The following is a 52,225-nucleotide window of genomic DNA, read 5'->3' on the forward strand; positions in this document are numbered from 1 at the left end:
GCAAAGCCGACCGAGTCGAACAGCGTGATCTGCTTGTCGCTGGTCCGGCCCGCCGCCTTGCCTGCCATCACCTGCCACAGCTCGGTCACCGGATGATCGCCATCCAGCTGCTGGATCTCGCCCTCGATGCGCGTCTGCGGCGGGAACTCCACGAAGATATCGGAACGCAGCAGGATGTCGCGATGCAGCTCGGTCTTGCCGGGACAGTCGCCGCCGACCGCATTGATGTGCACGCCCGAGCCCACCATGTTGTCGGTCAGGATCGTCGCATACTGCTTGTCGGCGGTCACCGTGGTGATGATCTCCGCGCCCTCCACCGCTTCCTGGCCGGAAGCGCAGATGGTGATGTCGAAACCCATGCCGGCGAGGTTCTTCGCACAACGCCGCGAGGCCGACGCATCGATGTCGTAAAGGCGCAGCCTGTCGATGCCGGTGATGGCCTTGAAGGCGATCGCCTGGAACTCCGACTGCGCGCCATTGCCGATGATGGTCATGGTGCGGGCACCCTTCGGCGCCAGGTACTTTGCAACGAGCGCCGACGTGGCTGCGGTGCGCAGCGCCGTCAGGATGGTCATTTCGGTGAGCAGCATCGGATAGCCGGAGCCGACATCGGCAAGCACGCCGAAAGCGGTCACCGTCTGCAGGCCCTCGCGCGTGTTCTTCGGGTGGCCGTTGACATATTTGAAGCCGTAGAGATGGCCGTCGCTGGTCGGCATCAGTTCGATGACGCCATCATGGCTGTGCGAGGCGACGCGCGGCGTCTTGTCGAACAGCTCCCAGCGGCGGAAGTCCTCTTCGATATAGGTGGCCAGCTCGGTCAGGAAGCGTTCGACGCCGATGGCCAGCACCAGCTTCATCATGGAATCGACGCTCACGAACGGAACGATGTTCAGCTTGGCTGCGGTCATGCCGCGGTCTCCCTTGTTCTTGCGCCGACGCTTGGCGTTCGGCCTCGATGTGGAGCAGGTGCCGTTGCCCAGACCCGGTTCGCTCGTCCAACTCGAGAAAGCTGCCGATTCCTGCTTGGCGTACGCTGCCAGCGGACCTCAGCTTCTCTGCACGCGCACCGCCGGGATAAGTCCCTGCGGCCGGATCAGCAGCACCGCGATGACACCCGACAGCACGATGGCGTCGCGGTAAGGCGCGATCGCAGCGGGCAGCGTCGCCTGCAGAAGGACTTCGATGACACCGAGGAGGAAACCGCCGGCCACGGCTCCCGGCAGGCTTCCCAATCCACCGACCACGGCAGCTATGAAGGCCTTGAGCACCGGCGTGAAGCCCATCAGCGGGTCGACCGACGCGCGGCTTGCCACCCACAGCATTGCTGCAAGGCCGGCAAGCAAGCCCGACAACAGGAAAGCGGTGGCAATGATGCGATTGGCGGGTATGCCCATCAGCCGCACGACATCGAAATCCTCCGCTGCCGCGCGCATGGCCGTACCAGTCACGGTGCGCCTCAGGAAGAACTCCAGCGCGATCAGCGCCAGGATAGAGACGACGATCGAAATCGTCGGACCGACGCCGATGGTGAAATCACCTATCGAGAAAGCGCCCGTCATCCAGCTCGGTATGGCGACCGCTTGCGGGCGCGCCGATACGCCGTTCTGGAAGATGACCTTGAGCAGGCCCGAAACGGCGAAACTGGTCAGAAGAAGGCTGGTCACACTGGCGCCGCGCATCGGCCGAAAGGCAATACGCTCCATGGCCACCGCCGCAACCGCCGCGCAAATGACGGCGAGCAGCACGGCTGCTGGGAACGGCACACCGGCAATGAGGGCTGCCAGCAGTACATAACCCGTCAACGTCATCAGCTCGCCATGGGCGAAGTTGATCAGCCCGACGATGGAAAACACGATGGCCAGTCCGAGCGCAAGCAGCGCATAGACGCCACCGAGGCTCACTGCATTGATAATCTGCTGCGCGATCATGATCAGGCTCCGAGATAGGCTTGCCGCACGAGATCGGAACTGGCGAGTTCGGCGGCCGTGCCTGTCAAAGCGACTTCGCCATTGGCGAGCACCGTGGCGCGGTCGGCGATCTCGAGTGCGAGCGCGACGTTCTGCTCGACCAGAAGCACCGTCAGCCCGTTGCTGCGGAGCTGCGCGATAAGGTCGAATACCGTGTCGATGATTTGAGGGGCGAGCCCGAGCGACGGTTCGTCGAGCAGGATGAGCTTAGGCCGCGCCATGAGCGCGCGCGCGATCGCCAACATCTGCTGCTCGCCGCCGGAAAGGTTTCCACCCTTCACCTGATGATACCGGCGCAGGATGGGAAAGAGCTCGAGCATCTCCTCTTCCCGCGCTTTCGCCTCGGAAGCGGTCTGGTGCACCGCGCCGCCAAGACGCAGATTCTCGGCCACGGTCAGGCTTGCGAAAATGCGCCGCCCCTCCGGCACCAGCGCCACGCCGCGACGTGCGATCGCCTCGGCCGGCATACCGGTGATGTCGTTGCCCTCGAGCAGCACCCTGCCGCCGGCAGCCGGTATCAGCCCCGCGACGGCGCCGAGCGTCGAGCTCTTGCCGGCGCCGTTGGCGCCGACAAGCGCGACGATCTCTCCGGCGCCAACCGTGAGGTCGACACGGCGCACCGCCTCGACCTCGCCGTATCGGATCCTGAGGGCTTCGACGCTCAGCATGGCATCACGGAGCCGGAACGTCGGCCGCGGCCGGCACGACGGTTTCGACATATTTCGGCTCCCCGCCTTCGTAGCGCATAAGCACCACTGGTCGCAGCGGCATGCGGTCGGTGCCGGCATAGGTTATCTTGCCGGTGATGCCTTCGAAGTCCTTGAGATTGGCGATGGCGTCGCGGATCGCCTTGGGATCATCCGAACCGGCCGTCTTCACCGCCTGGTCCAGGATCAGGCCGATCTCATAGCCATTGACCTCGTAGGTCGATTCCGGCGCATGGCCGGCATGCTTGGCGAAGGCGGCGTTGAAGGCTTCAAGCTTGCTGCCTGCCTCCGGATAACCGGCAGCGGTGTAGACGACACCGTCGACTAGTTTGCCGAGCGCCTTGATGGTCGGGGTACCTATCGCATCTGCGCCGTAGACGGGGATGGTGATGCCGGCGCCGCGCAATTGCTGGATGAAGGCCGGAAAGTCGGGCTCATAGGCTGCCGTCATGATCAGATCGGGTTGCTCGGCCAGGCCCTTGATGTTGGTGATCTCGGCCGAGAAGTCCGGCTGGTTCATCGTGAAGGTGCCGCGTCCGACGATCTTGCCGCCCTTCTTCTCGAAGACCTTGCCGAAATACTCCGGCAGGTTGGCGACATAGGTCGCGTCGGGCGATGTCAGCAGGAAGACCTTGCGCTTGCCTTCGGCAATGGCGAAGTCCGCGACGGCGGTCGCTTGCAGATTGTCGGCCGGATAGGTGCCGAACATCACGTCGCCGACCGCCTGGGTCAGCACCGGTGCCGAGCCACACAGCGTCAACGACGGGATACCGAGCGGCTGAGTGAGCTGGCCGGCCGAGATCGATGGGTCGGCGTCGCAGGGCGTGATCATGATCTTGGCGCCGGCGTCGATCAGTTCCTGCGTAACTGTGGCCGTCTGCGCGGTATCGCTGCGTGTGTCCTTGATGATCAGGTTGACCTTGTATTTGCCGGCAAGGCCGCCCTTGGCATTCAGCTCGTCGATCGCCATGCGCAAACCGGCCAGCGCGGGCTGGTCATAGGGCGCAAGTCCGCCCGTCTGGGCGGTGGCGGCGCCGATGATGATTTCTTCCGCGAAAACCGGCGCGGCTGTCACGACGGCGATGGCGGATATGGCTGCGAGTAATACTGATCGATTTCGTATTTGGCTCATTTGAGTTCTCCCACTGGGTGTCCGGTTGTTCTTGTTCATTGGACGTCGTTTCCCTGGCGGGCGCGTGCCGTGCGACTGCCAAGATAGGCGGCCACGACCGCAGGGTTGTTCTGCACTTCTGCCGGTGTGCCGTCGGCGATCACGCGACCGCGATCGACCACGACGATGCGCTCGCACAGGTTCATCACCAGTCGCATGTCATGCTCGATAAGGATCACGCCGATATGCCGTTCGCTGCGCACCGCGGCCAGGATCGACACAAGCTCGGCTGTTTCCACCGCGTTCATGCCGGCTGCCGGCTCGTCGAGCAGCAGGAAGCGCGGCTTGAGTGCCAGCGCACGCGCCACCTCCAGCCGACGGCGCTGGCCATAGGCGAGACTGGCCGCTGGCCGATCTGCAAAAGCCTCCAGCCCCATGCGTGCGAGCTCATGCCGTGCGGCGGCCTCGGCGGCCGCCAGGCCAGGCTCGACCTCGCGTGCAGCCACGACAACGTTTTCGAGCACCGTCATGCGCGGAAAGACCCGAATGTTCTGGAAGGTGCGGGCGATGCCGGCGCGGGCGAAGCGGAAAGCGCTTGCCGGCCGGGCCGGCACGCCCACCGAAACAGTACCGGAACTTGGCGTGACGTCGCCCGCGATCATGTTGAGCAGCGTCGTCTTGCCCGCACCGTTCGGGCCGATGATGCCGGTGATGCTGTCGGGCTGGAAGGTTAGCGTCACATCATCGACCGCCACCACGCCGGCATAGCGGCGCGACAGCTTCTCGACCGAGATCGGGCCGCCTTCGGCACGCGCCGGAGCAGCGTCCGCCGCCAGTTTGACTGGATTTCCTTTCGTCATGCCTGGACGACGCAGCAGGTTGAGCTCGTGGTCTCCGAACAGGCCCGTCGGACGCCGCCAGATGACGAGGATCATGGCCACCGCCAGGACCCCTTGCGTAAGGCCGAACAACACGGGCATCTGCAGGCCCAATATGACGCCGCCCCCCTCGAAACGGCGCACCACCTCGACCACGAGAACCGTCACGACGACGCCGGCGAATGCACCGAGTGAAGACGTCATGCCGCCGACGATCAGCATGGCGAGCATGGTGAAACCGAAGTCGAAATAGAAATCCTTGGGCGAGAAGGCACCGAGGAACTGCGCCATCATGGCGCCGGCGGCGGCCGCGGCCACGGCGCCCAGAACCCATGCAGCCAGCCGCGCTACGCGATGGTCGACGCCGACGGCAGCGGCACCGCGCTCATCGTCGGCAGCCGCGCGTGCGGCAAGGCCGAAGGACGTCTCCCTGAATAGCCGCGCCGCCACGATCGCCAAGGCTGCGACCGCGACAGCAGTCCACAAACCGACCTCGCGCGGGACACCATAGAAAGGTTGGCTACCCCGGGTGATCTCGCGTCCCGCGACCAACAATGTGTAGACGATGATGAGCAGGGCGAGCGTGGCGATCGAAGCACTCGATCCGGAGAGCCTGAACAAAGGCATGCCCGTGATCAGGCCGATCAACATGGCCAACACCAACACCACCGTGAGCGCCGCGAAGAAAGACATCTCGTGCCCGGCCAGGAACTGCGGCAGGTCGCGCAGAGCGGTGCGTTGCAGGGCTGCGGGCATGGTCAAGATGCCTGTGGCATAGGCGCCCAGCCCGACGAAGGCGGCATGGCCGAAGGAAACGATACCGGTGTTGCCGGAGAATATCTGCAGGCCGAGCACCGCCGTCAGCATGATCGCCGCATAGGTGACCACACGCTGCATGGCGGCATTGCCGAACAGGTAGATCGCCAGGGCCGCAAGCACCAGCGCAGCGATCATCGCCAGCGCATCCACGCCGGCATTGCGGAATGCCGCCGGCAGGATCGAACGAGCCGAGCTGCGCTCCATCGTCATGACCGCCATCACAAGGCCCCAAAACGGAGCGGAGAGAATGGCGCCAGGATGGGTTGTACTCCATGGAGCGCGAGCTTGCCGATGGCCTCGCCCACCGCCGGCCCGGTCTTGAAGCCATGTCCGGACGACCCCGCCGAAACGATCAGCCCTTCAACACCCGGCATCGCGCCGATCACCGGCAGGTCGTCGGGGCTCATGTCGTATAGACCGGCGTAGCCGGGCCTGATTCCGAGTTCCATCATCGCCGGGACACGGGAGGCGAAGGTCTCGAGGATATCGACGGACTCGGCCTCCTCGACACCCTCCATGTAGGTATCGGGATCCTCGACCAGTCGCGGTCGGATGGTCTCTTCGTGCCGCATCCCGGTACCGCCGCCGGCCCAGGTGCCGGCGAGGATCACGCCGTCATTGTCGGGCCTGGCATAGTTGCGGGAGATGTCGTCGCACCAGGCCCACGGCATGACCTGGCGCGCCTTGCCGTTGGCATTCAGCACGGCCATCGGATGGCGCTCCACATGCAGCGGCAGGTCGAGTGAAACCGTCGCGAGCAGGCGACGTGTCCATGGCCCGGCAGCCAGGATGACCGTGTCGGCTTCGAGCACGGTTCCATCGGCGAGCATGACACCGGCGATCCGATCGCCCCTGCGCAGCAGTCTGGCAACCGGGGTGTTCTGCAGGATCCGGGCACCGCGAGCACGCGCCGCGCGGGCTATCGCGTTGGTGGCTCCGAAGGCATCGGCATAGCCATATTCCGGTTCCCAGATGGCAAGCGCCACGCCATCGGTGGAAAAGTCGGGCGCCTCGGCGGCGAATTCGGTCGGGGTCAGCGTCTCCATTCGAGCGCCTTCGTCGCGGATGCGTTCTGCGGCAGCTGACCAGCCTGCGGCATTCTCCTCGCCACAAACCCACATCATACCGACCTGCGTCACGAAGGATCCCTCCTGCGCGATCTCCGGAAGCGCAACCAGGATCTCCCGCCCCCGAATGGCAAGCTGCGACAATTCCGGCATCAGATAGAAAGCATGGAGGAGCGCCGATGACTTTCCGGAAGGCCCTCCTGCAGGATGTGTCTGCTCGATGAGCGTTACGCGCGCGCCCTCGCCAGCAAGATGCATCGCCGCGCTGGATCCTACGATCCCCGCGCCCACGATGATGATGTCATCGCCGTTCTTCATTCGTCGTTCCCCACAGTCTGTCGCTGCTTCCCCATCAGCTAAGACGACATCGGAAGCGATGTCAATATTTCTTCATTGTTGACCGATAATTCCGTTTCTGTAATAAACTCTGCAACGATAAAAAGAACGGCCAGGGGAGGCAGATGGCGATACGCGATGTTCTGATGCGGCAGGATCTGGCGCTGACTCCTTCCGAGGAGAAGATCGTGCGCCTGCTGCTCACGGACTATCCGGGCGCCGGCCTCGGCAGCGCTTCAAGTCTCGCCCGCCGAGCAGGCGTCAGCGACCCTACCGTGGTCCGGCTGGCAATGAAGCTCGGCTATGACGGCTATCCCGACTTCCAGGCAAAGCTGCTGGCGGAAGTCGAAGCGAGGCTGCATTCGCCGCTGCTGATGATGGAAGCCAAGCGTCCATCCGGCTCGGAAGACAACCCTATTCTCGCCTATCTCGCCTCGGTGAACGAGGCGATGGGAAAGGCCACGAGTATCACGCCGCTGACCACTTACGATCGTACCGCGCGCCTCATCATGGAGGCCAGGGGCGAGGTCGTGCTCGTCGGCGGCCGTTTCAGCCGTCATGTCGCGGGCATGTTCGCCGGGTACCTCCTGCAGTTCCGACCGAGCGTTCGCGACATCGGCGTCCTTTCCAGCCAGTCCTTCGATATCCTCGCCGACCTTGGACGCAAGGACGTGCTCGTCGTTTTCGACTATCGCCGCTACCAGCTCGATGTCGTCTCCTTTGCCCGGCAGGCCGCCGCGCGCGACGTGCGTATCGTTCTGTTCACCGACCAATGGCTGTCGCCGGTCGCGGAATTCGCGGAGACGACCATCGTCAGCCCGCTCGAAGTCGCGTCTCCATACGACACGCTGGCGCCGGCCATCGCCCAGATGGAAGCGCTCACCGCCCATATCCTCTCGACGCTGGGGGATGACGGCCGCGCCCGCATCGAGCGGCTGGAGGACGTGCGGCACGCCAACGCCGTCACCCTCGACAATGAGCCGTCGCAGGATGGCGTCAGGACAACCCCCGGACCGAAATCAGCAAGGCAGGACCGCAGATCATGATCCAATCCCTTCCCAGGCGCGACGAACCGTTTCGCCGCGGCGAAACCGCGCTGCTGCTCGTCGATATGCAGCGGATCTGGTTGGAACCAGGTGCCGACCCTGACCATCCGGAACTTGGCCCGGAAGACTATTTCTACCGCCAGACGGCGACCGAGACGATCCCCAACCAGCAACGGCTGCTGAAGGCGGCCCGTGCCAATGGCGTCGAGGTGCTGCACACCATCATCCAGAGCCTGACCGAGGACGGCCGCGACCGATCGCTCGACCACAAGCTTACTCCCATCCATGTTCCACCGAGCCTGCCGGAGGGCCTGCCGATAGCGCCCCTCGCTCCGGTCGGCGATGAAATCATGCTGCCCAAGACCTCCTCCGGCATCTTCAACTCGACCAATGTCGATTACCTGCTGAAGAACCTTGGCATTCGATACCTCATCGTGGTCGGCGTCCTCACCGACCAATGCGTCGACATGACGGTGCGCGATGCCGCCGATCGCGGCTATCTCGTCACCTGCGTGTCGGATGCCTGCGCCACCCGCACGCAGGAACGCCATGACATCGCGCTGAAAGCGTTCGGGGGCTATTGCTGGGTCACCGATACCGAGACCGCCGTGGCCCGCATCGAAGCGATGGGGAAGGCCGCATGACGACGCCTGTCGAAGCCCTCGTCGCCGTCGTCACGACAGACCTCGCAGCGATCACACGCGGCCGTTCGGTCACCGAAAGCCGCCTGGACAAGGTTGCCGCCACCGGCGTCGGGTGGCTGCAGGCGAATCTGTCGCTTACGCCGTTCAACTCCATCGTCGTGCCCAATCCGTGGGGCTCTTCGGGCGACCTGCGCCTCGTTCCCGATCTCAAGGCACGCTTCCGCACCGCACTGACCGGTTCGGCCACGCCGTTCGACATGGTGGCAGGCAACATCGTCGAACTCGATGGAACGCCATGGCTCGGTTGCACACGCACCATGTTGATCGATGCGCTGGCCGAGCTGAAGGCCGCGACCGGTCTCAGCCTCACGGGCGCTTTCGAGCAGGAATTCCAGATTTCCGGTGCCGATTTCGCACCTGCCCATTCGCTGTCGTTCGCAGCGCTGCGGCGTGCCGATCCCTTCGCGCCGACGCTCATGGCGGCGCTGGAGGATGCCGGCGTCGCACCGGAGGTCATAATCGCCGAGTTCGGCGATGAGCAGTTCGAAGTCACGCATGCCCCGGCCGATGCACTCGCGGCCGCCGATCGGGCGGTGGCGATCCGCGAGATCACCCGCGAAATCGCCCGCAACAACGGCTGGCATGCGACCTTCGCGCCGAAATCCGTGCCGGATGGGGTCGGCAACGGTGTGCATATCCACTTCAGCTTCACCGACGCCTCCGGCAAGCCTGCGACCTATGACGCCGGCAAGCCAGGCGGCCTGTCAGACATTGCGGGCGCCTTCTGCGCCGGCGTGCTGAAACATTTGCCGGCAATCACCGTGCTCACGGCGTCGAGCGTGCCTTCCTACTACCGGCTGAAGCCGCACAGCTGGAGCTCTTCCTATACGTGGCTCGCTGACCGCGACCGCGAAGCCTCGCTGCGCATCTGCCCAACCGTAACGATTGGCGGGCGCGATCCGGCGCGGCAGTACAACATCGAATATCGCGCCGCAGATGCAACCGCCAACCCGTATTTGTCCATGGCGGCCATCGTACGCGCCGGGCTGGAGGGCATCAAAGCTGGTCTCGCCACGCCGCCGCTTGTCACGGGCGACCCCGAACAGATGACCGAGGCGGAAAAGGGGAAGCTTGGTCTGAAACGATTGCCGGAGAGCCTTCCTGCAGCGGTGGATGCCTTGCTCGCCGACGAGACCGTCACCGGCTGGTTCGCGCCAGCCTTCGTGGAGACCTTTGTCGGCGTCAAACGCCATGAAGTCGAGCGTCTCGCGGGTCTTGATCCTGTCGGCGTATGTGACCTGTATCGAAAGCTCTACTGAATATGGATGCCGAACCCGAACACGACTGGCCGCAGGCCGTCGAGGTGCTCAACGAGGACGGCCGTTCCGGTATCGTGCTTCTGTGCGAACACGCTTCCAATCACATGCCGGCCCGCTACCACGGGCTGGGTCTGGAGGCGCCGCATCTGCAGCGTCACATCGCCTGGGATATCGGCGCGGCAGAAGTGACCCGACGTTTGTCGGCGCAACTGGACGCACCTGCCTTCCTCAGCAACTACTCGCGCCTGCTTATCGACCTCAATCGGCCTCTTGGTTCGGAGGGCAGCATTCCCACGCGCTCCGAAGACACCGACATTCCCGGAAATGCAGGCCTGGACGAAATCGAGCGGACACGGCGCGCTGCAGTTATGTTCACGCCGTTTCACGACGAGGTTGCGCGCCATCTCGATACCCGCCAGGCCGCCGGGCGGTCGACGCGCATCGTCACGATCCATTCCTTCACGCCTGTTTTCCTCGGCGAAAGACGCCCCTGGCACGCTGGCGTGCTTTATGACCGGGCCACCGGGCTGGGCGAAGCGATCATAGAGGGGCTGCGTCTCGACCCGTCGCTCAACGTCGCGCCCAATGTCCCCTACGTGATCAGCGACGATGCCGACTACGCCGTTCCGATCCATGGCGACCGGCGTGGCATCGAGGCGGCGCTGGTCGAGATCCGGCAGGATCTGCTGGCCAACGAGACCGGCGTCGAGGAGTGGGCCGGAAGAATGGCCGCGGCGCTCGCACGCATCCAGGACGCTCAGACATGACCAATCTTGGCCTGCGGGAACGCGACGCTCGCGCGATCGCCGAAATCGGCCGGCTGCGCTTCTCGCCGCTTTCGCTCGTCGGCGGCCGCGGTAACCGGCTGATCGAGGAAGGTGGTCGCGAGGTGCTCGACCTGTCCGGCTCGGCTGGCCCCGCGCTGCTGGGCTATGGTCATCCCGCCATCGTCGAGGCTGTAGAGAAGTCCATCCGCAACATGGCGGGCGCCAGCCTGCTGCTCTATCCCAATGAACCCGCCGTCTCCCTGGCCGAAAAGCTGCTGGCAATCACGCCCGGCGAAGGCGATCGCCGGGTCTGGTTCGGCCATTCCGGGTCCGACGCCAACGACTGCGCATTGCGCGTATTGGCGGCGGCAACCGGCAGGCCGCGGTTCATTTCCTTTATCGGTTCCTACCACGGCAACCTGTCGGGCTCGATGGGCATCAGCGGCCACACCGCCATGACCCACACACTGCCGAGACCTGGCGTGCTGTTGCTCCCCTACCCCGATCCTTACCGGCCGCGCTTCAGTGCCGAGGCCGTGCTGTCGATGCTCGACTATCAGTTCGAGACCACCTGTCCGCCCGATCAGGTCGCGGCTGTCTTCATCGAGCCACTGATGTCCGACGGTGGCCTGATCGTACCGCCGCCCGGCTTCCTGAAGGCACTGCAGGAGCGCTGCCGCCGGCATGGCATCAGGATCGTCGTCGACGAGGTCAAGGTCGGCCTGGCCCGCAGCGGCCTCATTCATTGCTTCGAGCATGAAGGCCTGGCACCCGACATGGTCGTGTTCGGCAAGGCGCTGGGCGGCGGCTTGCCATTGTCGGCCGTGGTCGGGCCGAGGGAGATCATGGATCACGCACCGGCCTTCGCGCTGCTGACCACCGCCGGCAACCCTGTCGCAACGGCGGCCGGCGGCGCGGTGCTAAAGGCGATCGAGGACGAGCATCTGGCGGAACGTTCCGCCCGCATCGGCAAACTCTTCGCCGACGGTCTGCGCACGCTGGCCGACCGGCACGAGATCATCGGCGAAGTGCGCGGCCGCGGCCTCGCCGTCGGTGTCGACCTGGTCGTGGACCGCGCCACACGCGAACCCGTGCCGGCGACCACCACGGCCAAGATCATTTACCGCTGCTACGAATTGGGCGCGGCCCTGACCTATGTCGGCCTGAAGGCCAACGTGCTGGAGTTCATGCCGCCGCTGACGCTGACAGAGGACGAGGCTGCCGAAGGCGTCGCCATCGTCGACCGGGCGATCGCCGACGTCATGGCCGGCAAGGTCGCCGATGCGGACGTCGCTTCCTTCATGATGTGGTGAGGAGAGAACCATGGGACTGGGTTGGCGTACCATCCCCGACGACATGCGGGCCTTCATCGAGGCGCAGAAACTGTTCTTTGTCGCGACGGCACCGCAGGATGGCCGCGTGAACCTGTCGCCGAAAGGGCTCGACACGCTGCGGGTCCTGGACGAGCGCACCGTGACCTATCTCGATCTGACCGGCTCGGGCAACGAGACCGCCGCTCACGTCACCGAGAACGGACGCATGACCATGATGTTCTGCGCCTTTTCAGGCAAAGCCATGACCTTGCGCCTGTATGGCAAGGCCGATTTGATCCGGCCCGATCATCCCGAATGGCCAGCCCTGCGTGCGCCGTACCCCGACCTGCCCGGCGTGCGCCAGCTCTTCCGGCTCCATGTCGAGAGCGTCGCGACCTCCTGCGGCTGGAGTATCCCCGTCGTCGGCGAAATGCAGGAGCGAGACGAGCTGGTGAAATGGGCGGGTGGCCAGAGCGAGGACGAGATCGAGGCCTATCGTCTCGCCAACAATGTGGTCAGCATTGACGGGCTTTCCACCGGCTACGTCTCCGACGATTTCTGATGGACAACCGGGATCATATCCGCCTCGTCTTTTCCGACGGCGAGGCGATGCACTTCCCGCCGGTCGACGGCCAGTCCATTCTCACCTCGGCCGAGAAAGCCGGTAACCTGCTGGCCAGCAACTGCCGGGAAGGAACATGCCGCACCTGCATAGCGCGCGATGCCGACGGCAATGAAGTCTTGCTCTGCATCACCTCGGCGGAGCCGGGCATGGCCCTCCACTTGCCGTATCAGCGTACCGACGTGACGCCCCCCTCCCTGCGACGCGCCAAGATCAACACTTTCACCCGTGCTTCGCGCTCGGTTTGGGAAATCCGCTACCGGCTCCAGTTTCCGCTGGCCTTCCTGCCCGGCCAGTATGTCGAAGTCCGCTTTCCCGGCATGGATGGTCCGCGTCGCTTTTCAATGGCAAACCCACCCTCGCAGAAGGAGCAGGTGCTGCATGTGCGCGACCTGCCGGGCGGGGCCATGTCCACCTATCTCAACGAAAGGGCGAAGCCGGAGGATGCCTTCACCGTGCGCGGCCCGTTCGGCGTCTTCTACCTGCGCTCGACTGCTCGTCCCAAACTTTTCGTCGCCGGTGGCACCGGTTTGGCGCCGATCGTCTCGATGCTCTCCAGCATCGAGCCTACGAGCACCACGCCACCCCTGGCGGTGGTAGCCGGCTTCGCCGATGCCGAGGACGCCTATGCGTTGGAGACGTTGCAGGCGCTGGCCGAAACCTTGCCTCTGGAAGTGGTGTTGGCTGCCGACAGGGCCGGAGAAGAGTGGAAGGGGGTCGTCGGCAATCCGATCGCATCTCTGGATGAAATCCGCACCATCCCGCTTGATGGTGGAACCGAGGCTTATCTATGCGGGCCGCCAGGAATGGTGAACGCGGCGCGCAACGCATTGCTGGCGCGCAACCTTCAGGCTGCGGCCATCTTCAACGAAGAGTTCGTTCACTCCTCGTGACGGTTTGCCCACCCACCTGTGACCGACGAAGATACACTCTCACGCTGCGTGAGGGGCCGCCGTGCAAATCCGGTTGCGCGAACCCCCATTCGCAGCTAAGGAAATCGCCATGAACATGCTTTCGATCAAGACCGTTTGGTGGTGGGCCAGCTAGGAGCGGCCTGTCGAAACGCGTGTGCGTGAAAGACCAGAGTGGCCGCAGGAGAAGTCCGGCGGCCTTTTGTTTTCCAGAAATGCCTCCAGACCTCACCGCGGCGGAACAGGGAGATGGCAATGACGGTGGAAATCCTGGAAAACGGCGCCGAGCGGTTCGTGACTGCCGGCGGCATCGCAATCACACGCCAGCGGCACGACACACCCTATCAGGGCGCGATAGAATCTTATCTCGACGGGCTGAATGCGCGACGCGGCGCGGTCTTCTCGTCCAACTACGAATATCCCGGCCGCTACACACGCTGGGACACCGCCATCATCGATCCGCCGCTCGTCATCTCCTCGCGCGGCCGCGCCATGAAGATCGAAGCGCTCAACGCTCGCGGCGAGGCTCTTCTGCCGACGGTCAACAATGCATTGGCCGATCTTGCGGAAATCGCGATCACAGAGAGCACCAAGGCGCTGACCAGGATCGAGGTTGCGAAACCCGGGCGGGTGTTCACCGAGGAAGAGCGCAGCCGGATGCCGTCGGTCTTCACGGTACTGCGCGCTGTCACCGCACTGTTCAAAAGTCCGGAAGACAGCAATCTTGGCCTCTATGGCGCCTTTGGCTACGATCTTGCCTTCCAGTTCGATCCCGTCGATCTCAAGCTGGAGCGCAAGGAAAGCCAGCGCGACCTCGTGCTGTTCCTCCCTGACGAGATCCTGGTCGTCGACCACTATTCCGCCAAGGCCTGGACCGACCGCTACGATTATGCCGGCAACGGGTTTTCGACCGAGGGCCTGCCGCGCGAACCGGTGACGGAACCTTTCAAGCCAGCGGATCGCATCCCACCACGCGGCGATCATGAGCCCGGCGAGTATGCCAAGCTGGTGCGCCGGGCCATGGATAGCTTCAAGCGCGGCGACCTGTTCGAGGTCGTGCCCGGTCAGATGTTCTACGAGCGCTGCGAAACAGCCCCGTCGGAGATCTCGCGCCGCCTCAAGACCATCAACCCGTCACCCTATTCCTTTTTCATCAATCTCGGTGAAGGTGAATACCTGATCGGCGCTTCACCGGAGATGTTCGTGCGCGTCAACGGCCGCCGTGTCGAGACCTGCCCGATCTCCGGCACCATCAAGCGCGGTGACGACGCCATTTCGGACTCAGAGCAGATACTCAAGCTGCTCAATTCCAAGAAGGATGAATCCGAGCTCACCATGTGCTCGGATGTCGACCGCAACGACAAGTCCAGGGTCTGCGAACCCGGCTCGGTGCGTGTCATCGGCCGACGCCAGATCGAGATGTATTCGCGTCTCATTCATACGGTAGACCATATCGAAGGCCGCCTGCGTGAAGGCATGGATGCCTTCGATGCCTTCCTGTCGCACGCCTGGGCGGTGACGGTGACTGGCGCGCCAAAACTCTGGGCCATGCGCTTCATCGAACAGAACGAGAAGAGCCCACGCGCCTGGTATGGCGGCGCCATCGGCATGGTGCATTTCAACGGCGACATGAACACTGGCTTGACGCTGCGCACCATTCGCATCAAGGACGGCATCGCCGAAGTGCGCGCCGGCGCCACGCTGCTGTTCGATTCCGTTCCCGAGGAAGAAGAAGCCGAAACCGAACTGAAGGCCTCCGCCATGCTCTCTGCCATCCGTGACGCCAAGGCCGGCAACTCCGCCGGCGTCGAACGCGCCACCGCCCGCGTCGGCGAGGGTGTCCGCATCCTGCTCGTCGACCACGAGGACAGTTTCGTCCACACGCTGGCAAACTACTTCCGCCAGACCGGCGCCGATGTCTCCACCGTGCGCACGCCGGTGCCGGAAGAAGTATTCGACAGCTTCAAGCCGGATCTGGTGGTGCTCTCGCCCGGCCCAGGCACGCCGAAGGACTTCGACTGCGCCGCCACGATCAAGAAGGCGAGAGCACGAGAATTGCCGATCTTCGGCGTCTGCCTTGGCCTGCAGGCACTCGCCGAAGCCTATGGCGGCGAGTTGCGGCAGCTCGCCATTCCCATGCACGGAAAGCCGTCGCGCATCCGGGTCTCGAAACCTGGTGTCGTCTTCTCAGGCCTGCCGAAGGAAGTGACGGTCGGCCGCTATCATTCCATCTTTGCCGACCCGGTGCGCCTGCCCGATGGTTTTGTCGTCACCGCGGAGACAGAGGATGGCATCATCATGGCGTTCGAGCACAAGAAGGAACCGATTGCCGCGGTGCAATTCCATCCCGAATCGATCATGACCCTCGGTCACAATGCAGGCATGCGCATGATCGAAAATGTCGTCGCGCATCTGCCGCGCAAGGCAAAGGAAAAGGCAGCCTAAGCGGAAATGACAGCAGTAACGGCCAAGGACGCTATCAAACGGAAAGTCGCCACGCTCGCTCTCTGGTCGATCGTGGTGGCGTTTGCCGTTCTTGGCCTGAAGCTGGTCGCCTGGCTGATCACCGGCTCGGTTGCGCTCTATTCGGACGCGCTGGAATCGATCGTCAACGTGATCGCTTCTGCCGCCGCCTTCTGGGCGATCCGTATCAGCCATAAGCCAGCCGACCAGGATCACCCCTTCGGCCATCACAAGGCGGAATATCTCTCGGCCGTGCTGGAAGGCGTGTTGATCGTGGTTGCCGCCATGCTGATCCTCAATGAGGTCTGGCGCACCTGGCAGAACCCGGCTCCGCTGGAGCAGCCATGGACAGGTCTCGCCGTCAATGGCCTGGCAACTCTGCTCAACGCCATCTGGGCGTGGATTCTGATCAGCATCGGCCGTTCGGCGCGATCCCCTGCCCTGGTCGCCGACGGCAAGCATATCATGACCGATGTCGTCACCTCCGTGGGCGTCTTCATCGGTCTGGTCGGCGCCGTCTTCACCGGCTGGCACGTCCTCGATCCGGCACTGGCCGTCATCGTGGCACTCAACATCCTGTGGCAGGGTTGGCATGTGATCGGCTCGTCGATGAGCGGGCTGATGGACCGCGCCGTCGACATGGACGAGCACATCCGCATCCGCGACATCATCTCGGCCAATTCCAAGGGAGCGCTGGAGGTCCACGATCTGAGGACCCGGATCGCCGGTCGCGCCACCTTCATCGAATTTCACATGGTGGTCGACGCGGATATGTCGGTCGGCGACAGCCACGTCATCTGCGACCGCATCGAAGACGCGTTGAAGGCTGAGATCCCCTCGGTGCGCGTCACCATCCATGTCGAGCCGGACGACGAAGCCAAACTGCCCAAGGGGACTGTTGCCGTTCCCTTTGCCTGAAGCCTGGCTTATCGCGCACAGGCGGATTGCGGCATCGCTTCCAGGCGAAAGACCCTGTCGTCCGATTTCGTTTGGCCATTTGCCTGGCAGAGATCGGTGAGTGGCAGGCTGTCCTTCGGGTTGGCCAGCATCATCGTTCCATTGGCGCCACGGCGCAGATAGATCTCCTTCTCCGACAGATCGCAGGAAGTTCCGTCGGGGGCCGCGATCGCCGCGCAGCGCCACTGGTCGGCCTCACCTTGGCAGGAATAGGTTTGCGTGGCCTTTGCCGCCCCCTTGCGGGAGATCATCGTGACAACAAGATCGGCCCCGTTCGGCCAGTCGGAAATCGTTCCCTTGGCCGCGAAGGAAGCGAGCTCCGTCTTACTGCGAAACACACGAATGGTCTGCGTCAACTGGTCGGGATGTGACGCGAGATGTTCAGCCGAATAGTCCCTTCCAAAACAGAAAGGCTGATCTGGCTTCAACCGCACGCGCAACGGATCACCCAATGCTGGATTGACCGGATCGATCCGCGCGAACTCAGCCTTGCAATCCGCTACAGGCCTTCGCTCGAGCAGAAAACCGTTATCATCCGTTCCAAGCGCCTGCCGTTCGTATTCCACCTTGCCGAGTTCGTCTTCCGCGCCGATGTCCAGGTAGATATCGCGGTCGAAGGCGTCGACCTTCAACCGTCCCGCCGCATCGAGGCTGAGCTCGGCCATGGTGCGGTCGCATTCCATGCCGCAATGGATCGAACTTTTATCTCCGCCTTCCCCCGAGGCATTGCACCAGCCGCCGACCCATTCAGGCTTGGGAGCGCCACGCGCGGTCGTCGCCATGAAGCCGTTATAGCCGGCAGAACCCACACCGTCATAGGGATCTTCGCTCGGTCGACTGACCGGATCACGGCCGTGATAGAAAAATATCCGCGCAACCTTCTGATGCGGATGGGCCTTCAGATGGCTTGCATCATAAACCCGGCCGAAACAGGCGCTGCCGCCATCCGGGCTGAGCTCCTTCAATATTCGCGGCTCGTCAGCGTAGACCGTTCCTGCCAGGAAGAGTGCACCGACGATTCCAGCGCTCGCGGTTGCGATTTTTCTCGACGTCACCATCGGCCCCTCCCACCGAGATCCGCTAGTGTGGATTTTATGCTAGGAACCCGTCGAAGGCCACGCGCATTATGCTGCCGAGAACGGGACGGTTTTTCATGCTTCGCAGGGATATTTTCCGCGGATTGGTGGCCTCGACCGGAGCTCTGTTCGGGGTGAAAATGGCGACCGCTGCGCCGGTGGCATCTCCGAGACAGAGGGTTGCCTATCATCTCGACGATATCGACAAGGTTGCCTTCGTTCTCGGCAACATCAAGAACCATTATGAGGGCACAGGCGGCGAAGTGGACATCGTTCTCGTGGTTCACGGTCCGGCGCTTGCCGCTTTCAAACGCAATGCCGCTTCCGCGGCAATTTCCAGCCGCTTTGCCGGATTGGTGAAGAAAGGCATGACACCCCATGCCTGCGCCAACACCATGCACGGCATGGATATTGCCCTGCCCGATCTTTTCGAGGGCTTTGCCAGCGCCGATGCCGGCGGAGTCGTGAAACTCGTAGAATTGCAGGCCGCTGGCTATGCTTATCTAAGGCCTTGATACCGGGACCGATTTCATCCGATGATCGGCCCAGCGCATCGGCCCGAAAATCGAAATCGATTTTCGGAAAGCACGATGCGCCGCGTTAAAGTGTCAGAGCGACCTTTCCGCGTCCAAAAGGACGCGCGGCGCTCGAGAGGGTGGCGATCGAAGGGAGTGCCTGATGTATGGCCTGATCGGAAAGATGCGTGCAACTCCCGGCAAGCGAGAGGAACTCCTCCAGCTCCTGCTCGAGGCCACCGATTCCATGCCTGGTTGCCTGAACTACATCGTCGCCCGCGATCCCGCCGACACCACGGCGATCTGGGTTACCGAAGTCTGGATCGACGCCGCGAGCCATAAGGCATCGCTCCAGCTTCCGCATGTGCAGGAAGCAATCGCCAGGGCCCGCCCCATGGTGGCTGGTTTCGACTTCCAATTCGAGACCGAGCCGGCAGGAGGCTACGGACTGGACCAACCCGCCGATACGGGTGATGCCGTGCGAGGGTGATACCCTCGCACAGCCTGTCTGGAATTAGTCGACCTGAATCTTGGCCTGCTTGACGATCGGCTCCCACTTGGCGAGCTCCGCCTTGACGTGCGTTCCCAGCTCCTCTGGTGTCGAGCCGACGATGGTGGCGCTGAAATCGCCCATCTTGGCGATCACTGCCGGATCCTTCATCGCCTTGTTGGCAGACGCATTGAGACGGTCGACGACCTCCTTCGGCGTGCCGGGCGGGGCAAACAGCGCATTCCAGGTGTAGGTCTCATAGCCCGGCACACCAGATTCCGCGATGGTCGGAATGTCCGGGAATGACGGCACGCGCTTGGCCGTCGTCACGCCGAGCGCCTTTAGCGTCCCGCCCTTGATATGCGACGACGAGGACGGCAGGTTATCGAACATGATCGGCACCTGGTTGGCGACGACATCGTTGAGCGCCGGACCTGCTCCCTTATAGGGGATGTGCTGCATCTCGACGCCGGCCATGATCTTGAACAGCTCGCCCGACAGATGCAGCGGCGTGCCGATGCCTGATGAAGCATAGGAATATTTATCTGGCTCCGCCTTCAGCAGCGCGACCAGTTCCTGGACATTCTTGACCGGCAACTCCGGATTGACCACCAGCACGTTAGGCACGATGACCAGCAGTGAAACCGGCGAGAAGTCCTTTTCGGGATCGTATGGCTTGGTTTTCAGGATCAGCGGATTGAGCGCATGGGTGGCAACAGTGCCCATCAGGATGGTGTAGCCGTCCGGATCGGCCCGCGCGACGCGGTCGGCGCCGATATTGCCGCCTGCGCCGGCGACGTTTTCGACGATCACCTGCTGGCCGAGATCGTCCGACATCTTCTGCGCGATGATACGTGCGACGAGGTCGGTCGAACCACCGGCCGCAAACGGCACAACCAGCGTCACCGTGCGGTTGGGAAACTCCTGCGCGACCGACTGCGATGCCATGCCGGCCAACGGCAGCACCGACAGTCCCAGCGCCAGGACGGCGCGCCGCGTGAATTTAGAAAATGCCATGCTGTTCCTCCTCATCCTCGCCCCATGCGCGCCTCGCGCCCGAATTGGTTACGACAATCGCCCGAAGCAGACAACAAGGACAGGCTGCGGAAGATCGCGTCAATCCAGCCGGTGTTTCAAATCCTCGTCCAACCAGCGGCTGAAGAAATAGGGAAGCTGCTTGTGCCACCACGGCCAATCGTGGTCGACATCGCCGCCCCAATAGTCGACCCAGGCCGGGATCGCCTTGTCGCGCAACACTCGTTCCAGCGCATGTGTCTCGGCCAGCATCTGTTCTTCCCAGGCACCTTGCCCGCAGCAGAAAATAAGCCGCAGCGAGCGCAGCCGCGAAAGCAGTGCATCGTCGGAAACACCCGGCAGATAGTCGAGCGGGGAGTTGTAGTAGATATCGCCAGCCAGGCCGTCTCCCAGGAAACCTCTGGTGGAGTAAACGCCCGAAAGCGAAATCACGCCCGCCGCCAGATCGGGGTAGCGGAACACGAAATTCGACGAGTGATAGCCGCCCATTGAACAGCCGGAGAACAGCGGCTTCAAGGATCGACCGTTATTGGCCTCTGCGGCAATGACCGCAAACTCCGGCAAGGCTTCTTCGCGCAGATAGCGGAAATAAGCCTCATGCCGCGCGATCCGCTGGGTCGGGTCGCCGTGTTTGTCGAAGAAGCTCTCGCTATCGATGCCGTCCACCGTGAATAGCTGGATACGGCCGGTGTCGACAAACTCGGCGAGCGCGCCAACACCGCCGGCATCCTCGAATTGGAAGAACCGCCCCTGCGAGGTCGGAAAGACGATGACCGGTCGTCCGGCATAGCCGTAGTGCTTGTATTCCATGTCGCGGCCGAGCTTCCCGCTCCAGCGTTTGCTGTAGGAGATGTCCATCGTCTATGCCTCCTCGGCATGGATGTAGTCGACCGCCGCGCGCAGCGCCTGGCGATCCCGCGAACGCAGCTGATAGGCGTAGTTTCCCATGGCGCGGCTGAAGACCTCTTCGATGTCCTGATGGTGGACAATCATGTCGGCGTGGGCGGCTAGCACATCGGCATGGCTGTGGCGATAGCGGATGTGCTTCTTGCGGCTGGCATAGACGGTGAAATACTTGCCCTCGAACGGCCCACCGACCTTGTTCTTGACCACCATATCGGCCCATTCGGCATAGATATCGATATCGAAGGAGTAGTTGATCGCATCCGGCATCCAGGCGCCCGGCGGACGAATATTGACCTCCAAGGCGACGATCCGGCCCTGTTTGGTTTCGAACAGCTCGATATGAAAGAAACGTTCCTTGAGATCGAACGCCTTGACGATCTTGCGGCCGGCCTCTTCCACATCGGCCGGAATCTCGGGCCGGCAGGTGTAGCTCATGTGCTTGTTCTTGTTGACGACATCCATGATGGAATCGTCATATTTGGTGCTCGCGGCGAAGACGATCTCGCCGTCCCGATTGACAAGGCCGTCATAGGTTACGACCAATCCGTCGATGAACTCCTCCATGACGAAGCTCATGCCTTCCGGCTTGATGCGAAAGAACTCGTCCAGTTCGGCAACATTGGAAATCTTATAGGTGTGCGCGGCACCCGCGCCGGAATCCGGCTTCACCACCACCGGATAGCCGACCCTGCGCAGGAAGGTCATGGCGCCGGCGCGATCGGATGTCTTGCGCTGGGCGATCACATTGACGCCGGCCTTGCGGAAAGAGGCCCGCATGCGGCTCTTGCGTTTGATGTTCTTCACATAGTCGAGTTTTATGCCTTCGATATTGAAGTCGGTACGGATGCCGGCCTCCAGATCGAGCCAATGTTCGTTGAGCGACTCGAAGCGGTCGATGCGCCCCCATTTGTGGATGAAATGCCCCATCGCCCGATAGATCTGGTCATAGTCTTCCAGATCGGCGACGCGATAATATTCGCTGAGCGCAGCTTTGAGCCTGGGCGCCAACGCTTCGTAAGGTGCGTCCCCGATCCCCAGCACCGTCGCGCCGGCCTTTTTCAACCGATCGCAGAAATCGGCGCCGTTGGCCGGAAAATGCGGCGAGAAGAACACGAAATTCATGATCAGCCCTCCTGGCGCATGACCCCGAAAATCGTAATCGATTTTCGGAAAGGATCATGCGTCAAATCAAAGTGCTAGAGCGACCTTTGCGCGTCCGAAAGGACGCGCGGCGCTCTTGTCGCTGCGCTCACACCACGCCATCAGCGAACTCTGCCGCATTTGCGTGAAACCACAAAGGAAAACCGTTCGGGCACTCTGCCCGTAGACGATCGAGACGTCTCGCTTGCCTCGAACAGAACGCTCCTGTAAGAGAGCGACCATGAAGACGCGCCCAGCATCGTTGGCTTTCCGTCCGACCGGCCTCGCCGGCGAGACCATGCGCGCGCTTTCCTCGACCCTTCTTCTTCTCGGCCTTATCGGCGATCGCCGGGTCCGCTGAAGGAGCGCCCGGCGGTCGTTGCCGCCAGGGCTTTTATCCCAGGCAAGCTCCTCAAGTCACCAAACCAATTGACTTAGCCTAATGGCGCTGCTTGTGCTTCGGCGATGCCGGCCCAGCAGCCGGGAGATTGAAAGATGAGTTCCACACAACGAAAGAGCGTCGAGGTCGACATGCCCCAAGCTTCTGCCCCTAAAGGCATGCCGAATGCGGTACGCAAATACGAACCCTATCCCTTGGTTGGCCTCACCGACCGCACATGGCCGAACAAGAAGATCGAAAAAGCCCCGATCTGGTGTTCCGTCGACCTGCGCGACGGCAATCAGGCCCTGATCGATCCGATGGGCCATGAGCGCAAGGCGCGCATGTTCCAATTGCTGCTCGATATGGGCTTCAAGGAAATCGAGGTCGGCTTTCCATCCGCCTCGCAGACCGATTTCGACTTCGCGCGCTGGTGCATCGAGGAAAGCAATGTACCCGACAATGTCGATCTGCAGGTGCTGGTGCAATGCCGGCCTGAGTTGATCACGCGCACCTTCGAGGCGCTCAAGGGCGCCAAGACGCCGATCGTTCATTTCTATAATTCAACCAGCGAGTTGCAGCGCCGCGTCGTCTTCCAGAAGGACGTGACCGGCATCAAGCAGATCGCCACCGACGCCGCCAAGATGATCACCGACATGGCAGCCAAGGCTGGCGGCGGCTATCGCTTCCAGTACTCGCCGGAAAGCTTCACCGGCACCGAACTGGAGGTCGCGCTGGAAATCTGCAACGCCGTGACCGAAATCGTGAAGCCGACCCCCGACAACAAGCTGATCATCAATCTGCCGTCGACCGTCGAGATGTCGACGCCCAATGTCTACGCCGATCGCATTGAATGGATGATCCGCCATCTCGACAATCGCGACAGCCTGATCATCTCGCTGCATCCGCACAATGACCGCGGCACTGGTATCGCCACAACCGAACTCGGCCTGATGGCCGGCGCCGATCGTGTCGAAGGCACGCTGTTCGGCAATGGTGAGCGCACCGGCAATGTCGATGTGGTCACGCTGGCGCTCAACATGTTCACGCAAGGTGTCGACCCGGACCTGGATTGCTCCGACATCAACCGCATGAAGGATGTCTATGAGTATTCCAACCAGCTCAAGATTCCCGAACGCCATCCCTATGTCGGCGAACTGGTCTACACTGCTTTCTCCGGCTCGCATCAGGACGCCATCAACAAGGGCATGAAGGCGATCCAATCCGCCAACAAGGAAGTGTGGGAAGTGCCTTACCTGCCGATCGACCCGCAGGATGTCGGCCGCAGCTATGAAGCGATCATCCGCATCAATTCCCAATCCGGCAAGGGCGGTATCGCCTATGTGCTGCAGGCCGATTACGGGCTCAACTTGCCGCGCAATCTGCAGGTCGAATTCAGCCAGGACATCCAGGCCATCACCGACGCCGAGGGCAAGGAGGTGCCGGCAAAGCGGATCTACGATCGCTTTATCGACAGATACATCGAACAGCCCCATGGACGGCTGAAGTTTGTCGATCATCAGACCTTCCCCGATACCGCCATGAAAGGCCGGCGCGTCGTCGAGGCAGTGATCCTCGACAAGGGCAAGGAAACCATTATCAAGGGCACGGGAACCGGCCCGATCGACGGTTTCGTTGACGCGCTCTCGCGCCATATCGGCGTATCGATGTCGGTGCTCGACTATTCCGAACATTCCTTGCAGCGTGGTTCGAACGCTTCGGCGGTGTCGTATGTCGAAATGGAACATGATGGTGGCAAGGTTTTCGGTGCCGGCATCAACACCAACATCGTCGCCGCTTCCCTCGAGGCCGTTGTATCCGCGGCAAATCGTATAATCGGCCTCAAAACCCGCTGATTTCATCGCTTTGCGAAAACCCCGGCTGGATTTTTCCAACCGGGGTTGTAAAGATTCGAGCGGGCTTGGGACGGTATTGGCGTGGAAGCGCGAATATCGTGCGTAACGTTGTACGACCTGTGCCGGCTTGAGAGGTTCAATACTTGCAGCATTCCACGCCTGCCGCCCCCGCAGTGCGCGAAACGCTTGATAGACTCCTGGCGAGCCAGACATTTGGACGCTCCGAGCGCGCGCGTGAATTGCTGCGCTATCTGGTGGAACGGGAACAAGCGGGCGAGGCCGACAAGCTCAAAGGCTTTTCCATCGCCGTCGATGTCTTTGGCAAGGATGCCGGGTTCGACCCCTCCACCGATGCCGTGGTGCGTGTGCAGGCGGGCAGACTGAGAGAATTGCTCGACCAGTATTTTAGCGGCGAAGGCGCAGGCGAACCGATCCGCATCGTCATTCCACGCGGCAGCTATATCCCGAGCTATGAACCAAACGGGGTCAGAATTCCATCTCGGCAACAGCCGATCGAGCAGCAGGTTCCCGCCGTTCTGGAGCAGGTCCCCGCGACCGCATCGGCGAAACCCGTTTCCGCATCCGATGCGCAGGATCTGTCGGGTACAACAGTTATCCTGTTCAAGCATCTGCATGCCTTCTGGATCGCAATAGCGCTCTTTTTCATCATCATGATCACTCTCATGGTGCTTATGCTGCGCCAGACCTATGGGCCGGAGGTCGTTTCGGGCACCAAAAGCAACGGCGGGTCCGCAATCGGCAATTCGATGGCGGCAACATTGGAGAAGTTGCCAGCCGTCTATCTGGTTCTCGTAGAGAAGACCCCGCAGACCCAGCGCATTGAAACGATGTTGCGAGCTGGCCTTTCCAACATGGAAACGATCCAGTTCATAGACCGCAAGCCTGGCGAGGACGAAGCTCGAGCAAACAATCCGACGACCTTCGCCTTCAATCTTGGATCGGGCGCCACTCTTGGCAGCGTGACCATCGAAGTCAAAAATCTCAAAACGGGCCGTGTCCTCAATTCGGAAACGCTGTCTGCATTCGAAACCACCGCTTCACAGGCCAGCGATCATGTGGCCAAGATTCTGGGCGACGTAACCGGCCCATTCGGTTCGATCTATGGTTATATCGAGCAAAACCGACTGCAGAACGATCTGACCACATGCGTCATCCTCTCGAAGACGTATCCGTCCGATCAGAGCGCCAAGAACCACGAAGCCGCCTATCGTTGTCTCGAAGATCTGGTCGCGCATGGCGAAGCATCCGCGATGATCTATGCGCAGCTTGCAGGGCAGCAGCTGGACGCGATCGTCTGGGGCTATCCTTATCCGCCGGATCCAAGCGTGCAGCAGGCGATGGCTCTCGTGAACAAGGCCATCCAGATCGACCCGACCAGTTCCCGCGCCTATCGCATGGCCGCTTACGCCGAAGGGGTTGTCGGGAATCAGAAAGAGAGAGTTCGCTGGGCGAAGAAGGCCCTTGATGCAGCTCCCTATGATCTGAGGACTGTCTATCACTACGGCTGGGCGCTGGTGATGGCAGGAAACTATCAGGAGGGCACGGCACTTCTGGCGCGCAGCCTCAATCTCGCCAATCCGCACAGCAAATGGCTCGACTATGCCCTCTTCCAGGGCGCCTTCATGGAAGGCGATCAGGAGTTGCAGAAACGCGCGGCATTGGCGTTATCGGCAGTGGAACCCCAGCCTGAATACCTCGCAGCGCAGCTCATCGTAGCTGTAAACAGCCGCGACAATACCGAAGCGGCGCGGATACTGACGGAGATCAACGACAAATTCCCCGAATTCGCAGCGAGCCCGCGCGCGATGTTCCTCAAAAATCACTATCCACCCGATTTGACTGAAAAACTGCTGCAAGCGTTGTCGGCTGCCGGTTTGCCACGTACCGCGCCTGCCGGGACCGAACCATTGCAAGCTCCACCCGCCGTCGCCCTTCCGGGTTCGGAAGATCTACCGACCGTGTACTTGACGGTGAAGGGAACCGGGAGCGCGGTGGAACGTGTTGTTACGGCCCTTCGCGCAGGGCTGACACATTTTGAAACCATCAATTTTGTCGGGCGGGAGCCAGCCCCGGATCGTAACAAAGCAGCGGACGGAACGAGCTTCGTCTTCAATGTCCAGTCAGGCCCTACGACAGGCAGCGTGGCTGTTGAGGTGCAAAACCTGCGAAGCGATACGGTCGTTCTGTCCCGCAATCTGGCGGCCTTCGACGCCACCACGTCCCAGGTCGGTCCGCAGGTCGGGAAGATCCTCGGTGATACCGCGCCCGTTTCAGGCGCCATTTACACCTTTCTGGCACGAAATGGCCTCGCCAAGGGTTTGGTTGATTGCCTGATCCAGGAGAATGCTTTCGAACTCGCAGCCAACGCCAAGATTCACGAAAGCGCCTATCGTTGTTTCGAAGCCCTGGCCAACAGCGATGCCAAGTCGTCAATCGTCTATTCGAGCCTGTCGACTTTAACCACGACCGGCCTGATCTGGCGCTATGCCTACCCGCTCAACGCCTCGCTGGAAAAAGCCGGGGAGTTCGCGCAACGCGCGATACAAGCGGACCCCTCGTCTCCGCGCGCCTACAATGCCAAAGCCTATATATCGAACCGACTGGGCATATGGGCAGACACCGTGCAGTGGACCTCCAAGGCGTACGAGATTAACCCATATGATCCCCAGGCGATCGCCTCTTACGCTTATGCGCTTACCTTCAGCGGCGACTATGCAAAGGGCATGGCTGTCATGACTCAGGCAATCGAAGCTGCAAACGGCGCGCACGCCGCGTGGTGGGACTACGGCCTTTTTGCAAGTGCCTATATGCAAGGCGACAAGGAGCTTGCGGCCAGGGCGGTTGCTCCTCTCGCAAGCGTCGCTCCCAATCCGCTTTTTCTCACGGGCAGATTGATCGTCGCATCCGAAGGCGGCAACCCGGGCTTGGTGAAAGACATCGTCGATCAATTGGAAGCAAATTTCCCAACATTCATGGCCGACCCGCGGGCAACTCTCACCAAGCGCAACTACCCGCCTGATATGGTAGAGAAGTTCATTGGAGCCCTTCGGACAGCGGGAGTGAGCGGCGCGACCTGATGACCTCAACGAGCCTTTTTGCCCACAAACAGGGAACTGGGTCGGACACAATTGTGCTGCTGCACGGATTTGGCGGCTCACACAGCGTCTGGACAGAGATAGGATTTCAACTTGCCAGCGAGGCCGGGATCATCGCCTATGACCTACCGGGCCATGGTGCCTCCCTGAAAGTCGAAGGCGCGCGGTCGCCCAAACAGATAGCCGGGGCCATTCTTGCCGACATCGTGGAACGTGACGTCGATCGCATCCATTTGGTCGGCCATTCGATGGGCGGAGCCGTGGCGACCTTGATGGCGCTCTCGGCCCCGGAGCGCTTTGCGTCGCTGACACTGTTGGCGCCGGGAGGCTATGGCGAAGAGATTGATGCGCCCCTGCTGCGCCGATTTGCAAAGGCTTCTCAGGTCGATGAAATCCGGGCATGCCTGGCCGCGATGTCGGGCCCCGGGCACATCGTCTCCGAGCAGGCGGTTGCCGACGCCGAGACCATGCGAGCCTATCCTGGCCAGAAGGAGAAGCTCGCTGAGATTGTGAAGGCCATCACTCGTGGAGGACGCCAGGGAATCATCCCTGCCGAACTGGTCGCCGGTCTTGCAATGCCTGTCGCCGTGGTCTGGGGCGTATTGGACTCCATCCTGCCCGTCAGCCAGGCCGATAATTTGCCTGAACATTTCGACCTGCACCTGGTGCCGGTCGCCGGCCATATGCTGACCGACGAGGTGCCCAGCCTGATCGTCGAGCTGCTGCGCGGTATCCTGCGAAATCAGGCAAGCAGTTCGATTTCGACATTCGAATCCCGCTGAAGCCTTTCAGAAATCATTCCGACACAATCGCGATGGATGAAATCCGTCCCGGTTCATGTTAACCGGTGGTTTACCAAACCGCGAGGCAAGACGATGCCGGAAGCAGGCGAAACCGTAACTCCCATCAACCAGGCGCGCAGCAAGCTGTCGGAGGCCGTTCGCGATGTGAAGAACGCTCTGGCCGATCGTGACGATGTCGTCGTCGACATGCGTGAAGCTCATCGCATGCGTCTTGAATTGCTGGCCTCAGAACTGGCGCCGGTCTTTGCCGATGTGCCATCCGATATCGACTATTTCGATTTCGCGCTGTCTTCAGGACTGCAGCCACGCCTGTGGATTGACGCCGTCAGCCATGTCGCGATGGGCCGGGACCGCCGAACCTATCGCTTCGTCAAGGACACCCGCCTTGGCCGTGTCGTGTTGGCTGAATCCCAGGACATGAAGATCGTTGGCGACCAGGTCACCCGCTACCTGGCCGAGCGTCTGATCGAACGGCAACGCCTTATGGAAGGCGGTATCGAACCGGTGGAACGGCCCACGCCTCAGGCCAGTTCGGAAGTGGAACCAAAACCCCAGACCGCGGACGGCCCAACGCGTGGACGCACGATCCTCGGCGGGTTTGGCCTGGTGCTGCTTGGCGCCCTCGTTGGCCTCGGTGTCTCGGCGGCGCTGTTTTGGGACCGCCTCGTACCATTGATCGAAAGCCTCAAGCTGTAGATCTCTCCGGTTCGACGCCCAGTTCCAATGTCTGAAGGTCGGCAGGGGCGAGCGCAGGTCCGGTGAGGCCACGGCGCGTCAACCCGATACGCCAACCGTCCGCCGCTCTTTCGATCTCGATCAGGTTGTACTGGGCAGCAGGATGCCGCCCTCCCGGCCCCTGCCCTGCTGCCGCGACGCCCACAACCGGCAGTCGGTTGGTACGCCCGATCCAGAACAGCGTTGGGTCGTGCGAATGGCCATGCAGCACAAGCTCGGCGCCATGCTGCTTGACGAGCTTCTGAAACCGGCGGATGCCGAAAAGTCGCTTGGTCTGGGCCACTGCACCGCGGATCGGCGGATGATGGATGAGGATCACCCTGCACAGGCCCCGCTTGCCCGTTTCGTCCAGGAGCTTTGCCAAACGCTCAGCCTGCTTCTCCTCGAAGAAACCATTTGCCATGAATGGCGCGGTTGCTCGCGCGGTAGATACCCCGATCAGCGCGACTTCGCCTCGCAATCTCAGATACGGGAAACTGTGGCGATCGACCTGGATGTTGGCGCCATCGCCGCTCATCCAGGGTGCCCAGGCGCGACATGCCTTGTCGAAGGCCCCGGGCACATAGGCGTCGTGATTGCCGGGCACCACGGAAACATCACGTGGCGATCCAAGCATTTCCAGCCACAACCGGGCCAATTCGATTTCGCTGTCCAGCGCCAGATTGACCAGATCTCCTGTTACCGCAATGTGGTCGGCGCCACCTGCCTTGAGGTCAGCCACCAGCGTGTCGATGACGGCGTCGTGCATGGTACGGCGGCGGTTGCGTTGCCAGTTGACGTAGCCCAGCACGCGCTTGGAGGCGAGATCGCGATACGATACACCGGGCAGCGGGCCGAGATGGGCGTCGGAGAGATGCGCAAGCCTGAACATGAAACCTTCTTAAGCGACCGATCGTTCGCAATCCACCTGTGGTTCATCTGAAATGACTGGCAACGATCCCGAACAACCCTTCCGCCAGAGCGGCTGGCCACGCCTACGGACAAAATTCTTTCACCTCCTGTTCCTGCTAAGGCGACCGATGACCCTCGGCGTGCGGGGACTTGTCTATGACCGCGAGCGCAATTCGATCTTTCTCATCCGCCACACCTATGTTCCCGGCTGGCAATTGCCGGGCGGCGGTGTCGAGAAAGGCGAGACGATGGAAGAAGCGCTCGCCCGCGAACTCGAGGAAGAGGGCAACATCGCGATTTCAGCGGCGCCAGTGCTGAAATCCATGCACTTCAACAGGCTCTCGAGCCCGCGTGACCATGTCGGACTCTACCTGATCGAGGCCTTCCGTCAGATCGGGCCGAAACGTCCCGATCACGAAATCGCCGAAGCCGGCTTCTTCCCGCTCGACCGACTGCCTGAAGGCACGACACCGGCGACCTTGAGGCGCCTCGCCGAGACATTCCATGGCGTGACGGTTTCGCCCTACTGGTAGATCATGCTGCCTTCTTGAACCGCGCGCGGTCGTGCGGAGCCAGATGATCCATCTCCGGTCCGACAGGGACGATGCCGGTCGGATTGATGTTGCGATGGCTGGCGTAGTAGTGGGCCTTGATGTGGTGCATGTCGACCGTCTGAGCCACTCCCGGCACCTGATAAAGATCACGCAGGTAGTTCGAGAGGTTCGGGTAGTCGCCAATGCGGCGCAGGTTGCATTTGAAATGGCCGACATAAACTGGATCGAAACGGACAAGCGTCGTGAACAGGCGCCAGTCCGCTTCGGTGAGACGATCGCCGACGAGATAGCGTTGGCGCGATAATCTCGTTTCCAACCTGTCGAGCGTCGCAAACAAATCCGCGAATGCTTCCTCGTATGCAGCCTGGCTCGTCGCGAAACCGGCGCGATAGACGCCATTGTTGACGGCCCCATAGACCTCTTCATTGACGGCATCGATTTCGGCGCGCAGTGCCTGCGGATAGAAATCGACCGTTGAATCTCCCCATTCATCGAAGGCCGAGTTCAACATGCGAATGATCTCGGACGACTCGTTGGAAACGATCGTCTGCTCTTTCCTGTCCCACAGAACAGGCACGGTGACGCGGCCGGAATAGGCCGGATCGGCCTTGGTGTAGATCTGGTGGAGGAAGTCGAGACCGTAGAGCGTATCTCCCGTCGCGCCGTCTTCAGGCAGGAAAATCCAGCCATTTTCGAGCATCAGATGGTGCACGACCGAGACGGAGATCACCTTTTCGAGCTTCTTCAGCTCCCGGAAGATAAGCGTGCGATGCGCCCAGGGACAGGCCAGCGAAACATAGAGGTGATAGCGGCCGGGCTCGGCTTTGAAACCACGCGAACGGCCTTCCGCCGGCTTGCCGTCGACGGTTATCCAGTCGCGCCACTGCGATTGGGAGCGTTCGAACCTGCCGCTGCTACCGGTATCGTACCAGCGGTCGTGCCATTTGCCATCGACAAGCAAACCCATCCACTTTCCTCCTGTCTTCTGGTTTCAATTTAGGAGGCGTGCCGGGCCTGGGGAATGCATTTTGGCTGAACACACTGTCAAACGCTGGCGCAACGCCAATCAAAACATCGATTGCGATCAAGAAAGTTTGATGCTAGCGGAAAATCCGCATGTTCGACTTTGCAACGATCCGGTTCGACCGACGACGAAAGATCGCCCGCGCTTGAAGCGCTGACTGGCGAACGCTGCCGCTTGCAGCAACCTTTCCTTGCATACCGGAACGCAAAGACCATGAGCCTTGCCGACGTGACCTACCTGCCGGAAACCCCGGCGTATGATCCCGAGATCGAATCCATCAACGAGGAAGCCTTCGGGCCTGGGCGGTTCACCCGCGCCGCCTACAAGATCCGCGAAGGCGGTCCCCATGAACGCGACCTCTCTTTCGTGGCCGTGAGCGGCACTACCGTGGTCGCCTCGGTGCGTATGACCCGTATCATGGCGGGTTCCGGCAAGGCATTGCTTCTTGGACCTTTGGCGGTGCGCCCTGCCTTCAAGAATCTCGGCATCGGCCGCAAACTCGTGGCTATGGCACTGGAAGCAGCGGTGAAGGCCGGTGCGGCTTGCGTCGTCCTGGTCGGTGATGAACCCTACTACGGTCCGCTTGGCTTCAAGCGAATCCCGCGCGGACAGATTTCTATGCCACGACCCGTCGATCTCGATCGTCTCCTGGCACACGAAATCGAACCCGGCGCCGTGGCCAGACTGACCGGCATGGTCCATCACGCCGACCAGGTCGGCCATGACGCCGACCGTGTCGGCGCCATCGAGCCGGCGTAACGCGACGTCATCCGTCCCAGATTGCCTTGCCTGTTGCAGCGCCTGCCGCGGGCCCATAGCATATTCCAACGAGCGAGGAGAACAGCGCATGAACCCACACGGCCAGATCGCAATCGTGACCGGCGGCGGCTCGGGTCTTGGCGAAGCGACGGCGCGCGCGCTGGCGGCCAAGGGGGCCAAGGTCGCCCTCTTCGATGTTGGCATTGACCGTGCTGACAAGGTGGCAGCGGACATCGGCGGCATCGCTGTCAAATGCGATGTCTCCAGCGCAGAGAACGGGGCGGCGGCGGTGGCCGAGGTTGCGAAATCGCTTGGAGAGCCGCGGATCCTGGTGAATTGCGCCGGCGTAGCCATCGGCGTGAAGACGGTTGGTAAGGACGGCCCGCATCCCCTCGACCAATACCGCAGGGTGATCGAGGTCAATCTGATCGGCAGCTTCAACATGATCCGGCTGGTTGCAGATCGCGCCGCCAAGCTTGAACCACTGACCGGTGGCGAGCGCGGCGTCATCGTCAACACCGCCTCGGTTGCCGCCTTCGACGGACAGATCGGGCAAGCCGCCTATTCGGCCTCCAAAGGCGGGGTGGTCGGCATGACCTTGCCGGTGGCACGCGACCTCGCCCGCTCCGGTATCCGCGTCTGTACGATCGCGCCCGGCATCTTCAAGACACCCATGATGGCCGGCATGCCACAGGAGGTGCAGGATTCGCTCGGCGCTGCCGTACCCTTTCCGTCCCGGCTCGGCGAGCCGTCCGAATATGCGGCTCTAGCGCTGCATATCGTCGAGAACCAGATGTTGAACGGCGAAACCATCCGCCTGGATGGCGCCATCCGCATGGCGCCGAAATAGGCCGATGACGGAGGCCACCCCGCAGGGAGCCAAAAGCGGACCGCTGGCCGGACTTGCGGTGATCGAAATGGCGGGATTAGGCCCTGTCCCGCTTGCCGCTCTCATGCTTTCCGAGATGGGAGCGACGGTGCTCCGCATCGAGCGCAGTGGCCCCACCCGGCATATCATGCCGCTGCCGGTCGAATATGATCTCGACCGGCATGGCCGCGATATCCTTGCCCTGGATCTGAAGCGTCCTGAATGCGTCGAACTGGTGCTGCGGCTTGCCGAGAAAGCCGACATCTTGATCGAAGGCTTCCGACCGGGCGTGATGGAACGGCTCGGTCTCGGACCAGATGGGATCCTGGCGCGCAATCCGGCGCTGGTCTACGGACGCATGACAGGTTTCGGACAGGACGGCCCCCTTGCCGAGCGCGCCGGTCACGACATCACCTATCTTGCTTATTCCGGTATCCTGCACGCTATCGGTCACGAGGGTGGAAGACCGGTGCCGCCGCTCAACCTGGTTGGCGACTATGGTGGCGGGACAATGATGCTGATCGCCGGGCTGCTTGCCGCCCTGTTCCAACGCTCGCGCAGCGGTAGGGGTCAGGTCGTCGACACGGCCATGGTCGAAGGAGCCTCCATGCTCACCCTCCCGCTTCAGGCCGCAATGGCGGCGGGCCTCTGGAACGATCGGCGCGGCGTCAACCTTCTCGATTCCGGTTGCCCCTTTTATGACACCTACGAAACCGCCGACCGCCACCATATCGCCATCGGGTGTCTGGAGCCGCAATTTTTTGCGGAATTTGCCCGTCTGCTGCCACTCGATCAGCAATTCGTAGCGGGTCAGTATGATCAGAAACTCTGGCCGCGGATGCGCGAAACCATAGCCGCGCGGGTGCGCGAGAAGTCCCGCGGCGAATGGGACCGGCTTTTTGCCGGGACCGACGCTTGTGTCGCGCCGGTATTGTCCTTCACCGAGGCGCGGCAGCATCCACACAATCGTGCGCGCGCCGCTTTCGTCAATGTCGGCCGCTTCCCCAGACCGGCTCCTGCTCCTCGCTTTTCGGCGACGCCATCCGCGGCAAGCGGACCCGCTTCCGAAAACGAACGGACGGTTGCCTCGATCCTGGCACGCTTCGGTTTTCAGGAAGACGAAACTGCGACCCTTGTCAAAACCGGTGTCATCGGCCGATAAGTGGACAGTGATATTCATCTTATTATGGTGAGCGCCGTGGAACAGTCGAAGAAAGACGTCATCCGGGAAACCGACGCCCAGTCGATCCAGTTGGCTAAAACGCTGCTTCGCACGGCGCGCCATGGGGCGCTTGCCGTCATCGATCCGGCCTCGGGCACGCCCCTTGCCAGCCGCGTTGGCGTCGCCACCGACATCGATGGAACGCCGCTTATCCTGATCTCCATGCTCGCCCCGCATACGGGTGCTCTGCTTGCCGATTCACGCTGCTCCTTGCTGGTGGGCGAACCAGGCAAGGGCGATGCTCTCGCTCACCCGCGCATGACGCTGGTCTGTCGCGCCACCCGGCTGGAGCGAGGCACACCTGAACAGATCCGGGCAGAACGGCGCTATCTCAACCGCAATCCCAAGGCCAAGCTTTATGTCGGCCTCGGGGATTTTTCCTTCTTCCGGCTCGAGATCGAGCGCGCCTCACTCAATGGCGGCTTCGGAAAGGCTTATCTGCTGGATCATTCGGATCTGATCGTGAACGGCGCGATCAATGATGCATTGGCTGAAAGCGAGCAGTCCGCGCTCGACCACATGAACAGCGAGCATCTCGAAGCGATTGCGGTCTATGCCCATCACTACGCCAAAGCAGGCAACGACGGTTGGACGCTGACCGGATTTGACGCGGATGGAATGGATCTGGTCAATGGCGATCGGGCGGAACGCGTCTTCTTTCCCAACCGGCTGGAAACGCAGCAGGATCTGCGCAAGACACTCGTGGAGATGGCGAAGGCTGGCCGCGCTGCCGCAGAACACGAAACCTTCAGAACTTGAGCGAAAATTGAACTGCCGATCACAGAGCTGTGACCTAAGGTTGCATCCGACACTTGCATCACTTAATAAAATTAGTGTATGAGTGAATCATAACGCCATTGCCCCCATGGCTTCCGTGCAGAAGAAAGGTGGGCATTTGATGCTTCCAGAAAACCAGGTGACCGAAACCGCCGCCGCGTTCCTCACGCTCATGGGCAACGAGAAACGCCTCGCCATCATGAATCATCTCATCGATGATGAATTGACGGTGGGAACGATCGCCGAAAAGGTGGATCTCAGCCAATCTGCTCTCTCGCAGCATCTGGCGAAGCTACGCGCGTTCGGTCTCGTCCAGACGCGCCGCGACCGACAGATGATCTACTATTCCTGCCGCTCGGACGCCGTTCGCCAATTGCTTCGGACTCTCGGTACGATTTTCGGCGGCAGCTCCGAAGCGCAGCAGCCTTCGCGGTTTCTTGGCACCGGCAACTGAGCGCGATAGATCGTCCTGGTTGTATTGATATCGGTGAACCCAGCCATGCAGCCGTGGAAGGCTGCAATATGGATGGCTTCCGAAACCAAGCCCATCCCGCTATAGCGACCGAGACGTCTGAGCCGGATAGACATCGGCGCAGGCATGAAAACCTTTCGCTTCCCACCGGTCGCTGATGGAAACCATTCGTATCGATGATCCGGAAGATCCTCGGGTCGCTCCATATCTCGACATTCGCGAGCGCGATCTCGTCGGCAGACAAGGACGCTTCATCGCCGAAGGCAAGGTCGTCCTGAACGTGCTTTTGAACAGCAGCCGTTTCCAGGCCGAATCCATGCTCGTGCTGGAAAACCGCCTCTCTGGCCTCGACGAGACCTTCAAAGAGGTGCCGGCGCAGGTGCCTGTCTATGTGACCAGTCGCCAGGTCATGGATCGTATCGTCGGCTTTCCCATTCACCGCGGCATATTGGCTGCAGGAAAGAAGGGGACACCCCTGCAGGTCGGCGACATCCTCGACACGCTCCCGCAAAAGGCGTTGGTCATCGTGGCCGTCGGCATCGCCAACCATGACAATCTGGGAGCGATCTTCCGCAACGCGGCTGCCTTTGGCGCTGACGCGGTTTTGATCGACCCGACCTGCTGCGATCCTCTCTATCGCAAGGCGATCCGGGTTTCGGTCGGTGCCGCGCTGAAGGTGCCGTTTGCAACCGTTCCGGATCCCGCCGTCCTGGCTGCCGACCTCATAGCCAGAGGCTTCGAGAGTTTCGCACTCTCTCCGCGCGGCGACACGAATATTCGCAACGTCGAGCCACATCCGAAGGCCGCCCTCTATCTCGGCACGGAAGGAGAAGGCCTGCCGGCTGCCCTGTTGGCGCGAATGCAAACGCTACGCATTGAGATGGCCAAAGACTTCGACAGCCTGAATGTCGCCGCTGCTTCGGCCATCGCCCTGCATCACTTCTCTGCAAACGGCCGTTGAGCCTCAGGGCGATTTGGGCGGATAAGAAACTCTGGTTTTGCCAGGCCAGAGCAATTCCAGCAAAAGTACAAAAGCGGAAACGCTCTGGAAGCGTCAGCTGGGCGAAGCCGCCTTTTGCAGTGCCCGCACCCGTTCGGCAATGCTGCGGATTGCAGCACCATCTTCGGTTCCGCTTCCCTGCCCTTCAGAGGCGGCAAGCGCTTTGGCGACTTCCGAATTCGGCCCTTCCAGCGTGGCTGTGAGCGTGATGATTTCAGCCGCGAGATCCTGCATCTGCTCGCGCAGAAGCGCACCCTCGCGTTGTTCTCTCACTCCCCCGTCGCGCTGACCGGTTTCGAATGAAGAGGCGCCCCCTCGCAGTTTCTTGTTCTCGCGAACAAGCGTGGTGAGCCTTGCCTCCAACCGTTCGCGGTCATTGTTGAGCTTGGCGACTGCCTCTTCGGTGTCGCCCGTGGTCCCGGAAATCAGAGGGGACAAAAGCAGAGGAGAGAGTTGCATCGCGCGATCCTCTTGCGGGCGTTGCGCGCCGTTGGCCACGGCGCCTGGTTCGTTGACGAAAACGTCCGTCTTCAGCCCCTTCTTCTTCATCTCTTCCTTGAGCCTCGCCAACTCCCGCTCGCGCCGATCCAGCGTTTCATCGCGGTCTGCCAACGTCGAGAGAAGACGCTCCAGCTTCCGTTCCCGATCCGCCAGCTTCTTCTTCTCGTTCGCAAGCGCCTCGATGGCTGCCTTGCCCTCTGTCATCATGTCCTGATGGCGCTTGTCCACTTCCTTGCGCTGAGCCCGCAACACCGAGACATCGTTGTTCAGTTTTTCGATCTCCGATTCGCGCGCGACCAGTTCGATCTGCCTGTTCGAGGACGAGAAGCTGGCTTCTTCATACAGCTGGCCAAGTTTCTCGATCTCTTCCTTCTTCTTCGCCGCATCTCCCTCGAGAGTAGCGAGCTTCCCGGACAAGCGCTCGATATCGGCCACGCGCTGCTGCAACTGCGTCTGCAATTCACTGCCGGCGGCTTCCAGCGTGGCGATGGTCTCACCCTTCTGAACCACTTCGCTTGCGGCCAGCTTCAACTCCTCGCGAACGCGGTTGATTTCGATGAAGCGGTCATTGGCCATTTCCCTGGAGGTTTTGGCATCCATCTCCAGCCGGCGTGCCGTCACGGCAAACTCGGCGCGCAGGCGATCCTTATCCGCGGCGATTTCCGTAGAGGTAAGCGGCATTGCAGCCTGGATTCGTTTTTTTGTCAGGGCGACGGCCCGCCGCCAGGCAGCAGGCGCAATCAGGACGACCAAAAACCCGGCACACAGGAAACCGAGAAGGAAGAAGAGGATCGACTGAACCAAGATGGTCTATCCGTTAAGTTCGGCTGCTCGCGCCGGGGTAGACGAAATTTTGCATGGTCTGGCAGGCAAAATCCAGTATTCGGCACCCTGTATTTCGGCGGGTTGTGGCCTCTCTTCCACAATCCGCCGATCACTCTCAACCAGTTCGGGTCAAAAAGGGTTCCAGGTCGGCTGCTGGGTGAGCTTCAGATAGCCCAGGTTGACACCAAGCCTGGCACCGACGCCGGTTCGGATCGGCACCAGGAGCACGTTACCGGACTTGAGGACGTTGAAGCCAAGGCCCGCAATCACATAGGCCGAGCCCGCAACGCCGCCGAACCGATTATAGAGGTTGCTGACGTCATCGAGATTGTAGACTAGCACCATGACCCTGGAGCCCTGTCCACCGAAATCCCAGCCAAGCGACGGTCCTTGCCAATAGACTTTATGGTCGCCGGCATTCTTGGTGTACAGCTTGCCTTCACCATAGGTGAGACCACCCACGAACGCGCCAGAACCTTCCTCGCCCAGCACGTAGCCGTTCGGCAGGCCGTAGGTGGAGAAAATCTTCTCGACTACGGTGGCCAAGCCACCCGAGGTTTCGCCGAAGAACTTGTGGCCCGAATCAACGATTTCCTGCGACGTGTACTGCTGGGCGTACGAAGCCTGGAGCGAAAGGGTGAAAAAGCCCAACAGGGCGATCGTCAGAGCGAGAGCGCGGGGAATGCGCCAATCGCGAAATCGGGAATGCATGCTTCCAATCTCCGTCTGGGAGCACCTTCGCCGACGCCTCGCACCCGCGACTCTCAATCGGCCGCTTCCGGTGCCATTCCCTGGCAAACTATGCCGTAATCGTTTTTCAACCATTAAGTTCTCACATGATGATGGCGGTTCGAAGGCCGGTCCGAGGGTTTCTACCGGTCGAACCGGCGCAATGCGCCATATGCGACATCTCCGGATTGGTTGCTCCACCCGAACGCGCCGTATATCCAGACGGAACTGGGGAGAGCGTGATTCGCGCGGTCGGTGCGCTGGGTGGATGTCCAAGCGCTGTTGCATCTTTTCTCGAGGGTTCCATGGCTGACCTTTTCACACTTACTCCTTCCGAACTTGCCGCACTGCTGTGCAGCAAGGTCTGCCACGACATCATCTCGCCGGTCGGCGCGATCAACAATGGCTTGGAACTGCTCGATGAAGGCGGCGCCGATGAAGACGCCATGAACCTCATTCGACAGAGCGCCCGCAATGCCTCGGCTCGACTGCAGTTTGCCCGCATTGCCTATGGTGCCGCGGGATCGGCAGGCATGCTCATCGACACTGGGGACGCCGAAGCGGTCACGATCGCCTACCTCAAGAACGAAAAACCTGAATTGACCTGGACGGGTAGCCGAGCCCTGCTGCCCAAAAACAAGGTCAAGTTGCTCCTGAACCTCGTTTTGATCGCCAACGCGGCTATTCCACGAGGCGGCAGACTCTCCGTGACGCTGGAGGAGCTGGAAACCGAACCGCGCTTCACTCTTTCGGCGAGCGGCCCGATGTTGCGGGTTCCACCGAAATTCCTCGAGCTTCACTCGGGCGGCAAGCCAGAAGAGCCGATCGACGCTCATTCGGTCCAGCCCTATTATACGCTGCTCCTCGCGCGAGACGCCGGCATGACCATTACGATCCGCGCCACGGCAGATGAGATCGTTCTGGCGGCTGCGTAATCAACAGGGCCACGGGCCAATTCAACATGGGCATTCGCGCCGCCGAGTACGGCTTGCCGATCAGCCCCCGCCCGCACGAGGCTTGCAGTCTCGTGCAAATTTTACGCATTGCCTTTTCCGCTTTTTAAATGCCCTGCCCTAATATCTGAGGCGAAGGGCAGGATCCGCATGATACGCGGAAAGGGGATTGGCATGAAACGCTGCATGTTCGTCGACAAGTCGAGCGTGATCCGCAAGGTCGCCAAGCGCATCCTGACCAGTGAGAGCATGCTGGTCGTGGAAGCCACTGCAGGCAGGGAAGCAATCGACCTCTGCTCCGCAGAAATGCCGGACATCATCGTTTTTGACGTATCGCTGCAGGATATGCAGCTCCCCGAGTTTATCGGTCACATCCGTTCGCTCGGTAGCCCGGTCGTCCCGCAGATCGTCGCCCTTTTGGTGGAGCTCGATCTCGGCGCCATCATGCGCGCGAAGCGTGCAGGCGCGCATGGCTACCTGCTGAAACCCTTCAACCGTGTCCAGTTGCTTGATCGCTTTCGCGCGCTGCAGGCCAGCCGGGACACGGCACGCACCAGGACAGCAGCGCCAACAAAAAACCCGGCACAGGCCGGGTCTTTCGACATTCGACTGTAGGCGCGATCAGGCGCTTTCGCGGATCTCTTCCGGCTCGCGCAGCACGTAGCCGCGCCCCCAAACCGTTTCGATGTAATTCTGGCCGCCGGAGGCTGCGTCGAGTTTCTTGCGTAGCTTGCAGATGAAGACGTCGATGATCTTCAATTCCGGTTCGTCCATGCCGCCATAGAGGTGGTTGAGGAACATTTCCTTGGTCAGTGTGGTGCCCTTGCGCAGCGAGAGCAGTTCCAGCATCTGATATTCCTTGCCGGTCAGATGCACGCGCTGGCCGCTGACTTCGACGGTCTTGGCGTCGAGATTGACGATCAGCTCGCCGGTCGCGATGACCGACTGGGCATGACCCTTGGAGCGGCGCACGATAGCGTGGATGCGGGCGACCAATTCGTCCTTATGGAATGGCTTGGTCATATAGTCGTCGGCGCCGAAACCGAGACCGCGCACCTTGTCTTCGATGCCAGCCATGCCTGACAGGATCAGGATGGGCGTCTTGACCTTGGAGAGGCGCAGCGTGCGCAGCACTTCGTAGCCCGACATATCCGGGAGGTTCAGGTCCAGCAGAATGATGTCGTAGTCGTAGAGCTTGCCGAGATCGACGCCCTCTTCACCGAGATCGGTGGTGTAGACGTTGAAGCTTTCGGACTTGAGCATCAGCTCGATGCTCTGAGCGGTTGCACTGTCGTCTTCTATCAGCAGAACGCGCATTTTATTCCCCTTTCTGCTGCCGAACCTGACCCGTCCGGGACCGGAGCAGTGATTGCCTGAGCCGAAGCTGCCACTGAATGGTTAACAAATCCTAATTTCGCGTTCAAAGCGATACCAGAAATTTTAACCTCTTTCCACACACACTTGAATCCAAACACGATTCATCGCGTCAAATTTTGATTCAGCACATTAAGAAAGTGCCGTAACCGACTCAACGGACTCATCTCTTACGTCCCGCGCCCGGGCCGAAATTTTTACCCGGCCTTAAGCCCTGACCCGTATGATTAACAATGCCCGTAAACGAATGGTTACCGTTCGGAAAAAATCTTAGGACTTTGTTTTCCATAGAGTTCCGAAAATCGGGGGGAACACGGGCGACACGGAAGCCTTGCAAGGCCAGCGAGGCGATAGTGCAAGTGTGCGTTGGCAGGAGTACCGAATCATGAAGTCACGCGAGAACCTCGTTCGACTGAAGCAATTTCAGGTGAATGAGAAACGCCGGCAGCTTCTGCAGCTGGACATGATGATCGCAGAATTCGAGCGCATGGCCGGAGAACTGGAGTTCCAGATCACCGCCGAGGAAAAGAAAGCCGGCATCACCGACATCAATCATTTCGCCTATCCAACGTTCGCCAAGGCGGCAAGGCTGCGGCGCGACAATCTCAGGAATTCGCAGGCGGATCTCGCTCAGCAGCGCAGCGCTGCAGAAGCCCTCCTCAACGAAGCCGAGGCCGAATTGGCGAAGGCGGAGATGCTGGAATCGCGTGATTCGCGCGTACGCGAACCGGAAACCAGCGGCCGCAGCGCGATGATCGGCTAACCGCGCGATCACCCTTCCCGGTTTTGTAAAAGCCAACGCAATCTTGCAGGCCAGCCGCTGACAGCGATCAGCCGGCTGCAGCCTGCTTGCCGCTTTCCTCCGCCGCGAGGCGCGCGCTTCTGATATCGGGCACATGCATTTCCGACCATGACCGAATCTGGTCGAGCAAGCCGGCGAGGTCATGCCCCAGCGCGGTTAGTTCATATTCCACACGCGGCGGAATGACCGGAAAAATCTCGCGCAGAACCAGCCCGTCCCGTTCCAGCGTGCGCAGCGTCTGGGTCAGCATCTTCGGCGTAATGCCTTCCATCTTCCGTGCCAGCTCGCCATGGCGCATGCGACCACGCCGCAACGCGCCGATCGTCAGATAGACCCATTTGCTCGACAACATCTCAAGCACCGCGTGCGACGGACAGGTCCGCCGGAACGCGTCGTAGCCATAAGGTTCGCACTCATCGCTATACATGGGGTACCTATATATCAAAAAGATACGTACTGGACAATGGATAGGCACTATCTTTTGTATAGTGTAGATCAAAACAGGAGATACCCATGCGTGCCATTGTCCAGACCAGCGTCGGCGGCCCCGAAGTGCTGACCCTTGCAAATCGCCCCGACCCGGTGCCGAACAAGGGAGAAGTGCTCGTGCGGGTTCATGCAGCGGGCATCAACCCCGTGGACGTTGCCGTTCGCAGTGGCGCCTATCCGCTGCTTGGCGAACCACCTTTCACGGTCGGCTGGGATATTTCCGGTGTCGTTGAGAAGGTTGGCCCGGACACGAATGGCTTCGCGGCAGGAGACGAAGTGTTCGGCATGCCGCGGTTCCCCAAGGAAGCCGCTGCCTATGCCGAGCTCGTGGCGGCTCCTGCCGACGAGCTCGTCCTGAAACCAAAGGGGATAGACCATGCCCACGCAGGTGCCCTCCCCCTCGCGGGGCTGACGGCATGGCAGGCTCTGGTCGGTGCCGGGCAGATCAAGCCGGGCCAACGTGTACTCGTTCAGGCTGCAGCGGGCGGTGTCGGGCATCTGGCGGTTCAGATCGCCAAGGCCTTCGGCGCTTATGTCGTGGCGACTGCCAGCCCCTCCAAGCTCGGTTTTGTTCGCGATCTCGGTGCTGATGAAGTCGTCGACTACACGAAGACCAGATTTTCCGACGTGGTGTCCGGCATCGATGTCGTCCTGGAGCCGATCGGCGGCGAGAACGCGGAACAGGCTGTCAAGGTCTTGAAAGACAACGGCACGCTGGTCTCGTTGCTCGGCATTTCCGACAAGGCCAAGGCCGAAGCCAAGGTGCGGGGTATCCGCCATGAGCACATTTCAGTTGTACCGGATCGCGAGGGGCTGAGGGAATTGGCCAAACTCATCGACGCGGGCAAACTCGCCGTTCATGTCGCCAGGACGTTTCCGCTGGGACAGGCCGGGGAGGCTCAGGCCTTTCTGGCGACAAAGCCGACAGGCAAGATCGCACTCCAGATGTGAGGCCGCGAAAACCACCCATCAACGAAAAGGCGCGGAACCCGCGCCTTTTTCATTCCTGGAACCAGATCTGTCAGTGCCGGTATTGCTGAATGCGTGTGGTGCGCAGCCCAGCCAGACCATACTCGTCAATGGAGGCCTGCCAGGAAAGAAACTCTTCCGTGGTGAGCTTGTAGCGCTGGCAGGCTTCATCGAGGCTGAGCAACCCGCCTCGCACTGCAGCAACCACTTCCGCCTTGCGCCGGATAACCCAGCGGCGGGTGTTCGTCGGCGGCAAATCGGCAATCGTAAGAGGGCTGCCGTCAGGCCCGATAACATATTTGACTCGCGGTCTAACCAGATCGGTCATCTTACTCTCTACTGAAAACTCACAGAACCAATCCCTGCCACAGTACCGCCACAGCTTTAAAAATTGCCTAAGCGGTTACTCATGGATAAGTAATGTTCATGAATCTCGCGTTAGGCTTTTCGTAAGCTTTTGAGACAATTGCCGCATTTCGTGGTGCAACGCCCCTCCGCGCCCTGCGCTGGCGTCCACGATGCCTATGCCCTATATAGTCGAGGCCGCCTGTTTTGCGGCTGGATTTCGGAACTGACACCATGAACAGCCTGGACCTTCCCGGACGCCCAGAAGACACACGTATCGTCGTTGCCATGTCTGGCGGCGTCGATTCTTCGGTTGTCGCCGGCCTCTTGAAACGCGAAGGCTATGATGTCGTCGGCGTGACCTTGCAGCTCTATGATCATGGCGCGGCCACCCATCGCGCCGGCTCCTGCTGTGCGGGCCAGGACATCGAAGATGCGCGCCGGGTTTCGGAGACGCTTGGCATCCCTCACTATGTGCTCGACTACGAAGAGCGTTTCCGCAAAGCGGTGATCGATCCATTCGCCGAAAGCTATGTCGCCGGCGAAACACCGATCCCTTGCGTGTCGTGCAACCAGACCGTCAAGTTCGCCGACCTCCTGGCAACTGCTCAGGATCTCGGCGCCGATGCCCTGGCGACCGGACACTATATTCGTTCCAGGGCCAATGGCGCCCATCGCGCGCTCTATCGCCCGGTCGACGCCGATCGCGACCAGAGCTATTTCCTGTTCGCCACCACGCAGGCGCAGATCGACTACCTGCGCTTCCCGCTTGGTGGCCTGCCGAAGCCGGAAGTGCGGGCGATGGCTGAACAGATGGGCCTCGTGGTCGCCGCCAAGCAGGACAGCCAGGACATCTGCTTCGTGCCGCAAGGCAAATATTCCGACGTCATCGCCAAGTTGAAGCCGACGGCTGCCAATCCGGGCGACATCGTTCACATCGACGGCCGGGTGCTCGGCCGGCATGACGGTATCCTGCGCTACACCATCGGCCAGCGGCGCGGCATCGGCGTCGCTTCCGGCGAGCCGCTCTATGTCGTTCATCTCGACGCCGACCGCTCGAGGGTCATCGTCGGTCCGCGCGAGGCGCTGGAAACCCACAAGATCTATCTGCGATCCATGAACTGGCTGGGCGACGATGCCCTTCCCGATATTCCCTCCAGCGGGCTCGAACTGTTCGCCAAAGTGCGCTCGACGCGCCCGCCTCGGCCCGCCGTCCTGCACCATCGCGACGGCAGCACCTGGGTCGAGCTGGTAGATGGCGAGTCCGGCATCGCGCCGGGTCAGGCCTGCGTGCTCTATTCCGATGATGGCAATGAGGCGCGTGTCTTCGGCGGTGGCTTCATCGAGCGCTCGGAACGGGGCGCCGAGGCCGAGGCCATGCTGAACCGCCTGACCGGCAAGCCTTCGGCTATCGCCGCAGAGTAACGGCCAGTCATAAGTCCGAGGATATCAGCCGGCGATGCGGCCGTGTGCGACCGTGCCTGCGGTCAGGATACGCAGCACCCTGATTGCTTCCTCACCGTCCGTGCGCGGTTCAGCACGTGTTTCAATGCATTGCAGGAAGTGCTGCAGCTCGCGGGTCAACGGCATTCCCTGCTCGACCTCGATATAGGTCGGCTCGTTACTGGTGGCCGCCCACTGGCCGCTGTCTTGCCAAACGGCGTGATGATAAACGGCAAGCTTTCTTTCCCAAGGTTCGACGTCGTCGAAAACCGCCATGGCCTTGTCGCCGACCACCGTCAGCCGGCGCTCACGATAGGGATTGAGCCGCGAGGCAAAAAGATGGCTTCGCAGGTTGTTCGGGAAGCGCATGTGCAGATGCGCGAAATCGCTCAGATGATCGAGCAGCGCGGCCCCCTCGCCTCTCACTTCCAGAGGTTCAGTGCCGGTAAGGGCCAGGATCATCGAGAGATCGTGCGGCGCAAGATCCCACAGCGCATCGTTCTCGGTATGGAATTTGCCAAGGCCAAGGCGATGCGAATGGATGTAGCGGATTTCGCCGAGTTCGCCTTCGTCCACCAGCGCCTTCAATTTCTCGAAGGCCGGGTGGAAGCGCAGCACATGGCCAACCATGAAGACGCGCTGGTTGTCCTTTGCCGCCTGCACCGCGCGCTCGGCATCCGGCACAGTCAGCGCGATCGGCTTTTCGACCAGAACATCCTTGCCGTTCTCGACGGCCCGGATCGAAAGGTCGGCATGGAACTGCGGCGGCAGCGCCATGACGATGGCGTCGACATCCTCGCGCTTGAAAAGGTCGTCCGGCGCAATAGCAAGGCAATCCTGTTCACTGGCAAAACCTTCGGCACGCGCGAGATTGGCGTCTGAAACCGCATGCAGTGCGCCCAGCCCCTTCAGCGTCCGGATATGGTTGCTGCCCCAGTACCCGCATCCGAGGACTGCTATACGCGGTTTCATCAAATAGGAACTCAAGCATTTCGCGCGAAAATCGTGGTTGAGACATAGCGGTGCACCTCGCCGAACTCAACCCCGTCACCTTCGCCAGATGGATTGCTCACACCGCCGATGCACCGCTTTTCGATAAGCCGGCACCACGAAGGCACGGAACTTGGCTCGGTCAAAGCCTTTGCGTAAAGCAGTTCCGACCCATGGTTGCATGCAAAAACTACCTGTTCTGGGACTTCCAGGCGCGCCAACCCGGTTGTAAAAACATGCGCGCCCATTTCTCTGGTTCCTGCCTCTTCTCGGTGCTTGACAGGATTAGCACCGCCACCTTATATCCGCGCGACCTTGGTGCTGCCCCCATGATCCGCTTTTAAAAGTGGTTTTCCATGGCTCAGCGCCGACCCGATGGCGGGGTAGCTCAGTTGGTTAGAGCACGGGAATCATAATCCTGGGGTCGGGGGTTCAAGTCCCTCTCCCGCTACCATCGTACCCCCCGACGCGAATATGCGCATGTTGGGGTAGACTTTTGGGGCTTGCATCAGAAGCGCCAACCTCCCTTGCAATTCGAGCTTGAAGCCGTCGCTTTGTGGGGTAACCGTTACGTGCGCTATCAGGTTTCGGATTTTCTCGGCTGGTTCTCTGTTGTCTTGCGACAGACCTTGCCCAAACACTGCATGCAAATCAGCCACTTGCTCCTCGTATTGACGCAGCGCGGCGGGATGCAACCCAACGATCGCCTCTTCCGGCGGTGTTGAAAGCTCCGCCTCGATCACTGTCTTTTGCGCGTGCAATTCCGTCAATTTCGGCCCGGCGACCTCCATTGTGACGCGTTCTGCTTCGTAGTCGGCCCAAAGTCGATCGGTTGATCGCCGTATCACGCCAAGCTGGTTTTCGAGCTTGGCGCGATGTGCACGCTTGTCACTTACCAGGCGCTCCCTTTCTTCCTGGTAAGCTCGAGCAAATTCCTTGAGTAGGTGCGGAGCTTTCAGATGTTGTTGCAAGCCAGCTAGAACGGCTTTCTCGATCTCGTCCAAATAGAAAGTCTTGCGGTTAGAGCATGAACCAGACTCGCGCATAGCACTGCAATGGATGCGCACGCGACCATGATCACGGTCCTTCACAGACAGACCTCCGCCACAGCAACTGCATTTAAGGAGCCCCGAGAGTAGATACTTCGACTTGCGTTGTTGTGAGGGTGCCAAGTGGCTTCGTTGCTGCTTTCGGCCTTGAGCAGCAGCAAAAATCTCGGGACTGACAATACGAAGGTGCTGGGCTTCTGCGCGCTTCCATTCCTCCGGGGAATTGGCGCGCGAGGTGCGGCGACCCGTGTCCGGATCCTTGACCATCCGAACCCGGTTCCAGACTAACTGGCCGGCGTAAAGCTCATTCAAAAGCAGCCCGTGATGGCGTTTTTTGTTGCCATTGATCGTGGACGCGGCCCATCGACTTCCGCGAGGCGGCGGAACACCATCTCTGTTGAGGCCAAAAGCGATTTCTCGCGGCGTCTTTCCGTCGAGATATTCAGCGAAAATCCGCCGAACGACATCGGCCTCACTATCAACAATCTCGAGTTCACCCGGCTTTCCGGGTACCGTGCGATAGCCATAGGCTCGACCGCCCGCATGACGACCGTCGCGAACCACACCCTGCAACCCCCGGCGCACTTTATGAGCCAAGTCTGTCAGGTAAAGTGATCCAAGCAATCCACGAACGCCGATTTGGATGGGATCGGCGGTACCTTCATGTACCGCACGAAGTTCGATGTTTTGAAAGCTCAGGCGCTTCCAAATTCCGGCGAGATCTTCTTGATCGCGCGACAGCCGATCGAAGGCCTCAACCAGTATCACTTCGAAAATCTGCTCTCGCGCCGCATCCATGAGTCTTATCAGCCCATCGCGCCCATAAACGGACGCTCCGGACCGGGCCCTGTCATCATAGACTGCAACAATGTTGAGGTCGTTGCGCTCGGCGTAACCTCGGCACAATGCGACCTGATCGTTGATGGAACGATCCTGCTGAAGATCAGTGGAAAAACGAGCGTAGATTGCTGTGCGCTTCATCTGCGAGCTGCCTCGGTCGAGATCGTTGTATTCGCCTTCCCAGCGGTTTTACGATGATCTCTCCGAGCAGCAGCTCGTGCAAGAGCACGAATTATTTCGACGACAAACTCCTCGTCTGAGGCTGTATCGCATTGCGTTTCCGCGACGATACCCTGCATCGCACGATGGCGACGATCGGCTTCTGGGCCGGAGCTCATCCCTTTCATCCGAGTGCCGATTTGATACTGCCGGGATCGCGGCTGAGATTCTCGAACCCCTCGCTCAGTTCGCGGTTGCGCAGGAGTTGAAGACGAGTTTGATTGGGCTTCATGGCAGCTCGTTACGACTGGCCAGCGCTGCTACGCTAGCGGCGAAACAAGTATCGGCCAGGCGACAAAAATCGCTTATGGCCGTTATGTGCGCTGGGGTGAGATATATACCTTGGATAGGACGCCCAAAACTGGGCACGGTGTCCTGATCGAAGGCTACTAACGCTTTGACGCGTCTCCGGGAAGTCTATGAAGATGTCTGCCTCCCAGCAGGGTTCCATTTTGGCAACGCTGCGCCGGAGAGCGTAGGTACAGCCGATATCCTAGAGCACGCCACAAACGCTTAAACTGCGCCCGGTGGATCGAACCTACCCTTTGCAACTTGCGGAGGTTGACTGCAGATATTGCGCTTTACGCGGCGATGAAACGCCTCTAGCTCCGCTGCTTGGCGAGTTTACTGGCGCATCGCTGGCGAACCACCCTGCAAGCTATAGACAAACAAAGACAATGGCGTGCCCGGAGGGAACCTGTCGGCAAAAGAAACCGGATGGTTTAGCGGCTGGTTAGCCAGTCCGTATCATTCGTATGACCTCGCCTGGGCCGGCGCACCGAAAGACGGTAAAGAGTTTACTTAAGCAAACGAAGGTACTGCGATGACTGAAGCCAGTAGCGTGCGCTTGAACACGACTGGTCTTCCGCAACGCCAATGAATGACCTGTTTGGGGCCGAAAACAGACTGGCAGCTGTCCGATGTTCTCGGAAGAAGTTGCTATCTGTCTGCGCATTGCCGAACTGAGGTCAGTTGCAGTACGGACGTTTAAGTCTAACCGGTAGGAACGATGTCCTGAAATCGAACGGTCGTGCTCGTTGGTTGGAGCTGATCTTCCAAGGGGCGGATGGCCAGTTTGAGAGGCATCTGTCCCGCGATTCCACTAAAGATACAGGTGCCCGTCGATGGCGTCGGACAACTCCTAATCTGCATGGCGGATGGCTCCTTAGCTCGGCGCCCTACGGCGTGGCAGAAACGTCCAAGGTTCTAGTCGCCGCTGGATGAAATCTTAGTGGCAGATCACAGCCTGAAAATCAGGGTCAGAGAAAACACAGCAGCGCGCCGAGAATCGGACCGAGAAGGCGGTCAGTGATGGTTGGTGACGAGAGTTGGAAGTATGGCAAGATCTGGAGGAACAGTGAGCCTGTGACCGCCAGCGCCGGCAAGAAGACAAGCAAACGCCGGGTGATGGATTGAATGCGGACATGGCGCGTGTAGCCGTCGGCCGCTAGGGCGAACTTGCCCATCTTTCCAAAGACCAAGGGAGCTGCCAGGACGCACATGATGGCGTTACTGAAGTCCCAATTCGTGACAAAACTAAGCACGAACGCTATCACCGCGATGACGATCGCTGCGAAGAACCCGTCTGCAAGATCCTCCATTTTGCCGATGTACCATCTGGCCATCGCATTTCCGCCGCGCTCAAGGGTGTATAAAGAAAATGCCGGCCCCAGAGCCAATCCATATGCGAAATCGGCCAAAACCGATGCAGCGAATGGGTGTCCGGACAGTTTGTAGCCACGCGCCAGGAGCAATACGGCAAATATCTTCACGGCGTATTTGAGCTGTGTTTCGGCGTGGAATAAGGACCCCGTTTCAGGGGTGACCGGCGTCCAAAAAGGACCCCTGTAACGCAGGGTTGTCACACTGCCTTCGGTTTCATCGGGGGCATTTGTTTTGGATGTTGGTTGTGGAGACGATTGCGAAGATACGTCGGCTTTCGCTGGTCCAGGGGAAGTCGATCAAGGAGATCTGCCGCGAGTTGAGGATATCGCGGAAGGTTGTCCGGAAGGTGCTGCGGTCGAACGCGACGGAGTTCCGTTACGAGCGTGAGCATCAGCCGATGCCAAAGATCGGCCCCTGGCAGGATCAGCTCGACGGGCTTTTAGGTGGCAATCACGGCAAGGCGGGGCGCGAGCGGCTAACGCTGATCCGAATCTTTGAGGAGCTCCGCGGTCTCGGATACGACGGCAGCTACGACGCGGTTCGCCGATACGCCAAGAGCTGGGCGAAGGCGCAGGGATCAGCGACGGCGGAAGCCTATGTGCCGTTGTTCTTCGCGCCGGGTGAAGCCTACCAGTTCGACTGGAGCCACGAGATCGTCCTCATCAATGGCGTGACTGTGACCGTGAAGGTTGCCCATGTCCGGCTTTGCCACAGCCGCATGATGTTCGTCAGAGCCTATCCGCGCGAGACGCAGGAGATGGTGTTCGACGCGCACGACCGGGCCTTCGCCTTCTTTGGCGGCACCTGCACGCGCGGCATCTACGACAACATGAAGACGGCGGTTGAGACGGTATTCGTCGGCAAGGACCGGCAATACAATCGCCGCTTCCTGCAGATGTGCAGCCATTATCTGGTGCAGCCGGTCGCCTGCACGCCGGCGTCGGGCTGGGAGAAGGGTCAAGTCGAGAACCAGGTCGGGCTGGTGCGCGAGCGCTTCTTCACGCCGCGGCTGCGCTTCAAATCCTATGAGGAACTCAACGCCTGGCTGCTCGACAAATGCATCGCCTACACCAAGACGCACCGTCATATCGATCAGCCGGAGCGCACGATCTGGGAGGTGTTCGAGGAGGAGCGCGGCAAACTTGTCGAGTATCGCGGCCCCTTCGACGGCTTCCACACGGTCCCCGCCTCGGTATCGAAGACCTGCACGGTGCGCTTCGACAACAACAAATACTCGGTGCTGTCGACTGCCGTGGGCCGACCGGTCGAGATCCAGGCCTATGCCAGCAGGATCGTCATCCGGCAGGATGGCGTTGTCGTCGCCGAACACGCCCGTTCGTTCGGGCGCGGTGAGACCATTTACGATCCCTGGCACTATGTCCCCGTGCTCGCCCGCAAGCCCGGCGCATTGCGCAATGGCGCGCCGTTCCAGGACTGGGTTCTGCCCTCGGCGATGGAGCGGACCCGGCGCCGACTGAAGTCCTCGGATGACGGTGATCGCCAGATGGTGGCGATCCTGGCTGCGGTGTTGACCGACGGGATCGATGCCGTGGAGGCCGCCTGCCAAGAGGCGCTCGACCAGAACGTCTGCTCGTCAGCTGTCATCATCAACATTCTGGCGCGGCGGCGCGATCCGGCGCCAGCCATCACCATTCTCACCCCGGACGCTCTTCGCCTGCGCCATGAGCCGCAGGCCGACTGTGCCCGCTACGACAGCCTCAGGAGGGCAAGCTGATGGAACGCACGCAGGTTCTGGATCTGATGGGAACGTTGAAGCTCTACGGCATGCGCAGTGCCTATGACGAGGTTATGGCGACCGGCATCAAGCGCCAGCACGAGCCGCCGAGGATCGTCGGCGATCTGCTGTCGGCCGAGATCGCCGAGAAGCAGGCGCGCTCCATCAAATACCAGCTCACCGTCGCAAAGCTGCCGATCGCCAAGGACATCGAGGAGTTCGACTTCGACGGCACGCCGGTCAACGAGGTGCTGGTCAGGGACCTTGCCAACGGCACCTTCGTCGCCGACCAGCGTAACGCCGTTCTCATCGGCGGCACCGGAACCGGCAAGTCACATCTGGCGATTGCCCTTGCCCGATCCCTCATCCGCAACGGGACGCGCGGTCGCTTCTTCAATGTCGTTGATCTCGTCAACCGGCTCGAGACCGAGCACCGCGGTGGCAAGCAGGGCCGTATCGCTGACTACCTGACCCGATTGGACTTCGTCGTCCTCGACGAACTCGGCTATCTGCCCTTCGCGCAAGCCGGCGGGCAGTTGCTCTTCCACCTGATCAGCAGGCTCTACGAGCGCACCTCGATCATCGTCACCACCAATCTGGCGTTCGGCGAATGGCCCGCTGTCTTCGGCGACGCCAAGATGACGACGGCGCTGCTCGACCGGCTCACCCATCACTGCGAGATCATCGAGACCGGAAACGAATCCTGGCGATTCAAGAACCGCGCCTGATCACCCCATAACGCCGATCCGCGC

Annotated in this window: 49 protein-coding genes, 1 tRNA gene and 1 pseudogene; 30 read left to right on the top strand and 21 right to left on the bottom strand. The window is 60.9% G+C overall.

Features of this window, described 5'->3' with window-relative positions; translation table 11 throughout:
- The 6 genes from AO692_RS17895 to AO692_RS17920 all read right to left on the bottom strand — a co-directional run.
- Positions 1 to 908: ornithine cyclodeaminase (locus tag AO692_RS17895; RefSeq protein ID WP_054309497.1), on the bottom strand; the 908-nt coding region annotated here is incomplete at its 3' end.
- A 138-nt stretch (positions 909 to 1,046) separates the two neighbouring features.
- Complete coding sequence (locus AO692_RS17900; RefSeq protein WP_054311420.1) at positions 1,047 to 1,928, bottom strand: branched-chain amino acid ABC transporter permease; 882 nt, start codon at positions 1,926 to 1,928, stop codon at positions 1,047 to 1,049.
- A 2-nt stretch (positions 1,929 to 1,930) separates the two neighbouring features.
- The gene (locus AO692_RS17905) at positions 1,931 to 2,635 is read right to left on the bottom strand and encodes an ABC transporter ATP-binding protein (RefSeq protein WP_054311464.1); all 705 of its coding nucleotides are present in this window, start codon (positions 2,633 to 2,635) and stop codon (positions 1,931 to 1,933) included.
- A gap of 4 nt (positions 2,636 to 2,639) precedes the next feature.
- Entirely contained in the window at positions 2,640 to 3,806 is a 1,167-nt protein-coding gene (locus tag AO692_RS17910) for an ABC transporter substrate-binding protein (protein ID WP_054311421.1), read from the bottom strand.
- Between the two features lie 35 nt (positions 3,807 to 3,841).
- Positions 3,842 to 5,701 (bottom strand): branched-chain amino acid ABC transporter ATP-binding protein/permease, encoded by a 1,860-nt coding sequence (locus AO692_RS17915; protein ID WP_054311422.1) that lies wholly within the window; start codon positions 5,699 to 5,701, stop codon positions 3,842 to 3,844.
- Entirely contained in the window at positions 5,701 to 6,867 is a 1,167-nt protein-coding gene (locus AO692_RS17920) for an FAD-binding oxidoreductase (protein WP_054311423.1), read from the bottom strand. The genes AO692_RS17915 and AO692_RS17920 overlap by 1 nt, the downstream gene beginning before the upstream one ends.
- A 143-nt stretch (positions 6,868 to 7,010) precedes the next feature.
- On the opposite strand from AO692_RS17920, the gene AO692_RS17925 reads away from it, so the two are divergent.
- The 9 genes from AO692_RS17925 to AO692_RS17965 all read left to right on the top strand — a co-directional run bounded on the left by AO692_RS17925 (position 7,011) and on the right by AO692_RS17965 (position 16,888).
- On the top strand, positions 7,011 to 7,931 hold the full coding sequence (locus AO692_RS17925) for a MurR/RpiR family transcriptional regulator (protein WP_054311424.1): 921 nt from the start codon (positions 7,011 to 7,013) through the stop codon (positions 7,929 to 7,931).
- Positions 7,928 to 8,575, top strand: coding sequence for an isochorismatase family cysteine hydrolase (locus AO692_RS17930; protein WP_054311425.1), 648 nt, complete (start codon positions 7,928 to 7,930; stop codon positions 8,573 to 8,575). The genes AO692_RS17925 and AO692_RS17930 overlap by 4 nt, the downstream gene beginning before the upstream one ends.
- Positions 8,572 to 9,894, top strand: a complete 1,323-nt coding sequence (locus AO692_RS17935; RefSeq protein WP_054311426.1) for a glutamine synthetase family protein — start codon at positions 8,572 to 8,574, stop codon at positions 9,892 to 9,894. The genes AO692_RS17930 and AO692_RS17935 overlap by 4 nt, the downstream gene beginning before the upstream one ends.
- Positions 9,895 to 9,896: 2 nt before the next feature.
- Positions 9,897 to 10,661 (top strand): N-formylglutamate amidohydrolase, encoded by a 765-nt coding sequence (locus AO692_RS17940; RefSeq protein WP_054311427.1) that lies wholly within the window; start codon positions 9,897 to 9,899, stop codon positions 10,659 to 10,661.
- Complete coding sequence (locus AO692_RS17945; RefSeq protein ID WP_054311428.1) at positions 10,658 to 11,974, top strand: aspartate aminotransferase family protein; 1,317 nt, start codon at positions 10,658 to 10,660, stop codon at positions 11,972 to 11,974. The genes AO692_RS17940 and AO692_RS17945 overlap by 4 nt, the downstream gene beginning before the upstream one ends.
- 10 nt (positions 11,975 to 11,984) lie before the next feature.
- On the top strand, positions 11,985 to 12,536 hold the full coding sequence (locus AO692_RS17950) for a pyridoxamine 5'-phosphate oxidase family protein (RefSeq protein ID WP_054311429.1): 552 nt from the start codon (positions 11,985 to 11,987) through the stop codon (positions 12,534 to 12,536).
- Positions 12,536 to 13,489, top strand: a complete 954-nt coding sequence (locus AO692_RS17955) for a 2Fe-2S iron-sulfur cluster binding domain-containing protein (protein WP_054311430.1) — start codon at positions 12,536 to 12,538, stop codon at positions 13,487 to 13,489. Before AO692_RS17950 ends, AO692_RS17955 begins: the two co-directional genes overlap by 1 nt.
- A gap of 273 nt (positions 13,490 to 13,762) precedes the next feature.
- Positions 13,763 to 15,952 (top strand): anthranilate synthase, encoded by a 2,190-nt coding sequence (locus AO692_RS17960; protein WP_054311431.1) that lies wholly within the window; start codon positions 13,763 to 13,765, stop codon positions 15,950 to 15,952.
- Positions 15,953 to 15,958: 6 nt separating this feature from the next.
- Complete coding sequence (locus AO692_RS17965) at positions 15,959 to 16,888, top strand: cation diffusion facilitator family transporter (protein ID WP_054311432.1); 930 nt, start codon at positions 15,959 to 15,961, stop codon at positions 16,886 to 16,888.
- Positions 16,889 to 16,896: 8 nt separating this feature from the next.
- Here the strand turns inward: AO692_RS17965 and AO692_RS17970 are convergent, their stop codons facing one another.
- Positions 16,897 to 17,985: a hypothetical protein gene (locus tag AO692_RS17970; protein WP_054311433.1), complete on the bottom strand. Its 1,089-nt coding sequence runs from the start codon at positions 17,983 to 17,985 to the stop codon at positions 16,897 to 16,899.
- Positions 17,986 to 18,080: 95 nt separating this feature from the next.
- Between AO692_RS17970 and AO692_RS17975 the strand changes: the two genes are divergently transcribed.
- Both AO692_RS17975 and AO692_RS17980 read left to right on the top strand, forming a co-directional pair.
- Positions 18,081 to 18,518, top strand: a complete 438-nt coding sequence (locus AO692_RS17975) for a DsrE family protein (RefSeq protein ID WP_054311465.1) — start codon at positions 18,081 to 18,083, stop codon at positions 18,516 to 18,518.
- Positions 18,519 to 18,681: 163 nt separating this feature from the next.
- Positions 18,682 to 19,008 (top strand): putative quinol monooxygenase, encoded by a 327-nt coding sequence (locus AO692_RS17980; protein WP_054311434.1) that lies wholly within the window; start codon positions 18,682 to 18,684, stop codon positions 19,006 to 19,008.
- A 24-nt stretch (positions 19,009 to 19,032) separates the two neighbouring features.
- On the opposite strand, the gene AO692_RS17985 is transcribed toward AO692_RS17980, so the two are convergent.
- The 3 genes from AO692_RS17985 to AO692_RS17995 form a co-directional block, all read right to left on the bottom strand.
- Positions 19,033 to 20,025: a tripartite tricarboxylate transporter substrate binding protein gene (locus AO692_RS17985; RefSeq protein ID WP_054311435.1), complete on the bottom strand. Its 993-nt coding sequence runs from the start codon at positions 20,023 to 20,025 to the stop codon at positions 19,033 to 19,035.
- A 99-nt stretch (positions 20,026 to 20,124) separates the two neighbouring features.
- Positions 20,125 to 20,901: an esterase family protein gene (locus AO692_RS17990; protein WP_054311436.1), complete on the bottom strand. Its 777-nt coding sequence runs from the start codon at positions 20,899 to 20,901 to the stop codon at positions 20,125 to 20,127.
- Between the two features lie 3 nt (positions 20,902 to 20,904).
- Complete coding sequence (locus AO692_RS17995; RefSeq protein ID WP_054311437.1) at positions 20,905 to 22,071, bottom strand: ATP-grasp domain-containing protein; 1,167 nt, start codon at positions 22,069 to 22,071, stop codon at positions 20,905 to 20,907.
- A 576-nt stretch (positions 22,072 to 22,647) separates the two neighbouring features.
- Between AO692_RS17995 and leuA the strand changes: the two genes are divergently transcribed.
- The 4 genes from leuA to AO692_RS18020 all read left to right on the top strand — a co-directional run bounded on the left by leuA (position 22,648) and on the right by AO692_RS18020 (position 28,939).
- On the top strand, positions 22,648 to 24,324 hold the full coding sequence (gene leuA, locus AO692_RS18005; RefSeq protein ID WP_054311439.1) for a 2-isopropylmalate synthase: 1,677 nt from the start codon (positions 22,648 to 22,650) through the stop codon (positions 24,322 to 24,324).
- A gap of 143 nt (positions 24,325 to 24,467) precedes the next feature.
- Positions 24,468 to 27,422: a hypothetical protein gene (locus AO692_RS18010; RefSeq protein ID WP_054311440.1), complete on the top strand. Its 2,955-nt coding sequence runs from the start codon at positions 24,468 to 24,470 to the stop codon at positions 27,420 to 27,422.
- On the top strand, positions 27,422 to 28,222 hold the full coding sequence (locus AO692_RS18015) for an alpha/beta fold hydrolase (protein ID WP_054311441.1): 801 nt from the start codon (positions 27,422 to 27,424) through the stop codon (positions 28,220 to 28,222). The genes AO692_RS18010 and AO692_RS18015 overlap by 1 nt, the downstream gene beginning before the upstream one ends.
- A 93-nt stretch (positions 28,223 to 28,315) precedes the next feature.
- Positions 28,316 to 28,939 carry a hypothetical protein gene (locus AO692_RS18020; RefSeq protein ID WP_054311442.1) on the top strand — a complete coding sequence of 208 codons (624 nt, stop codon included), beginning with the start codon at positions 28,316 to 28,318 and terminating at the stop codon, positions 28,937 to 28,939.
- Here AO692_RS18020 and AO692_RS18025 read toward each other — a convergent pair.
- Entirely contained in the window at positions 28,929 to 29,849 is a 921-nt protein-coding gene (locus AO692_RS18025; RefSeq protein WP_054311443.1) for a metallophosphoesterase, read from the bottom strand. The genes AO692_RS18020 and AO692_RS18025 overlap by 11 nt on opposite strands.
- A 52-nt stretch (positions 29,850 to 29,901) precedes the next feature.
- Here AO692_RS18025 and AO692_RS18030 point away from each other — a divergent pair, with 52 nt between their 5' ends.
- Complete coding sequence (locus AO692_RS18030) at positions 29,902 to 30,402, top strand: NUDIX domain-containing protein (protein ID WP_054311444.1); 501 nt, start codon at positions 29,902 to 29,904, stop codon at positions 30,400 to 30,402.
- A gap of 1 nt (position 30,403) precedes the next feature.
- Here AO692_RS18030 and AO692_RS18035 read toward each other — a convergent pair whose 3' ends face one another.
- Positions 30,404 to 31,390: a glutathione S-transferase family protein gene (locus AO692_RS18035; protein WP_054311445.1), complete on the bottom strand. Its 987-nt coding sequence runs from the start codon at positions 31,388 to 31,390 to the stop codon at positions 30,404 to 30,406.
- 270 nt (positions 31,391 to 31,660) lie between these two features.
- On the opposite strand from AO692_RS18035, the gene AO692_RS18040 reads away from it, so the two are divergent.
- The 6 genes from AO692_RS18040 (at position 31,661) to AO692_RS18065 (ending at position 36,506) form a co-directional block, all read left to right on the top strand.
- Entirely contained in the window at positions 31,661 to 32,206 is a 546-nt protein-coding gene (locus AO692_RS18040; protein ID WP_054311466.1) for an N-acetyltransferase, read from the top strand.
- A gap of 88 nt (positions 32,207 to 32,294) precedes the next feature.
- Positions 32,295 to 33,056, top strand: coding sequence for a 3-hydroxyacyl-CoA dehydrogenase (locus AO692_RS18045; RefSeq protein WP_054311446.1), 762 nt, complete (start codon positions 32,295 to 32,297; stop codon positions 33,054 to 33,056).
- A 4-nt stretch (positions 33,057 to 33,060) separates the two neighbouring features.
- Complete coding sequence (locus tag AO692_RS18050) at positions 33,061 to 34,236, top strand: CaiB/BaiF CoA-transferase family protein (protein ID WP_054311447.1); 1,176 nt, start codon at positions 33,061 to 33,063, stop codon at positions 34,234 to 34,236.
- 24 nt (positions 34,237 to 34,260) lie between these two features.
- On the top strand, positions 34,261 to 35,055 hold the full coding sequence (locus AO692_RS18055) for a HugZ family protein (protein ID WP_054311448.1): 795 nt from the start codon (positions 34,261 to 34,263) through the stop codon (positions 35,053 to 35,055).
- A 139-nt stretch (positions 35,056 to 35,194) separates the two neighbouring features.
- A complete protein-coding gene (locus AO692_RS18060) occupies positions 35,195 to 35,527 on the top strand; it encodes a metalloregulator ArsR/SmtB family transcription factor (protein WP_054311467.1) in 333 nt (110 codons plus the stop codon).
- A gap of 175 nt (positions 35,528 to 35,702) precedes the next feature.
- Positions 35,703 to 36,506, top strand: coding sequence for an RNA methyltransferase (locus tag AO692_RS18065; RefSeq protein WP_054311449.1), 804 nt, complete (start codon positions 35,703 to 35,705; stop codon positions 36,504 to 36,506).
- A 93-nt stretch (positions 36,507 to 36,599) separates the two neighbouring features.
- Here AO692_RS18065 and AO692_RS18070 read toward each other — a convergent pair whose 3' ends face one another.
- Positions 36,600 to 37,727 (bottom strand): hypothetical protein, encoded by a 1,128-nt coding sequence (locus tag AO692_RS18070; protein ID WP_348271466.1) that lies wholly within the window; start codon positions 37,725 to 37,727, stop codon positions 36,600 to 36,602.
- A 273-nt stretch (positions 37,728 to 38,000) separates the two neighbouring features.
- The gene (locus tag AO692_RS18075) at positions 38,001 to 38,582 is read right to left on the bottom strand and encodes an EipA family protein (RefSeq protein WP_054311451.1); all 582 of its coding nucleotides are present in this window, start codon (positions 38,580 to 38,582) and stop codon (positions 38,001 to 38,003) included.
- Positions 38,583 to 38,905: 323 nt separating this feature from the next.
- Here AO692_RS18075 and AO692_RS18080 point away from each other — a divergent pair, with 323 nt between their 5' ends.
- Complete coding sequence (locus AO692_RS18080; RefSeq protein WP_054311452.1) at positions 38,906 to 39,535, top strand: histidine phosphotransferase family protein; 630 nt, start codon at positions 38,906 to 38,908, stop codon at positions 39,533 to 39,535.
- Between the two features lie 192 nt (positions 39,536 to 39,727).
- Positions 39,728 to 40,168 (top strand): response regulator, encoded by a 441-nt coding sequence (locus AO692_RS18085; protein ID WP_054311453.1) that lies wholly within the window; start codon positions 39,728 to 39,730, stop codon positions 40,166 to 40,168.
- A 6-nt stretch (positions 40,169 to 40,174) separates the two neighbouring features.
- Here AO692_RS18085 and ctrA read toward each other — a convergent pair whose 3' ends face one another.
- A complete protein-coding gene (ctrA, locus tag AO692_RS18090) occupies positions 40,175 to 40,870 on the bottom strand; it encodes a cell cycle two-component system response regulator CtrA (RefSeq protein ID WP_054311454.1) in 696 nt (231 codons plus the stop codon).
- Between the two features lie 442 nt (positions 40,871 to 41,312).
- On the opposite strand from ctrA, the gene AO692_RS18095 reads away from it, so the two are divergent.
- Complete coding sequence (locus AO692_RS18095; protein WP_054311455.1) at positions 41,313 to 41,690, top strand: hypothetical protein; 378 nt, start codon at positions 41,313 to 41,315, stop codon at positions 41,688 to 41,690.
- 67 nt (positions 41,691 to 41,757) lie between these two features.
- On the opposite strand, the gene AO692_RS18100 is transcribed toward AO692_RS18095, so the two are convergent.
- Positions 41,758 to 42,081, bottom strand: coding sequence for a helix-turn-helix domain-containing protein (locus AO692_RS18100; RefSeq protein ID WP_244483398.1), 324 nt, complete (start codon positions 42,079 to 42,081; stop codon positions 41,758 to 41,760).
- 161 nt (positions 42,082 to 42,242) lie between these two features.
- On the opposite strand from AO692_RS18100, the gene AO692_RS18105 reads away from it, so the two are divergent.
- Positions 42,243 to 43,169 (top strand): NADP-dependent oxidoreductase, encoded by a 927-nt coding sequence (locus tag AO692_RS18105; protein WP_054311457.1) that lies wholly within the window; start codon positions 42,243 to 42,245, stop codon positions 43,167 to 43,169.
- A 70-nt stretch (positions 43,170 to 43,239) separates the two neighbouring features.
- On the opposite strand, the gene AO692_RS18110 is transcribed toward AO692_RS18105, so the two are convergent.
- The gene (locus AO692_RS18110; RefSeq protein ID WP_013529904.1) at positions 43,240 to 43,515 is read right to left on the bottom strand and encodes a DUF1153 domain-containing protein; all 276 of its coding nucleotides are present in this window, start codon (positions 43,513 to 43,515) and stop codon (positions 43,240 to 43,242) included.
- 251 nt (positions 43,516 to 43,766) lie between these two features.
- Between AO692_RS18110 and mnmA the strand changes: the two genes are divergently transcribed.
- Positions 43,767 to 44,957: a tRNA 2-thiouridine(34) synthase MnmA gene (mnmA, locus tag AO692_RS18115; protein WP_054311458.1), complete on the top strand. Its 1,191-nt coding sequence runs from the start codon at positions 43,767 to 43,769 to the stop codon at positions 44,955 to 44,957.
- 24 nt (positions 44,958 to 44,981) lie between these two features.
- Here the strand turns inward: mnmA and AO692_RS18120 are convergent, their stop codons facing one another.
- Both AO692_RS18120 and AO692_RS33560 read right to left on the bottom strand, forming a co-directional pair.
- Entirely contained in the window at positions 44,982 to 45,947 is a 966-nt protein-coding gene (locus tag AO692_RS18120; RefSeq protein ID WP_054311459.1) for a Gfo/Idh/MocA family oxidoreductase, read from the bottom strand.
- A gap of 11 nt (positions 45,948 to 45,958) precedes the next feature.
- Positions 45,959 to 46,213 carry a hypothetical protein gene (locus tag AO692_RS33560; protein ID WP_054311460.1) on the bottom strand — a complete coding sequence of 85 codons (255 nt, stop codon included), beginning with the start codon at positions 46,211 to 46,213 and terminating at the stop codon, positions 45,959 to 45,961.
- A 129-nt stretch (positions 46,214 to 46,342) separates the two neighbouring features.
- On the opposite strand from AO692_RS33560, the gene AO692_RS18130 reads away from it, so the two are divergent.
- Positions 46,343 to 46,419: transfer RNA gene (locus AO692_RS18130), tRNA-Met, on the top strand.
- On the opposite strand, the gene AO692_RS32330 is transcribed toward AO692_RS18130, so the two are convergent.
- Together AO692_RS32330 and AO692_RS18145 are read right to left on the bottom strand one after the other, a co-directional pair.
- Positions 46,376 to 47,995, bottom strand: a complete 1,620-nt coding sequence (locus AO692_RS32330; RefSeq protein ID WP_082407431.1) for a recombinase family protein — start codon at positions 47,993 to 47,995, stop codon at positions 46,376 to 46,378. The two genes, AO692_RS18130 and AO692_RS32330, sit on opposite strands and share 44 nt — an antisense overlap.
- 1,337 nt (positions 47,996 to 49,332) lie before the next feature.
- Positions 49,333 to 49,938: a hypothetical protein gene (locus AO692_RS18145; protein WP_054311463.1), complete on the bottom strand. Its 606-nt coding sequence runs from the start codon at positions 49,936 to 49,938 to the stop codon at positions 49,333 to 49,335.
- Between the two features lie 35 nt (positions 49,939 to 49,973).
- Here AO692_RS18145 and istA point away from each other — a divergent pair.
- Both istA and istB read left to right on the top strand, forming a co-directional pair.
- Positions 49,974 to 51,540: pseudogene (gene istA / locus AO692_RS18150) on the top strand (IS21 family transposase).
- Complete coding sequence (istB, locus tag AO692_RS18155) at positions 51,473 to 52,201, top strand: IS21-like element helper ATPase IstB (RefSeq protein WP_054308547.1); 729 nt, start codon at positions 51,473 to 51,475, stop codon at positions 52,199 to 52,201. Before istA ends, istB begins: the two are co-directional and overlap by 68 nt.
- The last annotated feature ends 24 nt before the right edge of the window (positions 52,202 to 52,225 follow it).

It is taken from the genome of Mesorhizobium sp. 1M-11 (assembly GCF_001303895.1).
Lineage (GTDB): Bacteria > Pseudomonadota > Alphaproteobacteria > Rhizobiales > Rhizobiaceae > Mesorhizobium.

What these genes read in the sequence shown, in the direction of transcription:
- AO692_RS17900 (WP_054311420.1), bottom strand. Translation starts at nt 1,928, where the DNA reads ATGATCGCGCAGCAGATTATCAATGCAGTGAGCCTCGGTGGCGTCTAT.
- AO692_RS17905 (WP_054311464.1), bottom strand. Translation starts at nt 2,635, where the DNA reads ATGCTGAGCGTCGAAGCCCTCAGGATCCGATACGGCGAGGTCGAGGCG.
- AO692_RS17910 (WP_054311421.1), bottom strand. Translation starts at nt 3,806, where the DNA reads ATGAGCCAAATACGAAATCGATCAGTATTACTCGCAGCCATATCCGCC.
- AO692_RS17915 (WP_054311422.1), bottom strand. Translation starts at nt 5,701, where the DNA reads ATGGCGGTCATGACGATGGAGCGCAGCTCGGCTCGTTCGATCCTGCCG.
- AO692_RS17920 (WP_054311423.1), bottom strand. Translation starts at nt 6,867, where the DNA reads ATGAAGAACGGCGATGACATCATCATCGTGGGCGCGGGGATCGTAGGA.
- AO692_RS17925 (WP_054311424.1), top strand. Translation starts at nt 7,011, where the DNA reads ATGGCGATACGCGATGTTCTGATGCGGCAGGATCTGGCGCTGACTCCT.
- AO692_RS17930 (WP_054311425.1), top strand. Translation starts at nt 7,928, where the DNA reads ATGATCCAATCCCTTCCCAGGCGCGACGAACCGTTTCGCCGCGGCGAA.
- AO692_RS17935 (WP_054311426.1), top strand. Translation starts at nt 8,572, where the DNA reads ATGACGACGCCTGTCGAAGCCCTCGTCGCCGTCGTCACGACAGACCTC.
- AO692_RS17940 (WP_054311427.1), top strand. Translation starts at nt 9,897, where the DNA reads ATGGATGCCGAACCCGAACACGACTGGCCGCAGGCCGTCGAGGTGCTC.
- AO692_RS17945 (WP_054311428.1), top strand. Translation starts at nt 10,658, where the DNA reads ATGACCAATCTTGGCCTGCGGGAACGCGACGCTCGCGCGATCGCCGAA.
- AO692_RS17950 (WP_054311429.1), top strand. Translation starts at nt 11,985, where the DNA reads ATGGGACTGGGTTGGCGTACCATCCCCGACGACATGCGGGCCTTCATC.
- AO692_RS17955 (WP_054311430.1), top strand. Translation starts at nt 12,536, where the DNA reads ATGGACAACCGGGATCATATCCGCCTCGTCTTTTCCGACGGCGAGGCG.
- AO692_RS17960 (WP_054311431.1), top strand. Translation starts at nt 13,763, where the DNA reads ATGACGGTGGAAATCCTGGAAAACGGCGCCGAGCGGTTCGTGACTGCC.
- AO692_RS17965 (WP_054311432.1), top strand. Translation starts at nt 15,959, where the DNA reads ATGACAGCAGTAACGGCCAAGGACGCTATCAAACGGAAAGTCGCCACG.
- AO692_RS17970 (WP_054311433.1), bottom strand. Translation starts at nt 17,985, where the DNA reads ATGGTGACGTCGAGAAAAATCGCAACCGCGAGCGCTGGAATCGTCGGT.
- AO692_RS17975 (WP_054311465.1), top strand. Translation starts at nt 18,081, where the DNA reads ATGCTTCGCAGGGATATTTTCCGCGGATTGGTGGCCTCGACCGGAGCT.
- AO692_RS17980 (WP_054311434.1), top strand. Translation starts at nt 18,682, where the DNA reads ATGTATGGCCTGATCGGAAAGATGCGTGCAACTCCCGGCAAGCGAGAG.
- AO692_RS17985 (WP_054311435.1), bottom strand. Translation starts at nt 20,025, where the DNA reads ATGGCATTTTCTAAATTCACGCGGCGCGCCGTCCTGGCGCTGGGACTG.
- AO692_RS17990 (WP_054311436.1), bottom strand. Translation starts at nt 20,901, where the DNA reads ATGGACATCTCCTACAGCAAACGCTGGAGCGGGAAGCTCGGCCGCGAC.
- AO692_RS17995 (WP_054311437.1), bottom strand. Translation starts at nt 22,071, where the DNA reads ATGAATTTCGTGTTCTTCTCGCCGCATTTTCCGGCCAACGGCGCCGAT.
- leuA (WP_054311439.1), top strand. Translation starts at nt 22,648, where the DNA reads ATGCCGAATGCGGTACGCAAATACGAACCCTATCCCTTGGTTGGCCTC.
- AO692_RS18015 (WP_054311441.1), top strand. Translation starts at nt 27,422, where the DNA reads ATGACCTCAACGAGCCTTTTTGCCCACAAACAGGGAACTGGGTCGGAC.
- AO692_RS18020 (WP_054311442.1), top strand. Translation starts at nt 28,316, where the DNA reads ATGCCGGAAGCAGGCGAAACCGTAACTCCCATCAACCAGGCGCGCAGC.
- AO692_RS18025 (WP_054311443.1), bottom strand. Translation starts at nt 29,849, where the DNA reads ATGTTCAGGCTTGCGCATCTCTCCGACGCCCATCTCGGCCCGCTGCCC.
- AO692_RS18030 (WP_054311444.1), top strand. Translation starts at nt 29,902, where the DNA reads ATGACTGGCAACGATCCCGAACAACCCTTCCGCCAGAGCGGCTGGCCA.
- AO692_RS18035 (WP_054311445.1), bottom strand. Translation starts at nt 31,390, where the DNA reads ATGGGTTTGCTTGTCGATGGCAAATGGCACGACCGCTGGTACGATACC.
- AO692_RS18040 (WP_054311466.1), top strand. Translation starts at nt 31,661, where the DNA reads ATGAGCCTTGCCGACGTGACCTACCTGCCGGAAACCCCGGCGTATGAT.
- AO692_RS18045 (WP_054311446.1), top strand. Translation starts at nt 32,295, where the DNA reads ATGAACCCACACGGCCAGATCGCAATCGTGACCGGCGGCGGCTCGGGT.
- AO692_RS18050 (WP_054311447.1), top strand. Translation starts at nt 33,061, where the DNA reads ATGACGGAGGCCACCCCGCAGGGAGCCAAAAGCGGACCGCTGGCCGGA.
- AO692_RS18055 (WP_054311448.1), top strand. Translation starts at nt 34,261, where the DNA reads ATGGTGAGCGCCGTGGAACAGTCGAAGAAAGACGTCATCCGGGAAACC.
- AO692_RS18060 (WP_054311467.1), top strand. Translation starts at nt 35,195, where the DNA reads ATGCTTCCAGAAAACCAGGTGACCGAAACCGCCGCCGCGTTCCTCACG.
- AO692_RS18065 (WP_054311449.1), top strand. Translation starts at nt 35,703, where the DNA reads ATGGAAACCATTCGTATCGATGATCCGGAAGATCCTCGGGTCGCTCCA.
- AO692_RS18070 (WP_348271466.1), bottom strand. Translation starts at nt 37,727, where the DNA reads ATGCCGCTTACCTCTACGGAAATCGCCGCGGATAAGGATCGCCTGCGC.
- AO692_RS18075 (WP_054311451.1), bottom strand. Translation starts at nt 38,582, where the DNA reads ATGCATTCCCGATTTCGCGATTGGCGCATTCCCCGCGCTCTCGCTCTG.
- AO692_RS18080 (WP_054311452.1), top strand. Translation starts at nt 38,906, where the DNA reads ATGGCTGACCTTTTCACACTTACTCCTTCCGAACTTGCCGCACTGCTG.
- AO692_RS18085 (WP_054311453.1), top strand. Translation starts at nt 39,728, where the DNA reads ATGAAACGCTGCATGTTCGTCGACAAGTCGAGCGTGATCCGCAAGGTC.
- ctrA (WP_054311454.1), bottom strand. Translation starts at nt 40,870, where the DNA reads ATGCGCGTTCTGCTGATAGAAGACGACAGTGCAACCGCTCAGAGCATC.
- AO692_RS18095 (WP_054311455.1), top strand. Translation starts at nt 41,313, where the DNA reads ATGAAGTCACGCGAGAACCTCGTTCGACTGAAGCAATTTCAGGTGAAT.
- AO692_RS18100 (WP_244483398.1), bottom strand. Translation starts at nt 42,081, where the DNA reads ATGTTGTCGAGCAAATGGGTCTATCTGACGATCGGCGCGTTGCGGCGT.
- AO692_RS18105 (WP_054311457.1), top strand. Translation starts at nt 42,243, where the DNA reads ATGCGTGCCATTGTCCAGACCAGCGTCGGCGGCCCCGAAGTGCTGACC.
- AO692_RS18110 (WP_013529904.1), bottom strand. Translation starts at nt 43,515, where the DNA reads ATGACCGATCTGGTTAGACCGCGAGTCAAATATGTTATCGGGCCTGAC.
- mnmA (WP_054311458.1), top strand. Translation starts at nt 43,767, where the DNA reads ATGAACAGCCTGGACCTTCCCGGACGCCCAGAAGACACACGTATCGTC.
- AO692_RS18120 (WP_054311459.1), bottom strand. Translation starts at nt 45,947, where the DNA reads ATGAAACCGCGTATAGCAGTCCTCGGATGCGGGTACTGGGGCAGCAAC.
- AO692_RS33560 (WP_054311460.1), bottom strand. Translation starts at nt 46,213, where the DNA reads ATGGGCGCGCATGTTTTTACAACCGGGTTGGCGCGCCTGGAAGTCCCA.
- AO692_RS32330 (WP_082407431.1), bottom strand. Translation starts at nt 47,995, where the DNA reads ATGAAGCGCACAGCAATCTACGCTCGTTTTTCCACTGATCTTCAGCAG.
- istB (WP_054308547.1), top strand. Translation starts at nt 51,473, where the DNA reads ATGGAACGCACGCAGGTTCTGGATCTGATGGGAACGTTGAAGCTCTAC.